Annotated in this window: 51 protein-coding genes and 2 tRNA genes (2 of these 53 cut by a window edge); 44 read left to right on the top strand and 9 right to left on the bottom strand. The window is 71.1% G+C overall.

What is annotated here, in order from left to right:
• Positions 1-414: the 5' portion of a hypothetical protein gene (locus tag IE195_RS01535; protein ID WP_191267110.1), read on the bottom strand. It extends 4,326 nt beyond the left edge of the window; the window shows 414 of its 4,740 coding nt (coding positions 1-414); its start codon is at positions 412-414; its stop codon lies off the left edge, out of view.
• 606 nt (positions 415-1,020) lie between these two features.
• Here IE195_RS01535 and IE195_RS01530 point away from each other — a divergent pair.
• Positions 1,021-2,418, top strand: a complete 1,398-nt coding sequence (locus IE195_RS01530; RefSeq protein ID WP_191267104.1) for a CoA transferase — start codon at positions 1,021-1,023, stop codon at positions 2,416-2,418.
• Between the two features lie 22 nt (positions 2,419-2,440).
• On the opposite strand, the gene IE195_RS01525 is transcribed toward IE195_RS01530, so the two are convergent.
• Complete coding sequence (locus IE195_RS01525; protein ID WP_191267094.1) at positions 2,441-3,439, bottom strand: small ribosomal subunit Rsm22 family protein; 999 nt, start codon at positions 3,437-3,439, stop codon at positions 2,441-2,443.
• 65 nt (positions 3,440-3,504) lie between these two features.
• Entirely contained in the window at positions 3,505-4,317 is an 813-nt protein-coding gene (locus IE195_RS01520) for a hypothetical protein (protein ID WP_191267091.1), read from the bottom strand.
• A 179-nt stretch (positions 4,318-4,496) separates the two neighbouring features.
• Between IE195_RS01520 and IE195_RS01515 the strand changes: the two genes are divergently transcribed.
• Both IE195_RS01515 and IE195_RS01510 read left to right on the top strand, forming a co-directional pair.
• A complete protein-coding gene (locus tag IE195_RS01515; RefSeq protein ID WP_191267086.1) occupies positions 4,497-4,778 on the top strand; it encodes a cory-CC-star protein in 282 nt (93 codons plus the stop codon).
• Positions 4,769-5,707: an ArsA family ATPase gene (locus IE195_RS01510; protein ID WP_191267081.1), complete on the top strand. Its 939-nt coding sequence runs from the start codon at positions 4,769-4,771 to the stop codon at positions 5,705-5,707. The genes IE195_RS01515 and IE195_RS01510 overlap by 10 nt, the downstream gene beginning before the upstream one ends.
• A gap of 384 nt (positions 5,708-6,091) precedes the next feature.
• Here IE195_RS01510 and IE195_RS01505 read toward each other — a convergent pair.
• Positions 6,092-6,176: transfer RNA gene (locus tag IE195_RS01505), tRNA-Leu, on the bottom strand.
• Between the two features lie 136 nt (positions 6,177-6,312).
• Here IE195_RS01505 and IE195_RS01500 point away from each other — a divergent pair.
• The 6 genes from IE195_RS01500 to tmk all read left to right on the top strand — a co-directional run bounded on the left by IE195_RS01500 (position 6,313) and on the right by tmk (position 17,122).
• Positions 6,313-7,635 carry a M20/M25/M40 family metallo-hydrolase gene (locus IE195_RS01500; protein WP_191267077.1) on the top strand — a complete coding sequence of 441 codons (1,323 nt, stop codon included), beginning with the start codon at positions 6,313-6,315 and terminating at the stop codon, positions 7,633-7,635.
• A gap of 233 nt (positions 7,636-7,868) precedes the next feature.
• Positions 7,869-8,852 carry a hypothetical protein gene (locus tag IE195_RS01495; RefSeq protein WP_191267074.1) on the top strand — a complete coding sequence of 328 codons (984 nt, stop codon included), beginning with the start codon at positions 7,869-7,871 and terminating at the stop codon, positions 8,850-8,852.
• Positions 8,853-9,008: 156 nt separating this feature from the next.
• Complete coding sequence (locus IE195_RS01490; protein ID WP_191267072.1) at positions 9,009-9,602, top strand: chaplin family protein; 594 nt, start codon at positions 9,009-9,011, stop codon at positions 9,600-9,602.
• 320 nt (positions 9,603-9,922) lie between these two features.
• Entirely contained in the window at positions 9,923-11,215 is a 1,293-nt protein-coding gene (locus IE195_RS01485; protein WP_191267070.1) for a hypothetical protein, read from the top strand.
• Positions 11,216-11,871: 656 nt separating this feature from the next.
• Positions 11,872-14,703 carry a type I DNA topoisomerase gene (gene topA, locus IE195_RS01480; RefSeq protein ID WP_191267068.1) on the top strand — a complete coding sequence of 944 codons (2,832 nt, stop codon included), beginning with the start codon at positions 11,872-11,874 and terminating at the stop codon, positions 14,701-14,703.
• A gap of 307 nt (positions 14,704-15,010) precedes the next feature.
• Positions 15,011-17,122 carry a dTMP kinase gene (tmk, locus tag IE195_RS01475; RefSeq protein ID WP_191267066.1) on the top strand — a complete coding sequence of 704 codons (2,112 nt, stop codon included), beginning with the start codon at positions 15,011-15,013 and terminating at the stop codon, positions 17,120-17,122.
• A gap of 94 nt (positions 17,123-17,216) precedes the next feature.
• On the opposite strand, the gene IE195_RS01470 is transcribed toward tmk, so the two are convergent.
• Positions 17,217-17,738 (bottom strand): pyridoxamine 5'-phosphate oxidase family protein, encoded by a 522-nt coding sequence (locus tag IE195_RS01470; RefSeq protein WP_191267064.1) that lies wholly within the window; start codon positions 17,736-17,738, stop codon positions 17,217-17,219.
• Positions 17,739-17,917: 179 nt separating this feature from the next.
• Between IE195_RS01470 and IE195_RS01465 the strand changes: the two genes are divergently transcribed.
• The 5 genes from IE195_RS01465 (at position 17,918) to IE195_RS01445 (ending at position 25,107) form a co-directional block, all read left to right on the top strand.
• Positions 17,918-19,090 carry a DNA polymerase III subunit delta' gene (locus IE195_RS01465; protein ID WP_191267054.1) on the top strand — a complete coding sequence of 391 codons (1,173 nt, stop codon included), beginning with the start codon at positions 17,918-17,920 and terminating at the stop codon, positions 19,088-19,090.
• 74 nt (positions 19,091-19,164) lie between these two features.
• Positions 19,165-20,736 carry an alpha/beta hydrolase gene (locus IE195_RS01460; RefSeq protein ID WP_191267051.1) on the top strand — a complete coding sequence of 524 codons (1,572 nt, stop codon included), beginning with the start codon at positions 19,165-19,167 and terminating at the stop codon, positions 20,734-20,736.
• A gap of 94 nt (positions 20,737-20,830) precedes the next feature.
• Positions 20,831-20,903, top strand: a tRNA-Thr gene (locus IE195_RS01455).
• A gap of 436 nt (positions 20,904-21,339) precedes the next feature.
• A complete protein-coding gene (locus IE195_RS01450; RefSeq protein ID WP_191267049.1) occupies positions 21,340-24,675 on the top strand; it encodes a right-handed parallel beta-helix repeat-containing protein in 3,336 nt (1,111 codons plus the stop codon).
• 78 nt (positions 24,676-24,753) lie between these two features.
• Positions 24,754-25,107: a hypothetical protein gene (locus tag IE195_RS01445; protein WP_191267047.1), complete on the top strand. Its 354-nt coding sequence runs from the start codon at positions 24,754-24,756 to the stop codon at positions 25,105-25,107.
• 81 nt (positions 25,108-25,188) lie between these two features.
• Here IE195_RS01445 and IE195_RS01440 read toward each other — a convergent pair whose 3' ends face one another.
• The gene (locus tag IE195_RS01440; RefSeq protein WP_191267045.1) at positions 25,189-25,344 is read right to left on the bottom strand and encodes a hypothetical protein; all 156 of its coding nucleotides are present in this window, start codon (positions 25,342-25,344) and stop codon (positions 25,189-25,191) included.
• 119 nt (positions 25,345-25,463) lie between these two features.
• On the opposite strand from IE195_RS01440, the gene IE195_RS01435 reads away from it, so the two are divergent.
• Positions 25,464-25,709, top strand: coding sequence for a hypothetical protein (locus IE195_RS01435; RefSeq protein WP_191267043.1), 246 nt, complete (start codon positions 25,464-25,466; stop codon positions 25,707-25,709).
• A 73-nt stretch (positions 25,710-25,782) separates the two neighbouring features.
• Entirely contained in the window at positions 25,783-26,172 is a 390-nt protein-coding gene (locus IE195_RS01430; protein ID WP_191267040.1) for a hypothetical protein, read from the top strand.
• 25 nt (positions 26,173-26,197) lie between these two features.
• Here IE195_RS01430 and IE195_RS01425 read toward each other — a convergent pair whose 3' ends face one another.
• Positions 26,198-26,758: a hypothetical protein gene (locus IE195_RS01425; RefSeq protein ID WP_191267038.1), complete on the bottom strand. Its 561-nt coding sequence runs from the start codon at positions 26,756-26,758 to the stop codon at positions 26,198-26,200.
• Positions 26,759-27,309: 551 nt separating this feature from the next.
• Here IE195_RS01425 and IE195_RS01420 point away from each other — a divergent pair.
• Both IE195_RS01420 and IE195_RS01415 read left to right on the top strand, forming a co-directional pair.
• Entirely contained in the window at positions 27,310-27,615 is a 306-nt protein-coding gene (locus tag IE195_RS01420; RefSeq protein WP_191267034.1) for a hypothetical protein, read from the top strand.
• A 61-nt stretch (positions 27,616-27,676) separates the two neighbouring features.
• Positions 27,677-28,264: an RNA polymerase sigma factor gene (locus IE195_RS01415; protein WP_191267031.1), complete on the top strand. Its 588-nt coding sequence runs from the start codon at positions 27,677-27,679 to the stop codon at positions 28,262-28,264.
• Positions 28,265-28,396: 132 nt separating this feature from the next.
• Here IE195_RS01415 and IE195_RS01410 read toward each other — a convergent pair whose 3' ends face one another.
• On the bottom strand, positions 28,397-28,921 hold the full coding sequence (locus IE195_RS01410; protein WP_191267028.1) for an inorganic diphosphatase: 525 nt from the start codon (positions 28,919-28,921) through the stop codon (positions 28,397-28,399).
• A 76-nt stretch (positions 28,922-28,997) separates the two neighbouring features.
• Between IE195_RS01410 and dacB the strand changes: the two genes are divergently transcribed.
• The 26 genes from dacB (at position 28,998) to IE195_RS01280 (ending at position 57,282) form a co-directional block, all read left to right on the top strand.
• Positions 28,998-30,353 (top strand): D-alanyl-D-alanine carboxypeptidase/D-alanyl-D-alanine endopeptidase, encoded by a 1,356-nt coding sequence (gene dacB / locus IE195_RS01405; RefSeq protein WP_191267024.1) that lies wholly within the window; start codon positions 28,998-29,000, stop codon positions 30,351-30,353.
• 372 nt (positions 30,354-30,725) lie between these two features.
• On the top strand, positions 30,726-31,805 hold the full coding sequence (locus IE195_RS01400) for an Rv3626c family coenzyme F420 biosynthesis-associated protein (RefSeq protein ID WP_191268037.1): 1,080 nt from the start codon (positions 30,726-30,728) through the stop codon (positions 31,803-31,805).
• On the top strand, positions 31,802-32,779 hold the full coding sequence (gene tilS / locus IE195_RS01395) for a tRNA lysidine(34) synthetase TilS (protein WP_191267022.1): 978 nt from the start codon (positions 31,802-31,804) through the stop codon (positions 32,777-32,779). Before IE195_RS01400 ends, tilS begins: the two co-directional genes overlap by 4 nt.
• Before the next feature lie 98 nt (positions 32,780-32,877).
• Positions 32,878-33,432 carry a hypoxanthine phosphoribosyltransferase gene (gene hpt / locus IE195_RS01390; RefSeq protein ID WP_191267020.1) on the top strand — a complete coding sequence of 185 codons (555 nt, stop codon included), beginning with the start codon at positions 32,878-32,880 and terminating at the stop codon, positions 33,430-33,432.
• Positions 33,433-33,684: 252 nt separating this feature from the next.
• Positions 33,685-35,688 carry an ATP-dependent zinc metalloprotease FtsH gene (ftsH, locus tag IE195_RS01385; protein WP_191267018.1) on the top strand — a complete coding sequence of 668 codons (2,004 nt, stop codon included), beginning with the start codon at positions 33,685-33,687 and terminating at the stop codon, positions 35,686-35,688.
• Positions 35,685-36,278 carry a GTP cyclohydrolase I FolE gene (gene folE / locus IE195_RS01380; RefSeq protein WP_191267016.1) on the top strand — a complete coding sequence of 198 codons (594 nt, stop codon included), beginning with the start codon at positions 35,685-35,687 and terminating at the stop codon, positions 36,276-36,278. Before ftsH ends, folE begins: the two co-directional genes overlap by 4 nt.
• A 126-nt stretch (positions 36,279-36,404) precedes the next feature.
• Complete coding sequence (gene folP / locus IE195_RS01375; protein ID WP_225942555.1) at positions 36,405-37,307, top strand: dihydropteroate synthase; 903 nt, start codon at positions 36,405-36,407, stop codon at positions 37,305-37,307.
• Positions 37,304-37,750 (top strand): nuclear transport factor 2 family protein, encoded by a 447-nt coding sequence (locus tag IE195_RS01370; RefSeq protein WP_191267014.1) that lies wholly within the window; start codon positions 37,304-37,306, stop codon positions 37,748-37,750. Before folP ends, IE195_RS01370 begins: the two co-directional genes overlap by 4 nt.
• Entirely contained in the window at positions 37,750-38,121 is a 372-nt protein-coding gene (folB, locus tag IE195_RS01365; protein ID WP_191267010.1) for a dihydroneopterin aldolase, read from the top strand. Before IE195_RS01370 ends, folB begins: the two co-directional genes overlap by 1 nt.
• Positions 38,118-38,657, top strand: coding sequence for a 2-amino-4-hydroxy-6-hydroxymethyldihydropteridine diphosphokinase (gene folK, locus IE195_RS01360; protein WP_191268035.1), 540 nt, complete (start codon positions 38,118-38,120; stop codon positions 38,655-38,657). Before folB ends, folK begins: the two co-directional genes overlap by 4 nt.
• A complete protein-coding gene (locus IE195_RS01355) occupies positions 38,647-39,135 on the top strand; it encodes a DUF3180 domain-containing protein (RefSeq protein ID WP_191267008.1) in 489 nt (162 codons plus the stop codon). Before folK ends, IE195_RS01355 begins: the two co-directional genes overlap by 11 nt.
• A 232-nt stretch (positions 39,136-39,367) precedes the next feature.
• Positions 39,368-39,859 carry a PH domain-containing protein gene (locus IE195_RS01350; protein ID WP_373295628.1) on the top strand — a complete coding sequence of 164 codons (492 nt, stop codon included), beginning with the start codon at positions 39,368-39,370 and terminating at the stop codon, positions 39,857-39,859.
• Positions 39,860-39,919: 60 nt separating this feature from the next.
• Positions 39,920-41,341 carry a PH domain-containing protein gene (locus IE195_RS01345; RefSeq protein WP_191268034.1) on the top strand — a complete coding sequence of 474 codons (1,422 nt, stop codon included), beginning with the start codon at positions 39,920-39,922 and terminating at the stop codon, positions 41,339-41,341.
• A gap of 245 nt (positions 41,342-41,586) precedes the next feature.
• Positions 41,587-41,829, top strand: a complete 243-nt coding sequence (locus IE195_RS01340) for a chaplin family protein (protein ID WP_191267004.1) — start codon at positions 41,587-41,589, stop codon at positions 41,827-41,829.
• A gap of 405 nt (positions 41,830-42,234) precedes the next feature.
• Positions 42,235-42,480, top strand: coding sequence for a hypothetical protein (locus tag IE195_RS01335; protein WP_191267001.1), 246 nt, complete (start codon positions 42,235-42,237; stop codon positions 42,478-42,480).
• A gap of 335 nt (positions 42,481-42,815) precedes the next feature.
• Positions 42,816-43,700, top strand: coding sequence for a Rossmann-like and DUF2520 domain-containing protein (locus IE195_RS01330; protein WP_191266998.1), 885 nt, complete (start codon positions 42,816-42,818; stop codon positions 43,698-43,700).
• A gap of 150 nt (positions 43,701-43,850) precedes the next feature.
• On the top strand, positions 43,851-44,726 hold the full coding sequence (gene panC, locus IE195_RS01325; RefSeq protein WP_191266996.1) for a pantoate--beta-alanine ligase: 876 nt from the start codon (positions 43,851-43,853) through the stop codon (positions 44,724-44,726).
• 55 nt (positions 44,727-44,781) lie between these two features.
• Positions 44,782-47,385 carry an L-aspartate oxidase gene (locus IE195_RS01320; protein ID WP_191266994.1) on the top strand — a complete coding sequence of 868 codons (2,604 nt, stop codon included), beginning with the start codon at positions 44,782-44,784 and terminating at the stop codon, positions 47,383-47,385.
• Positions 47,386-47,446: 61 nt separating this feature from the next.
• Entirely contained in the window at positions 47,447-48,229 is a 783-nt protein-coding gene (locus tag IE195_RS01315) for a type III pantothenate kinase (protein ID WP_191268033.1), read from the top strand.
• Positions 48,230-48,321: 92 nt separating this feature from the next.
• Positions 48,322-49,821, top strand: coding sequence for a bifunctional lysylphosphatidylglycerol synthetase/lysine--tRNA ligase LysX (lysX, locus tag IE195_RS01310; protein ID WP_191266992.1), 1,500 nt, complete (start codon positions 48,322-48,324; stop codon positions 49,819-49,821).
• Positions 49,822-50,522: 701 nt separating this feature from the next.
• Positions 50,523-50,846 (top strand): LuxR C-terminal-related transcriptional regulator, encoded by a 324-nt coding sequence (locus IE195_RS01305; protein ID WP_191266990.1) that lies wholly within the window; start codon positions 50,523-50,525, stop codon positions 50,844-50,846.
• A gap of 125 nt (positions 50,847-50,971) precedes the next feature.
• On the top strand, positions 50,972-51,553 hold the full coding sequence (locus tag IE195_RS01300) for an amino-acid N-acetyltransferase (RefSeq protein WP_191266987.1): 582 nt from the start codon (positions 50,972-50,974) through the stop codon (positions 51,551-51,553).
• A gap of 443 nt (positions 51,554-51,996) precedes the next feature.
• Positions 51,997-52,278: a hypothetical protein gene (locus tag IE195_RS01295; RefSeq protein ID WP_191266985.1), complete on the top strand. Its 282-nt coding sequence runs from the start codon at positions 51,997-51,999 to the stop codon at positions 52,276-52,278.
• Positions 52,279-52,491: 213 nt separating this feature from the next.
• Positions 52,492-52,830 carry a histone-like nucleoid-structuring protein Lsr2 gene (locus IE195_RS01290; protein ID WP_191266983.1) on the top strand — a complete coding sequence of 113 codons (339 nt, stop codon included), beginning with the start codon at positions 52,492-52,494 and terminating at the stop codon, positions 52,828-52,830.
• A 953-nt stretch (positions 52,831-53,783) separates the two neighbouring features.
• A complete protein-coding gene (locus tag IE195_RS01285; protein ID WP_191266981.1) occupies positions 53,784-56,288 on the top strand; it encodes an ATP-dependent Clp protease ATP-binding subunit in 2,505 nt (834 codons plus the stop codon).
• 136 nt (positions 56,289-56,424) lie between these two features.
• Positions 56,425-57,282 carry a thioredoxin-like domain-containing protein gene (locus IE195_RS01280; RefSeq protein WP_229826045.1) on the top strand — a complete coding sequence of 286 codons (858 nt, stop codon included), beginning with the start codon at positions 56,425-56,427 and terminating at the stop codon, positions 57,280-57,282.
• Between the two features lie 28 nt (positions 57,283-57,310).
• Here the strand turns inward: IE195_RS01280 and IE195_RS01275 are convergent, their stop codons facing one another.
• Positions 57,311-57,671, bottom strand: partial view of an iron-sulfur binding domain-containing protein gene (locus IE195_RS01275; RefSeq protein WP_191266979.1) — the 3' end only. Its footprint extends 515 nt past the window's final position; only the last 361 of its 876 coding nucleotides appear in the window; the start codon falls outside the window, past its right edge; its stop codon occupies positions 57,311-57,313.

The following is a 57,671-nucleotide window of genomic DNA, read 5'->3' as shown; positions in this document are numbered from 1 at the left end:
TTCGGCCAGCCGGTGCCGGTGGGCGCTGACCTCCGAGGTGGGCAGCAGCCCGAGCCGGGCAAACAGGAGGGCGTTCTCCACGGTGTGGTGGGGGTCGCGAGCGAGTCCGTGCTCGGACTCCAGCTCCCGTGCCCGCAGGTAGGCAGCGGTCGCATGTTTGCCCCCGAAACGGAGTAGCCGGTGCGCGACCGTGTCGCTGAGCCAGGGCTCGTGCTCCACGGCTAGACCGGCGTCCCTGAGACGACCCACCATGGCCCCTTGGAGGTACTCGGGCTTGAGGCCTGACCAGCGCATCCGCTCATCGAGGAAGTCGAGGAGGTCGAGGGCCCGGGGTTCGCACTCGGGGGCGTTGGCTCGGACCCAGTCCAGGTACAGGGTGGACGTGGCGGGGTCAGCGGGGAGGGGAAGCGGCATGCGGGGAGTATCGCAGCGCCCGCCGACAGTGAGCGGCGGTCCCCGTGTCCGGAGGTACGGGAGTCCGTGTGATCGGCCGGAGGTTCTGAAGGACTGGATGTGAGGAGACCAGCAGACCAGAAGTTCCAGGCCAGGCATCCGGCGGTCTGGATGGATCCCTCGCCTGCCGCTTCGCTTACTTTCAGACCGGGCAGGAGTGCCGTGCTGACGGCCACTGCGGACCAGACCCACCACTGACGCGGGGCGCGGTGGCGCCGCGCGGGAAGACGGGGGAGGGGAGGTGACGCCCGGTGAAGGGCGTGGCCGAGGTGTGGAACACCCCGTCGAGGAGCTCGGTCAGCTCTTCGGTGACCTGGCCGGGCACCCGACACGGCCCGTACCCGTACACGTCCAGCACGGGTTCGTCGGTGAGTAGCGGCTCCAGGTGTTCGGGCAGGCGGACAGCCGGCAGACGGACTCCTTCGGGGGCGTGTCGGGGGACTCCTGCGCTTGGTGATGATATGTGCCTCCGCGTCTCGGGGCCCGGGTGTTGGCGACTGTCGCAGGGCGCCGGGTTGGCCGGTCCCGGACAACCCGGGCCGAGGGGCGGGTGTGCACAATGGCGCCATGGCGAACGAACGCGGCAGCGGGCCGGACAGGGCGACCACCCGGGCATGGCAGGCGATCGGTGGAGCGGCGGACCTGGTGGAACGGGTCTCCTACCGGGGCGCGGGGGAGGTGCTCCCGGCCGCGCTGCCGGTGCGTGAGCTGGCCCGCGCCACCGTCGGGGCGTGTTCGCTGGCCGCGGCCGAACTGCTGGCCGTGCGCAACGGCGGGCCGGTCCCCGGCGTGCCGGTCGACGAGGGCGCGGTGGCCACCGCCTTCGTCAGCGAACGCCACCTTCTGGTCGACGGCCGCAAGCCGACCTCCTTCGCACCGCTGTCCGGGTTCTGGCGGGCCGCCGACGGCTGGGTGCGCACCCACGCGAACTACCCCCACCACCGGGCCCGGCTGCTGTCCGCCCTGGGACTCGGTACGGGGACGGGCCCCGACGGGCTCGCCGAGGAACTCCTGTCCCGGACCGCGCACCAGATCCAGGAGACGGTCTACGCGCAGGGCGGTCTGGCGGTCGCCATGGCCCCCGTGCCCGGTCCGGGAGGGGGCCCCGGTGGGGCGGGGGAATTCACTGCGGCGGGGCTCCCGCTGGCCGGGTTCGAGACGTTGGGCGGGGTCGGGGACCGCCGGTTGCCCCCGGCGGCACTGCCCGCGGCCGGGGTCCGGGTGCTGGACCTGACCCGGGTCATCGCCGGGCCGGTGGCCACCCGGACACTGGCCCTGTTGGGTGCGGACGTGCTGCGCGTGGACGCCCCGGGCCTGCCGGAGGACCCCGACAGCCACACCGACACCGGGACGGGCAAACGCTCCACCCTGCTGGACCTGGCCACGGACGAGGGCCGGAGCACCTTCGAGGCTCTGCTGGACACCGCCGACGCGGTGGTGACCGGTTACCGGCCGGGTGCGCTGGACCGCCACGGGCTGGTGGCGGAGGAACTGATCGCCCGCCGCCCCGGGCTGGTCGTCGCCCAGCTGTGCGCCTGGGGCTGGACGGGCCCCTGGGCGGAGCGGCGGGGGTTCGACAGCCTCGTGCAGGCGGCGAGCGGGATCGCCGCGATCGAGGCGGGACCCGACGGCCGCCCCGGCGCCCTGCCCGCCCAGGCCCTGGACCACGGCACCGGCTACCTGCTGGCCGCCGGGGTCCTGCGCGCGCTCACCGAACGCCAGGCGGACGGCCGCGGGCGGCGGCTGCGGTTCTCCCTGGCGGGTACCGCCGGGTGGCTGCTGAACGGTATCGACCCGGAACCGGCCGCGGAGGGCGGCTACGACGCCGGGGCCTGGCTGACCGGGGCCGCGTCCCCCTACGGTCCGCTGCGTTACGCCCTTCCACCGGTGCGCTACGAGGGCGGCCCCGGGGACTGGGCCGCCCCCGCCACCCGCTGGGGCAGTGATCCGGCACTCTGGCTCTGAGCAAACGTCCCTCCGGGGCCGGTCAGTGCCCGGCTTCCTCCGGCGGCGGCCAGCCGTCGCCCCACTCGGCCTTGCGGGCCGCGCGGTAGGTCCGGCCCTGGCGCTTGGACACGAGCCGTTCCTCGATCCCCGGGGCGTCGGTGCACAGGTTCAGCGAGACCAGGCCCTTGCGTTTGTGGGGGTGGCGCAGGACGCGGCCGTCCGGGCGTTCGACGGGTTCGGACGTGGCGGCCACGAAGGAGTACTTCTCGTCCTCGAAGCCCAGGGTGCCGAACTTGAGCCTGCGCTGGATCCCGGAGCGGTTGAGCCGCTCGGAGAAGTGGCACCAGTCCTCGCCCGGGGTGATGGGGCAGGCGTGCCCGTGCGGGCAGGGCGCGGCGACGGACTTGCCCTCCGAGGTGAGCACCGCCCGGGCGGCGATGATGCGTTCGTAGCCCTCCGGGGTGCCGGGTTCGACCAGGACGACGGTCCCCGCGCGCCGGGCCAGGGAGCGCACCACGTCCTCCTGGACCTGCGGGGGCAGCTCGTTGAGCACGTAGGACATGGTGGCCAGGTCCACGCGGGGGCCGTCGGGTACGGCGCCGGTGAGCCGGAAGCGTTCCCACTCCGAACCACTGACCGCGGGGGCCGTGGACCTGAGGGCGATCCGTCTGCCGAGCCTGATCGCCGGGGCCGACTGCTCCAGGACGGTGGTGGAGCGCAGGGACGGCCAGGCCGAGGAAGCGGCCCACACGGCCGCCCCCATACCCCCGCCGACGTCGAGGTGGGTGCCCGGGGCGAACCCGGGCATCGAGGCCGCAGCCGACTCGAAGGCGGACCGCGCGGCCGAGAAGGTGGCGGGGAGCCGGTAGGCGGCGTAGGCGACGACGTCGGTGTCCGAGGCGAGAACCTGGTCCCGGGGGTCGACCCTGTTCCGGTACTGACGCATGAGTTCCCGGACGGACGCGGCCAGCTCGTGTTCCTCGGCCCCGTCGGCGACGCTGTCGATCGCCGCGAAGAGCTCGCTGTTCAGATTCCCCATGCCCGTTTCTTCCCGTCCGGCGGTACCGGGGCATTCTATCCGCCCGTTCCCCCTGGTCCCGGGGGTCAGGGGGCCAGGCGGGACTCCGCCGCGGTGATACCCGACCGGCAGGCCCGGGCCAGGGAGCGGTGGTTCGAGAGGCGTTCGAGCAGCCGGTACGGCTGTAGTGGACCGGAGGGGTCCGTTCCGGTCGGGGCGCCCTCGACTCCGTCCACGACCAGGGTCTCCCCGTCGAGCCGACCCGACCGGGACCACCGCTCCCACCGCTCGAAGTCGGGACTGTACTGGTGGGAGAACACGAAGACCGGCTCCTGCGCACCCTCCAGCAGACCGCCCTCCCGTGACCACAGTCCGACGCTCCGTGCCGGGCGGTCCGACCAGTCCTCGGCCGTGACCACCCCGACCTCCGGTGAGCCCGCCCGGTCGCGCACCAGCAGGGCGTCACCGGCGCGCGTCCTCGGATGCGGTTCGTGCTGCTCCTCGACCGAGGCCAGGGACACGAGCAGGCGGGACACCCACCACCAGTTCTCCCGGCGGGCCATGAGGCTGTCCGCGCGCAGTCGGGTGGGCGGGTGCTTGACCGCCTCCTGTTCCACCATGTGCTCGACGAACTCGGTTCCCTCGACGTCCTCGAACACCTCCACGGGCCCGGTGCCGACCACCGCGGTCCGGCCCCCCGCGTCCTCGGCGCTCACGCTGAAGGCGACGCGTCGGCCACGCAGGGAGAGGGCGGTCTCGGCCATGGAGTAGGGCAGGGCGGCACACGGTCTGCCGCGCCACACCAGCGGGACCACGGGGATCCCCGAAGGGCCGGAGGTGGTGGTCCAACTGAGTTCGGCGACGGTTGACCGCTGCCAAACCGTGATGAGGTCAGTCAAGGCCGGGCCTTATGTGTGAGGAATGCCGCATGTTAATTTCTGCTGACCCTAACCCATCCTCCTCGACCGCGATCCCGCCGGGTGACGAGCGCGGAAACGGGATCATGGCGGCGCTCGGAACCCGCCACCCGCGGGGCGGGCGGCTGCCGACACCCCGAACCCGAAGGAGGAGCAGGACCGTGGATCCGCAGGGCGTGCTCTCCCGCGCACGGGAGGCCTGGAAACGGGTGGAGGCCCTCCACGAGGAGGTCTTCGCCTCGCGATGGCGTCAGGAACTGCGCCGGGAGGCGCGCACCCAGGAGGACACCCTGCGGGCCCTGCTGCTCCTGGAGACCCTGGGCGTGGAGGGGCCGGTCTCCTACGAGACCCTCGACCTCATCCCCTACATGGTTGCTGACCTGCACGAATGGCATCAGCGCATGGGGAGTGACGATTTCGGCGGGCCGGGTGTGTGCTGTTGAGGTTCGGCAGACGGCGCCAGGAGCCGCCCCGGGGCCCGAGCGGGCCGCCGCCCATCGTTTTCTTCGGCGGCAAGGGCGGTGTCGGCAAGACCACCATGGCCGCCGCGTACGCACTGCGCCTGGCCGACGAGGGCCTGCGCACCCTGCTGGTGTCCACCGACCCCGCACACTCCCTCGGTGACGCACTCGACGTCCCCCTCGGGGACCGGCCGGTCCGGGTCGTCGAGAACCTCTGGGCCCGGGAGCCCGACGCGGAGGCGGCCCTGCGCCGCCGGGTCCGGCAGATCAGCGACGACGCCGGTGCGGCCCTTCCCAGCGAGATCCTGCCCGCCGTCTCCCGGCACCTCGAACACGCGGCCGCCGGGCCGGGGATGGCCGAGTCCGCGCTGGCCGACCTGCTCATGGACGCGATGGAGGAGGTCCCCGGCACGTGGGACCGCCTGGTGGTGGACAGCGCGCCCACCGGCCACCTGCTGCGCCTGCTGCACCTGCCCGAACTCCTGGCCCCCTGGGTCCAGGGGCTGGTCCGCCAGCGCGAACGCGCCGTCGACGCCGACCGCTTCGCCGTCGGTGTGGTGGGCGGCTCCCAGGAGGACGGGGACGACCCCCTGCTGGAGAGGTTGCACGCCAGGCGCCGCAAACTGGACCGGGCCGCGCGGCGCCTGCGGGAGGAAGCCGAGGTCAGGCTGGTCCTGGTACCCCGCCGGATGGTCCTCGCCGAGACCGACCGCGCCGCCGGCGAGCTCGCGGGCACGGGTTTCCGCCTGGGGGCCGTGGTGGTCAACCAGGTCCCGGCGGACGCCGACCCCGACGTGCTCGAACAGATCCGTGAACGCTTCGGGGACCAGGGCACCGTCGAACTGGCCCTGACCGGACGGGAGCCCATCGGCACCGGGGCCCTGCGCGAACTGGCCGCCCCGTTGGCCTGATCCGTTCGGGAACGGCCGGGCCCGGGATGGGTCGGGTCCGTCTCCGGCGAGGCGTTCGCGCCGGTGTTCGGTGCACGGGGGCGCCTCCAACTCGGAGAGCCGGATGCCCCGAGCGCGTACCCGTCCTCGTCGCGCACGACGCGTCCGAGTCCGGTCCACTCGATCGGCCCCGCCCCGGAGGCCGTTTCGCGCAGGAGTACTCGGTTGTCCGCCCAGGTCGCGCTCCTCCTGGTCCACGCGGGGCATCCGGCCTGCCCAGGCCGAGCGGGAGGTCCCGGCCACCTCCCAGTGCCGGAAGGTGTCGCTGTCCCGGGCCGCGGGGACGGCCTCCGCGTCGGCCTCCGGGAACGAAGAAAGGCCCCGCGCTGCGGGGCCTTCATCCTGTGTCCGAGGGGGGACTTGAACCCCCACAGCCTTAACGGCCACTAGCACCTCAAGCTAGCGCGTCTACCTATTCCGCCACCCGGACCGGGTCGTTCGGCTTCTGTTGCGCCGAACAGGTTTAACCATAGCAAAGGTCTGGGGGCGCCTGAACCAGTTTTCCGGTGGGGGGTGGTCGTGGCAGTGTCTAGGTCGAAAGGTGCGGCCGGAGACGGGAGAGCCAGATGGTGGAACCAGACAGGGGTCCGAGCGCGGGTGAGGCGGAGGTCGCCGACCTGTGCCGGGAGCTCATCGAGATCGACACCTCCAACTACGGCGACCATTCCGGGCCGGGGGAGCGCAAGGCCGCGGAGTACGTCGCGGGCAGGCTCGACGAGGTCGGGGTGGAGTCGCGGATCTACGAGAAGCACCCCGGACGCAGCAACGTGGTGGCACGGATCACCGGTGAGGACTCCTCGCGGCCGCCGCTGCTGATCCACGGCCACCTCGACGTGGTCCCGGCCGCGCCCGAGGACTGGACGCACCACCCCTTCGCCGGTGAGGTCGCCGACGGCTGTGTGTGGGGCCGCGGCGCGGTCGACATGAAGAACATGAACGCGATGGTCCTGGCGATGCTGCGCCAGCGGTTGCGCGAGGGGCGCAGGCCGCCGAGGGACATCGTGCTGGCCTTCCTCGCCGACGAGGAGGCGGGCGGCACCTGGGGCGCCCAGTACCTGGTGGACGAGCACCCCGAACTGTTCGCCGACTGCGACTCCGCGATCAGTGAGGTCGGCGGTTTCTCCTTCACGGTCAGCGAGAACCGGCGCCTCTACCTGGTGGAGACCGCGGAGAAAGGCATCGCGTGGATGAAGCTCACCGCGCGCGGTACCGCCGGGCACGGTTCGATGACCAACCGGGACAACGCTGTCACCGAGCTGGCCGAGGCGGTCGCGAGGTTGGGCCGACACGAGTTCCCCGTGCAGCTCACCCCGACCGTGCGGACCTTCCTGGAGGAGATCTGCGAGGAGTTCCGGATCCCCTTCGAGGAGAGGGACGTGGACGCCACGGTGGCCAGGTTGGGTCCGATCGCCAAGATGATCGGTGCCACGCTGCGCAACACCCTCAACCCGACGGTGCTCGGCGGCGGCTACAAGGCCAACGTCATCCCGGGGGAGGCCACCGCCCAGGTCGACGGGCGCTTCCTGCCCGGGACCGAGGAGGAGTACTTCGCCAGGATCGACGAGCTGCTCGGCCCGAAGGTCAGCCGCGAGTTCATCCACCACCTGCCCGCGGTGGAGACCGGCTTCGACGGCGGTCTGGTCAACGCGATGTCGGAGTCCCTGCTGGCCGAGGACCCGGGGGCCAAGGCCGTCCCCTACTGCCTGTCGGGCGGTACGGACGCCAAGAGCTTCTCCCGTCTGGGTGTGCGCAACTACGGCTTCGCCCCGCTGAAGCTGCCGCCGGAGCTGGACTTCGCCGGCATGTTCCACGGTGTCGACGAGCGCGTTCCGGTGGACGGGCTCCAGTTCGGGGTCCGTGTGTTGGACCGTTTCGTCGGCATGAGCTGACCGACTCGGCTGACCGAAACCCGGGCTGAATCTTCCGGGCCAAGTCCTGCAAAACCGGACGAACCGCGCTGAGAGTTTCTCAGCGCGGTTTGTTTTTCGACGCCTAATAACCCAACGTGATGCTACGGTTGCTTTGGGTTCGACGGTGTTCCTGTTTTCGGGGCTCCGTCGTACGACCGTCAGCGGCGCCGCCGCACGGGACCGTCCAGCAGTAGCGAAACGAAGGGGCATCCATGGTGCTCGCGAGCCGAGGGTGGTTGGTTTCCTCCAGCCGCGCTGCTCGTGATGCCCGTGGCCTCTACGCCCGGTTGCTGCTCCTGTCCGGCATCGTCGCCGTGGCCTGGCTGGCCGGGGGAGTGGGTGTCGCGCACAGCGAGACCTCCCCCGAGCCCAGCGGACTCGGGGGCGACGTCCTGGGCGTCGGTGAGATCACCGAACGCGCCGGTCAGGCCGCCGACGAACTCCGTCAGGCCCGGATCTCCGAGACCACGTCCCGAGCTGCCTCCACCGTTGAGGAGAGCACGGTCGGCGCGGTCGCCAACGAGGTGGTCCACGACACCGGCCAGACCGTCGACCACACGGCGCGCGAGGCCACCGGCCTCGTCACCGGGGTCGCCCGCACCGGACAGGGCGTGGTCGAGTCCACGGACGAGTCCCTGCGTGAGACCACACTGGTCGACGGCGTCACCGAGGGCCTGACCGAAACGGTCGGCCGGGACGGGATCGAGTCCGCGACCGACTCCGACGGGCCCCTGGGCCTGCCGATCCTGGGCTCCACGGAGGCGCCCGCGGCCGCATCCGCCGACAAGCGTTCCGACGCCGAGGCGGACGAGGGCGAGCGCGGCGACCGGGAACAGGACGAGCAGGACAGCGGCGACCGGGACGGTCGTGTGGTGCGCGTCGACGGCGATGTCGCCGCCCACGTCGCCGAGACCTCCTGGCGGGTGGCCAACGAGGCCGCCCAGAGCGAGGACCGCGCGGACTCCGAGGACGACTCGGCCGAGCGCATCCGCCTCATCGGCGGTGGCTCCCACCACCAGGTCGGGCCGGACACCACGGGTGCCTCCGCCCCGTCCTTCCCGACACCCGGCGCAGCCGGTTTCCTGATGGCCCGCGCCGGTCACATGGTGCTCCGGGCCCAGCGGGTCGCCCTGCCCGGCGACCCCACCCTGGTTGTCCGCGACGCCGCGGACGACCCCTCCTTCTCCCCCGACTAGTCGCGCTCCAGACCGCGGCCGGTCCGTGCGCCCTGCGCACAGCCGCCTCACCTCTTCTCGGTGGGCGTGCTCTCCTTCCCTTGGCTCCCATGCCGGGAATCCGTCCGCGGTCCCACGAGTAGCCAGTAGACCTCCTCGTCGACCAAAGGACAGCCGATGACCCAGTCAACCCATCTCCGAGTCGCCACCCTCGTGGCCGCAGGTCTCCTCGCCACCACCCACGGCATCGCCCACGCCGACACCACGACCAGCGGTAACGGATCGATCGGCGGAGGCAACCAGGTCGAGCTCGACCTCGACGCCCCGGTCAACGCCTGCGGGAACTCCGTCGCGGTACTCGGTTTGGCCGGCGCCGACTGCACCGGCGGCGACGCCAAGGTGACCGACGCCCCCTCCGACCCCTACCCGGGCTACGACGACTACGAGCCCGAAGAGGACGAGGAGGAGGAAGAGGAGCCGGAGGAGGAGGCCCCCGAGGAGTCCCCCGAGGAGGAGGCTCCGGAGGAGAGCCCCGAGGAGGAGGCCCCGGAGGGGGAAGAGGAGGACCGCGAGGAGCAGACGGACGAGGAGAGCTCCGAGCAGCCCTCCGAGTCCGCATCCCCGTCCGCCCCGCCCGCCGACGAGAGCCGCCTCGCGGTCACCGGTGCCGACCAGAGCGCCCTCGTCGGGCTGGTCGCCGCCGCCGTCCTCGCGGTCGCCGCCGGCGCCGGGCTCCTGCTCTTCGGCAAGCGCCGCAGGACCCGGGCCTGATCAGCCGCCCGGGCCGTGCGGCCCGGGGGTTGACGCGAGTCCCGCAGCACCGGCCGAGGCCACGTGCTCGGGGTTCACGTCAGCCGCCGCTCAACCAGAGCGGAGCTGATCGACGGGGCGCGGTCGTCCGTACGCAGCCAGCGCAGACGTGACGAGACCACACCCAACAGACCGGCAGACCACGCACCGACCAGGTGCGGAGCCGACCGGATGATCCCCGGCCCCGGCCGAAGGCCCGCGCCCCACCCAGGGGTGTGGAACGGCCTGTGGCCCGTGCACGACACCTTCTCATCAACTCGTTTTTCGAAAGGACTTCCCACATGCGTAAGTGGGCTAGCACCTCCGCGAAGTCCGTGCTCATGGCGGCCGGCTTCGTCGCCCTGGGCAGCGGCGTCGCCTTCGCCGACACCGACGCGGCCACCAGCGGCAACGGCTCCGTGCTGGGTGGCAACCAGGCGGTCCTCAACGCGGACGTCCCCGTCAACGTCACCGGCAACGCCGTCGGCGCCGTGGCCGGGATGGCGGGTGCCTCCAGCACCGGCTCCGACGCCAAGGTGATCGACCACCACCACGACGAGGTGCACACCTCGGGCAACGGCTCGGTCCTGGGCGGCAACCAGCTGGTCGTCGACGGCGACGTCCCGGTGAACGTCACGGGCAACGCGATCGGCGCAGTGGGCGGCGTCGCGGGCGCCTCCTCCACCGGCAGCGACTCCAAGGTCCTGCGCGACGGGCACGGCCACAAGCACGACGACCCCGAGGTCGCGACCTCCGGCAACGGCTCGCTCATCGGCGGCAACCAGCTCGTGGGCGACCTGGACGTGCCCGTGAACGTCTCCGGCAACGCGATCGGCGCCGTCGGCGGCGTCGCGGGTGCGGCCGCCACCGACGCCGACGCGATCGTCCGTGAGCACCAGAGCGCCCCCGTCCAGCACCAGTCCGGTCAGCTCACCGCGACCGACGTGGTCACCGAGGCGGTCGAGAACGCCTCGCTCCTGCCCGACACCTCCGGTGTGGACGCGGGCGTCCTGCGCCAGTCCGCCCCGGTCCGTGAGCACCAGTCCATCGCGACCTCCGGCAACGGCTCCGCGCTCGGCGGGAACCAGGCCGTCCTGGACCTGGACGTGCCCGTGAACGTGGCCGGCAACGCCGTCGGCGCCGTGGGCGGCGTCGCGGGTGCGGCCGCCACCGACAGCGACGCCGTGGTCAAGGAGGCCGAGCACGACATCGCGACCTCCGGCAACGGTTCGCTGGTCGGCGGCAACCAGCTCGTGGGCGACGCCGACGTCCCGGTGAACGTCGCGGGCAACGCGGTCGGCGCCGTCGCGGGTGTGGCGGGCGCCTCCTCCACCGGTAGCGACTCCAAGGTCGTCCACCAGAGCGCCGGGACCGAGGCGCAGAGCTCCGCCCTGGACGGCGCGCCGGTGGTCGGCGAGCTGCCCGAGGTTCCCGTCTCCGAGATGCTGCCGGTCGGCTACGACCTGAGCGAGACCGCGGCCCAGTCGGTGGAGGAGCACGCTCCGGAGCGTGCCGACGAACTGCCCGAGGCCGCCGAGATGCCTTCCGTCGACCCCGTCGGTGACCTGCTGGGCGCCGCTGGCGTCGGTCTGTAGGGGCCAGCACGGGTCCGAGAGGACCTGAGTGGGGCGCGCCCGTTCACGGACGCCCGCCGGACCAGGGGAGTGCGGTCTCCCGTTCCGTTATGGAACGCGGTGGACTGCGGGAAACCGGACTCCCGGGTGAGGCGGACGCGGTGGCCGGGACGGTGTCCCCGCGACCGGCACCGAGGTGCCGTGTGCGTCCGAAGCCGAGACCGGTGGGTCGCCTCCGCGCTCCCGTTCCGTTATGGAACGCGGTGGACTGCGGGAGGGTGGAGGTGACGGCCGAGCTCAGGACGTGAGCCGAGTCCTCCCGGGAATATCCGGGAGGACTCGCCGCATTCTGGAGGCAGAGACACCCTGAGCCCTTAAGTGTGAGGCAAGTCACCATGACAAGGTGTTAGAGGTGCTCGTCAGAGTCGGTAACGGCCCGAAGGAGAGCGTCGCCACGGCCGGGAGCGCACGTTACGGGCCGGTACCGGTCGGGGTAGCGCTTATTCTGCGGGTGCCGGTGGACGGCGGTCCGGATCCCGCGAAGGGTCCTCCCCGAACGGGGGAACGGACCCGCTCACCGACGGGGGAGTGCCTGTAGTTCGGTTACTGTCGGTTCCCACGGGAGTCGAAGGACCGAGGCCGACAGAACACGTAAGGCTAGACGTAGGGGAAACAGCGTGCCACCCAAGAAGGGCAGCGCCGGCAAGAACGGCTCGAAGGACAGCGGAAGCCAGGGGGCGGGTACCGCCCTCGTCATCGTCGAGTCGCCTGCCAAGGCGAAGACCATCGCCGGTTATCTGGGTCGCGGCTACGTCGTGGAGTCCAGCATCGGCCACATCCGTGACCTGCCCACCAAGGCCGCCGAGATTCCCGCCAAGTACAAGGGGCAGCCCTGGGCGCGGCTCGGTGTCGACGTGGACGGTGACTTCGAACCGCTCTACGTCGTCAACACCGACAAGAAGGCACACGTCAAGAAGCTCAAGGAGCTCATGGCGGACGCCGACGAACTCCTGTTGGCCACAGATGAGGACCGCGAGGGCGAAGCCATCGCCTGGCACCTGCGCGAGGAACTCAAACCCAGGATCCCCGTCCGCCGGATGGTCTTCAACGAGATCACCAAGGACGCCATCCAGCACGCCGCGAACAACACGCGCGACCTGAACACCCGTCTGGTCAGCGCCCAGGAGACGCGGCGCATCCTCGACCGCCTCTACGGCTACGAGGTCTCCCCCGTGCTGTGGAAGAAGGTCATGCCGAAGCTCTCGGCGGGCCGTGTGCAGTCCGTGGCCACCCGACTGGTGGTCGAGCGCGAACGCGAGCGTATGGCGTTCACCTCCGCCGAGTACTGGGACCTCAAGGCGGTGTTCGACGCCACCGAGGCCGGTGCCTCCGACGGTCCCGCCACCTTCCCCGCCACCCTGGTGTCCGTGGACGGCAAGCGGATCGCGGCCGGACGCGACTTCAGCTCCCAGGGCACCATCCGCGCCGACCGGGACGTACGCCACCTGGACGAGGCGGCGGCCCGGGGCCTGGCCGAGCGCCTGGCCGGGGCCGGGTTCGCGGTCAGGTCGGTGGAGCGCAAGCCCTACCGCCGCTCGCCCTACGCGCCCTTCCGCACCACCACCCTCCAGCAGGAGGCGTCCCGCAAGCTCAACCTGTCCGCGAAGCAGACCATGCAGGTCGCCCAGCGGCTGTACGAGAACGGTCACATCACCTACATGCGTACCGACAGCACCACGCTGTCGGACAGCGCGGTCAACGCCGCCCGCAACCAGGTGCGGCGCCTGTACGGCGGCGACTACCTGCCGGACAAGCCGCGCGTGTACGCCAAGAAGGTCAAGAACGCGCAGGAGGCGCACGAGGCGATCCGCCCCGCGGGCGAGAGCTTCCGCACCCCCGCCGAGACCGGGCTGTCCGGCCCCGAGTTCCGGCTCTACGAGCTCATCTGGAAGCGCACCGTCGCCTCCCAGATGAAGGACGCGGTCGGCGAGTCCGTCACCGTGCGTATCGAGGGCACCTCCACCGGCGGCGAGGTCGCCGAGTTCAGCGCCAGCGGCAAGGTCATCACCTTCCACGGCTTCCTCAAGGCCTACGTGGAGGGGTCCGACGACCCGGCCGCCGACCTGGACGACCGTGAACGCCGCCTGCCCGCGATGGCGGAGGAGGACCCGGTCAAGGCGCAGAACCTGGAGGCCGAGGGGCACAGCACCCGGCCGCCCGCGCGCTACACCGAGGCCACACTGGTCAAGGAGCTGGAGGAGCGGGAGATCGGTCGCCCCTCCACCTACGCCTCGATCATCGGCACCATCCTCGACCGCGGCTACGTCTTCAAGAAGGGCACGGCGCTGGTGCCGTCCTTCCTGGCCTTCGCCGTGGTGCAGTTGCTGGAGCGGCACTTCGGCAACCTGGTGGACTACGAGTTCACCGCCCGCCTGGAGGACAGCCTCGACGACATCGCCCGGGGCGAGGCCGAGAGCCTGCCCTGGCTGCGCCGGTTCTACTTCGGCGGCCAGGACTCCGACGGCAACCAGGAGACGGGTCTCAAGGAGCTGGTGGGCGACCACCTCTCCGAGATCGACCCCAAGGAGGTCAGCTCCCTGCCGCTGCCCGGTACCGACATCGTGCTGCGGGTGGGGCGCTACGGCCCCTACCTGGACCGCGACGGCGTCCGGGTGAACGTGCCGGAGGACCTGGCCCCGGACGAGTTGACCGAGGCCAAGGCCGAGGAGCTCTTCGCCCAGCCCAGCGGCGACCGGGAGCTCGGCGCCGACCCGGAGACCGGCCGCACGATCGTGGCCAAGTCCGGGCGCTTCGGCCCCTACGTCACCGAGGTCATTCCGGAGCCGGAGGAGGCCGAGGGCGGAACCAGGGGCAAGTCGAAGAAGGCCAAGGTCAAGCCGCGCACCAGCTCGCTGCTGAAGAGCATGGACCTGGACACGGTCACCCTGGAGGACGCGCTGCGCCTGCTGTCCCTGCCCCGCGTGGTGGGCCAGCTCGACGGTGAGGACGTCACCGCCCAGAACGGGCGCTTCGGCCCGTACCTGAAGAAGGGCACCGACAGCCGCTCCCTGGAGACCGAGGAGCAGATGTTCACGGTCACCCTGGAGGAGGCGCAGGCGATCTTCGCCCAGCCCAAGCAGCGTGGCCGCCGTGCGGCCGCCCCGCCGCTGCGCGAGCTCGGGGAGGACCCGGCCTCGGGCGCCAAGATGGTCGTCAAGGACGGCCGCTTCGGCCCCTACGTCACCGACGGGGACGTCAACGCCTCGCTGCGCAAGGGCGACGAGGTCGAGTCGATCACCGACGAGCGCGCCGCCGAGCTGCTGGCCGAACGCCGGGCCAAGGCCCCCGCCAAGAAGAAGGCGCCGGCCAAGAAGAAGGCGCCGGCGAAGAAGCCCGCGGCGAAGAAGAGCACCACGGCCACCACGGCCACCAAGAAGGCGACGACGGCGCGCAGGACCACCGCCAAGAAGACCGGAGAGCCGAGGACGGACGCGAAGAAGTCCGACTGAGCCCTCCGGGACCGGCGGCCGCGGTGACCGTTCGACCGCCGTTGCCGTTCGGGCCGGGCGGTCACGGACCGCGGAGCCTCTTTCCCACCTGGGCGTTCCCACACAGGGGCGCCCAGGTGAGTGTTTCGGGGCACCACGGCGGATACGCCACCTCACCCCCTGTTCGGGGATGATCTTCCGTACTAGTCTGTGCGTGACGGCTGGGGACACAGAATCGTGTGTGACCCTTGGACGTATCCCCCGATTCCCTGGATGGGCGACCGACGCCTGTCAGTTCCTATCCCCCTCATCGATAATCTTGAGCGCTATGAGCAGATCTGCACCCCTGGGAGCGCCGGCCGAGGCGCAGAACGTCCTCGCGATCACACCCTTCAGAAGGCTGTGGATCTCGCTTTCCCTCTCCAGCCTGGGGGACTGGCTGAGCCTGTTGGCGTTGGTGTCCCTCGCGGCCATCTTCACCGCCGAGAGCTCCACTCTCGTCCAGTACCTCGCCGTGACCGGCGTCGTCGCCGTCAAGCTCGCCCCCTCGGTCCTGCTGAGCCCCCTCGCCGGGGCCGTGGCGGACCGCCTGGACCGGCGGTGGACGATGGTCGGCGGTGATGTCCTGCGGGGCCTCCTCTACGCCTCCATCCCGGTCGTCGGACTTCTGGCCTCCGGTTTCGCGCTCCAGTGGCTGCTGATCGCGAGCCTGCTCGCGGAGATCACCGCCCTCTTCTGGACGCCCGCCCGTGACGCCACGATCCCCAGCCTCGTGCCCAAGCGCATGCTCGGCCAGGCCAACAGGCTGACCCTGCTGGCCACCTACGGCGCCGCTCCGGTCGCCGCCCTGCTGTTCGCGGTGCTCGCCTCGGTCAGCAACCTGCTGGGCGCGTTGGTGCCGTCCATGGCCAACCCCGAGGCCGACGTCTCCCTCTACCTGAACGCCCTCACCTTCTTCGTCGCGGCGATCGTGGTGGCCGGGCTGCCGCTGCCCAAGCACACGGTCTCCAGGGACTCGCTGAGCCCCGGCCGGGACGCGAACATCCTCAGCGCGGTCCTCGCCGGGCGGACCGCGGTCGGCGGCGGACCGCTCGTGCGCGGCGTGGTCACCGGCCTCGCGGCCACCGCGGCCGCGGGCGGCCTCGTCCTCGGTGCGGGCCGACCGCACGTGGAGGACCTCGGCGCGGGCAATGCGGGCTTCGGCGTCCTGGTCGCCGCGCTCTTCCTGGGCCTGGGTCTGGGCCTGGTCTCCGGGCCGCGGATCCTCAAGCAGTTCAGCCGCCGCCGACTCCTCGGCCTGGCCGCCGTCCTGGCCGCCCTGGCACTGCTCTTCACCGGTGCGATCGCCGACATGGTGCTCTCCGCGGTCCTGGTCCTCCTGCTGGGCCTGGGCGCGGGCCTGGCCTGGGTGACCGGGACCTCCCTGATCGGTGTGGAGGTCGAGGAGGACCAGCGCGACGCCGCGTTCGCCCTGCTGCACGGCACCGGTCGGCTGGCCGTGCTCCTGGGCGCCGTCCTGGCCCCGCTGGCCGCCGGGTTCGCCGGTGACCACGAGATCCCGCTCGGCGGCCCGATCACCTACGACCTGCACGGCAGCGGCCTGGTCCTGATGGCGGGCGGACTGGTCGCGCTGGTCGCGGCCGTCGTCGCCTACACGCAGGCCAACCGGGAGGACCCGGAGGCCGGTCCCGGCCTGCTCCCCGAACTCTTCGCGGCCCTGCGCGGCGTCACCCCCGGCGTCGAGGAGGAAGAGGAGGACTCCCGGATCACCGGGGCCTTCATCGTGATCGAGGGCGGTGAGGGCGCGGGCAAGTCCACCCAGGTGCGCGAACTGACGGTGTGGCTGCGCGACCAGGGCTTCGAGGTGGTGGGCACCCGCCAGCCGGGCGCCACCAAGCTCGGCATGCGCCTGCGCGGCATCCTGCTCGACAGGGAGAACTCGCACATCACCGACCGCGCCGAGGTACTCCTGTACACCGCGGACAAGGCCGACCACGTGGAGCAGGAGATCCTTCCGGCGCTGCGCCGCGGCGCCGTGGTGATCAGTGACCGCTACGTGGACTCCCTGCTCGCCTACCAGGGGGCCGGACGCTCCCTCGCGGTCGACGAGATCCGCACGATCAGTTCGTGGGCCACCCAGGGCCTGGTCCCGGACCTGACGGTGCTGCTCGACGTGCGGCCCGAGGACGGCCTGTCCCGCCTGGGCGGACCGGCCGACCGTATCGAGTCCGAGTCGGTGGACTTCCACAACAGGGTCCGCAGGGGCTTCCGGGCGCTGGCCGAGGAGGACCCCGACCGCTACCTGGTGCTCGACGCCCGCGAGCCGCAGGAGAGGATCACCAGGGAGATCCAGCGGCGGATGCGTCCGCTGCTGCCCGACCCGGTCGACTCCAGCTCCGAGGCGGTCACCGGCATGATCCCGGTGATCAGGCCCGAGTAGCACCCGGCGGTACCCGTTCGACGGCGGGAGGGGCTCTTCCCACCAGGGGAGGAGCCCCTCCCGCCGTACGTGGTGCCGGTACGGTTCCCACCGCTCAGGGGAACGTGTAGCGGGTCTGGCTGAACACGGGCGCCTTGCCGAAGGCGAAGGCCTTCGCCGGGGTGACCCGGACGACCAGGACCGCGTTCTCGCGCACGGAGTCGCCGAGCCCGTACCAGGTGCCGCCCTCGGCGGTGACGGCGGTGCCGTACTTGTGTTCGTAGGCCTCAGCGATCCGGTCGAGTCCGGCCGGATCGTCCACCGGGGCTCCGGTTCCCTCGACGATGACGTCCGGGCCGCCCTCCAGCCGGTTGTCCCCAGTGCTCATGGCGCAGTGCGGGTTCGCCGCCAGGTTGAGCGCCTTGCGTTCCTCCCGTCCGGTGCAGAAGCAGACGGAGCCGTTCACCCACACGCCCAGCAGGGGCACTGCGTGGGGTCGGCCGTCGGGGCGCACTGTCGTCACCCAGTACAGGGGCGCGTCTGTCAGGACCGCGCGGGCCCGGCCCCAGGGGACCGGGGGAGCTCCGGTGCTGCTGAAGTCCGGGCAGACGTCGGTCACGGGTGTCGGTTCACTCATGGGGACTCCTTCCCTCCACGGGAACGGACCCGTCGAGGGGACGAAACTCATCGCCCCGCCGCCGGACCCGTCCGCGGTCGGCGCGGTCAACGGGGGAGAGGGCCTGTGGAAAACGGTTCGGGTGTCATCGGGGGCTCCTATCCTGGGAGCAGACATTCCACGCGGCTCGGGGGGCAAGCTTGACGGTCTTCGACGACCTCGTCGGCCAGGATGCGGCGAGCGCACAGCTGAACCGCGCCGTCGCCGGCGCGTCCGACCTCCTCGCCGGCGGAACCGGCGCAGGGATGACCCACGCCTGGCTGTTCACCGGGCCCCCGGGGTCCGGGCGGGAGGAGGCCGCGCGGGCCTTCGCCGCCGCCCTGCAGTGCCGGGACGGGGGCTGCGGGCACTGTGACTCCTGCCACCAGGTGCTGACCGGAACACACCCCGACATGCTCTACGTGCGGCCCAGCGGCCTGAGCTTCGGTGTGGCCGCCACCCGTGACCTCGTGCTCCGCGCCGGCTCCAAACCCTCCGGCGGCAACTTCCGGATCGTGCTCTTCGAGGACGCGGACCGCGCCACCGAGGCCGCCTCCAACGCCCTCCTCAAAGCGGTGGAGGAACCCTCGCCGCGCACCGTGTGGCTGCTGTGCACGCCCACCCCCGACGACCTCCTCATCACCATCCGGTCCCGCTGCCGCCTGGTCACCCTGGCCACCCCCGGCACCCGGCAGATCGTCGACGCCCTCGTCCAGCGGGAGGGGGTGGACCCCGCCGCGGCCGAGGCCGCGGCCCGCGCCGCCGCGGGACGGGTCGACCGGGCCCGGCAGTTGGCCACCGACCCGGAAGCGCGCCGCCGCCGGGAGGAGGTCCTGTCCATCCCGGCCCGGCTCGACGGCCTCGGCGCCTGTGTCACCGCGGCCGCGCGCCTTTACGAGATCGCCGAGGAGGAGTCCAAGGCGCTCACCACAGCCCTCAACGAGAAGGAGAGGAGCGAGCTCAAGGCGGCCTTCGGTGAGGGTTCGACGGGCAAGGGCGTGGCCAGGGCGGTCCGTGGGGCCGCGGGGGCGCTCAAGGACCTGGACGAGCGGCACAAGCGCCGGGCCACCCGGATCAAACGGGATTCCTACGACCGGGCGCTGCTCGACCTGGCCGCCTTCTACCGGGACGTGCTCGCCCTCCAGTTGGGTGCGACGGTGGAGCTGTCCACCGCCGAGCGCTCCGGCGACCTGGACAGGATCGCACGATCCGGTACACCGGAGTCCACGCTCCGCCGGATCGACGCGATCATGGCCTGCCGGGAGCGGATCGCGGCCAACGTCCACCCGCAGATCGCCATGGAGGCGATGACCTCCGCACTCCTGTCCGGCTAGGGGTCGGGGCTCGGCCGGGGGTCGGCCCCCGGGAGAATGGTCCGGCTACGGGATTCGAGCGAAGGCGGTTACGGGTGGGCACGAGGGTTCGGGGTCCGTTGGCGGTACTGCTCGTCGGGGCGGTGCTGGTCTCCGGGTGTACGGCGGGTGAGGACGCGCCCGAGGGCGGCGGGGGCGGGGTCCGCGCGGACGCCACCGAGCAGGAACTCGTCTGGGAGGATTGCGAGAGCGGCCTTCCCGGAAGCGAGTGCGCGGTCTTCGAGGTGCCGCTGGACTACGAGGACCCCGCCGGTGAACGGATCGAGATCGCGGTCAAACGGCTCCCCGCCACCGGAGACGACGTCATCGGCTCCCTGCTGATCAACCCCGGCGGTCCCGGCGGCTCCGGCTACGACTTCGTCGACCACGCCCCCTACAAGTTCAGCGAGGCGGTCCGCGAGAGTTTCGACGTGGTCGGGTTCGACCCGCGCGGTGTCGGTCGCAGCACCCCGCTGACCTGTCTGGACGCCGAGGAGATCGACGAGTTCCTCGGTGCGGACTACGGCGGTGAGCAGGGTGCCGACGACCTCGCCGACCTCGGCCCCGAGGGGCTGGCCGAGATCGAGGCCGCCAACAGGGCCTTCGTCGAGGCCTGTGAGGAGAACGCCCCCGAGCTGATGCGCAACATCGGCACCGCCGACGTCGCCCGCGACATGGACGTGCTGCGCGGGCTGCTCGGCGACGAGGAGCTCAGCTACTTCGGCGCCTCCTACGGCACGCACATCGGTGCGCGGTACGCCGAGCAGTTCCCGGAACGGGTCCGGGCGCTGGTGCTCGACGGCGCGGTCGACCCCAGCCAGGACCAGTTGAGCGTGAGCGTGGAACAGGCCACCGGATTCGAGACGGCGCTGCGCTCCTTCGTCCAGGACTGCCTGGACAGGCCGGACTGCCCGCTCGGCGGCCCGGGGACCAGCGTCGACGAGGGGATCGCCGCACTGGAGGCACTGTTTGCGGCGGCCGGGGAGGAACCGCTGAGCAACATCACAGGTGACGGCCGCGAGGTCAACCGGGCCCGCGCCGAACTGGGTGTGGTCGCCGCCCTGTACACCGAGAACCGGTGGCCCATGGTGCGGGAGGCGCTCACCGACGCGACGGAGGAGGGCGACGGCACCGGCCTGCTGCTGCTCGGCGACGAGCTGTACGGGCGCGGTGACACCGCCAAGTACGAGAACTCGACCGCCGCGCTCACCGCTGTGAACTGCTCCGACTCGGCCGCGCCCCGGGATGTGGAGGCCTACGCGGAGGCGGCGGCCGACGCGGCCGAGGAATCGCCGGTGTTCGGCCCGATGCTCGCCTGGGGCGCGCTGGCCTGTGCGTTCTGGCCGCAGGAGGCGGTGGCCCCGCCCGGTGAACTCGACGCCGCGGGCGCCGATCCGATCATGGTGGTGGGCACCACGCGTGATTCCGCCACCCCCTACGCCTGGTCCGAGGCGCTCGCCTCCCAGCTGGACTCGGGTTTCCTGGTCACCCGCGACGGCGACGGCCACACCGGTTACCGGATGGGTGACCACTGCGTGGACACGATGGTCGACGAGTACCTGTTGGAGCTGGCGGTGCCCGAGGACGGTATGGCCTGCGCGGACCATCTGGCGGAGGCGGCCGGGTAGGCGCGGCGCCCGGGAGCCCGGGAGACTGGTACGCGCCACTCGGCGGAGGCGTTAGACTGGTTCCTGCTTCGCCACGTGCACCACGTGGTGATGTGCCGCCTTAGCTCAGTCGGTAGAGCGATTCACTCGTAATGAATAGGTCATCGGTTCGATTCCGATAGGCGGCTCAGCCACATCAGGCCCGTCCGGTCCATCCGGGCGGGCCTGACGCGTTCGCGGGGTTCCCGCGGTTCCTGGTCCCCCGCCTCCGGGACGGGCACGACGCCGGAGTCCGGGTGCTCGACGCCAGGGGCCGGGCGACGCCGGCCCGAAACGGCGGCGTGGTCCGAAAGCTCCTAGGAGAGAACGTGACCGGACGGGCTCGGCGGGGGCGGCGGCACCACCGGGGAAGAGGCCTGGGGCGACCGCGCTCCGGATGCTGGGACCGGAGGGCGTCGAAGGGGTATCACGACCGGGAACGACCCGCCGCCCGGGCAGGTTGACCGACCCTGGCCACAGGCGTGTGCGCCGTCCCGGATTCCCGGCGGACGAGGTGGATACGGTACATAGCGCAGACCCTCCGGCGCGGCGCCGGGGCCGCTACCCCCCCTTGGGAGCCGATGGATGATCACAGTCCGCGTCTCGAAGACAGACCCCGCCGCCAGCCCCTCCCTCGGGCAGGCGATCCGGGAACACCGTTATCCGGGGGCGGCCCTGCGCCTGTGCGTGGAGCCCGGTGAGTACGTGGAGTCGCAGGTCATCGGGGTGCAGCGGCGTGTGGTCGTGGTGCCGACCGAGGAAGCCGGGTCGGTGGCGGTCGTGGCGGCCAACGAGACCAACGTGTTCAACGTGCACGCGGGCGGGGAGCTGGAGCTCCACGGGGTCTGGGTGCGGAGCTCCTCGAAGGAGTACCCGCCGGTGTACGTGCAGAAAGGCGCCCGGTTCAAGGCGGACGACTGTGTCTTCACCGCCTCCAGGAGGGTCAACGTGGTGGGCGCCCGCGCCGAGGTGGTCGGCTGCCGGTTCGAGGAGAGCGGACTGCTGTGGGACGGCAGTGAGGGCAGCGTGCGGGACTGCTACTTCGCCGGGGCGGTGATCGCCGTCCAGGGTGATTGCTCGCCGCGGATCAGCGGGACGGTCTTCACCGGTGCCCACGAGGACTGGCACACCCTCTACGTCGCCAACGCCTCCCCGGAGTTCACCGACTGCGCCCTGGTCGACGGGGGCGGCGTCTACGTCCGGGACCGGGCGCGGCCGGAGTTCACGGACCTGCGGATCACCGGGTCCTACGACTGGCCGGTCCGGGTCTACGAGCGCTCCAGGGCGACCTTCACCCGCATGGTGGTGGAGGGTTCCCGCAAGGAGGACACCGACGCCTTCTTCGTTCACGGTGACTCCGAGAGCACGTTGAACGACTGCGAGATCACCGATGCCACCCGCACCGGGGTGGCGATCGAGGGCGGCAGGCTCACCGCCAGGGGGCTGACCCTGCAGGGCGTCGCCGCCGACGCCGTGTTCGTCGACGGTGGCGAGGCGGAGATCACCGACCTCCGGTGTACGCGGATCGGGAAGGCCGCCCTGCTGGTCGCGGACGGGGCCAGGGCCGCCGTCACGGGGATGTCCGTCGCGCAGAGCAGCGAGGAGGAGCGCGGCGCGATCGCCTCGGTCCGCTCCCGGTTCGAGGTGAGCGACCTCCGGGTCAGCCGCTGGCACGGACCGATGGCCATCGTGCTGGGCGGCCGGGGGGTTTTCGAGGACATCGTCGGCCACGACGTGGGCTCGGGAATCCACAGCCGTGAGGACGCCACGATCACGGTGCGGGGCATGGTGCTGCGCGACGCCCGGGAGGACGGCCTGAACATCCTCGACGGCACCGAGATCCAACTCCACCAGGCCGATCTGTCCGACTGCGGGGAGGACGCGGTCTACGTCCAGGGAGGGCACGTCACGATTCGCTCCTCCACCCTGTGCGGGAGCGGGGAGCGCGGTGTCCGGGTGGGTGAGGGCGGGGTCGCCGCGCTGGAGGACACCGCGGTCCGGGACGGTCGGGGCGACGGCCTCATGGTGGAGGACGGCGGTCGGGTGCGCCTGGTGCGGTGCACCGTCTCCGGCAATGACGAGGAGGGCCTGTGGGCGGCCGACAACGCCTCGGTGTACCTGGAGGACACCACTTTCAGCGGTAACCGGGGTGGGGACGGCGACCGGGTCAGCGCCCGGACCGCGGGTGCGGCCGAACCCCCGGGTGGCGGGGCCACGGCTGCGGGTGACGGGGCCCTGCGCGCCCGGTCCCGCCCCCTGGAGGCGCTGCTGGCCGAACTGGAGGGGTTGACCGGGCTGGACGGGGTGAAGAAGGAGATCCGTTCCCTGGTCAACTTCCAGCAGGTGAGCGCGAAACGGGTCGAGGCGGCTCTGCCAGCGCTCAAGGTCAGCCGCCACCTGGTGTTCTCGGGGCCGTCCGGGACGGGGAAGAGCACGGTGGCGCGGCTGTACGGGGAGATCCTGCGTTCGCTGGGGCTGCTCCGCAAGGGCCAGTTCCTGGAGGCGTCACCGGCGGACCTGGTGGCTGAGCACCAGGGCGGGACGGCACGCCGAACCGCGGACCTGGTGGAGCGGGCCCGGGGCGGTGTGCTGTTCGTGAACGGGGCGGATGAGCTGTTGGCGGGGTCCGGCGGCGGGAGGGCCTGCGGGCAGGAGGCCGTCGACACCCTCGTCAGGCTGATGGGGGACCTGCGGGGGGAAGTCGTGGTCGTCCTCGCGGGCGGCTCCGGCCGGATGAGCTCCTTCCTCGAGGAGAATCCGGGGCTGCGGTCACGGGTGGCGCGCATGATCGAGTTCGGGCACTACTCCCCGGAGGAACTCAGCGGGCTCTTCGAGGGGATGGCCGGGGAGCAGGGCTACCTCCTCGGTGAGGGGGTGCACGAGCTCCTGGTCCGGCACTTCGCGGGGCAGCGGCGCGACGAGGCCTTCGGTAACGCCCGGGAGGTGCGGAGGATGTTCGAGGAGGTGCGCCGGGCCCAGGCCGACCGGATCGTGACGGGCGCCTACCAGACGGTGGAGGACCTCACCCGGGTCCTGCCGGCCGACCTGGAGGGTGAGGTGGCGGCGGGGCTCGCCGGGCTCGGGGGCGGGCCGGGCGACGGCTCCCGGGTGGCGGCCCTGTTGGCGGACCTGGACGGCATGGTGGGTCTGACGGAGGCCAAACGTGAGGTGGGGGCCGTCGTGGACCTGTTGTCGGCGGCCCGTCGGCGCGGGTCGGGGCCGTCGCCGCACCTGGTGTTCTCGGGGCCGTCCGGGACCGGTAAGACCACGGTGGCCCGTATCTACGGAGGGCTGTTGGCCGCCCTGGGGGTGTTGGGCCGGGGGCACGTGGTGGAGGCGGCTCCGGAGGACCTGGCGGGGGCGCCGGCGCCCCGGGGGCGGGCGGTACCGCGGCCACGGGCGTTGTTCGAGCGGGCGCGCGGCGGGGTGCTGTTCGTGACCGGGGCCCGTGAGTCCGACGGGGGGCCCGCCGGGGGCCCGGGGAGCGCGCGGGGGGCGGCCGAGACCCTCGTCGGGCTGATGGAGGAGTACCGCGACGAGGTCGTGGTGATCGTGTCGGTCCGTCCCCGGGACACGGCTGGGCTGCTGGCGGGTGATCCGGGGCTGGCCGCACGGTTCTCCCGCACCGTGGATTTCGCCCCCTGTGATCGAGGGGAGCTGGTGGAGATCTTCGCGGGGATGGCCGAGGGCGCGGGCTTCCTGGTTCCGGAGGAGACCCGCGGGAGGTTGTCGGTGCTGGTCGGCGCGGACGTCGAGCGCTTCTCGGAGGGCAACGGGCACGAGGTGCGCGCTCTGTTCGAGGCGAGTGCGACCCGGCAGGCACGGCGGATCGAGGCGGCGGCCCTGGCGGGGGAGGGCCTCGACGTGGCGGAGCTTCAGACGCTGCTGCCCGAGGATGTTCCGGCGGGAGGGCCCGGGTAGGCCGCCCTTGGCGGAATGATTACTCTGCGTGTATCGGTGTTGCGCCTGCCGTGTCCGAAGTATGGGTAGGTGGGCGTTATGAGTCTGATGTTCATGCTGTTTGCCCTGATGGGCGCTGTGATTGTTCTCGGGGGCGGCTCCTACGCTCTGCGCCGCGTCCTCGCCCACATGGAGGAGCGCGTTCCGGTGGCGGAACCGGAACCGCCCCCCGAACCGGTGCCCGACTCCCAGGTGGGCGGCTATGTCCCCGCTCCACGGAACTCCGACGAGCTTCCCGAGGAACTGCGCACGCGGGTGCGCAACCTGCTCGCGCTGGGACGGGACGACGAGGCGGTCCGGCTGGTCCGGGTCCGCCTGGACGGCGATGAGGGGCGTGCCCGCAGGGCCGTTCGGCGCCTGGGCGGCGGAGGCCGTCCGGCTCTGGAGCCCTGAGCCGAAGCAGCCCCGGAACCGGACCGTCCGGAGCGCGGGGCGGGCGACCGGCCGGGGCCCGGACCGGGCCCCGGGCCGGGGTCACAGGCGTTGGCGGTTCTGTAGCCAGCCCCACACCGCGGTCGCGACGAACAGGATGCCGCCGATGACCGCGAGCCAGAACAGTCCCTTGATCACGATGCCGAGGATGGCGAGGATCAGCCAGATCGCGAGCAGGACGAGGATGAAGTAGACCATGGGCGCTCCTGCGTTGTCGGCGTGCTGCGGTCCGACCAGTGACCTACCCTGCCGCCACCTGCCCGAAGCGGACCGGGGCGGGTGTGTGCAGGTGCCGATTTCTGGGGTAGGGGAGGGGCATGAGTCTGGAAGAGGCATCACGACAGCTGGAAGCCGCCATCCACGATGCGCGGGTCTCGTTCGACTGCATCCTGCTGGAGGAGCTGGACCGGGCGCACACCAACGCGATCACCGCCCGCGCCGCCGTGGACGCGGCGGAACAGGCCCTCCGGGTGGAACTGGAGAAGAGGGCGGCCGAGGAGTCCGACACGACCGGGCCGGTCGAGGGGTCGGACGTCTCCGCCGAGTCCGACGGCCCCGGCTGATCGGACGTCCCCGCACGGCCGGGCGGCTCCGTGTCCCGGCACTCGGTATCGAACGTGTTTTCGAATGGCGGGTATGCTGTGGGACATGCCCGATCAGCCCCTGACGTCGGACTGGCCCGCGAGCGTGCACCCGCCCGGGTCGGACTCCTTCGAACAGACGGCCCTGGACTGGCTGTTCGACCAGGTGCCGGCCGACTACCGCCTGCACGGGGTTCTACGGCGCCACCCCGTGGCCCTCTCCCGGTTGGCCCGCCAGTACGTCCTCGCCACCCTGGAGGCGGCCCGGGAGGGGTACCGCACCGCCCGTGTGGACCTACGCGACCATCTGTCACCGCACGCCCTCGACCAGGTCATGAACGCCTACCTCGCCGAGGGGCGGCGCACCGCCGGGGTCCTGCGCTCGGTCGAGGCCGTGGACGGCGCGCTGCGCGCGGCGGCACCGGAACGGTCGGACCATGAGTGAGCGGTCGGTGCGGTGCGCCCCTGGATCAGGCGGTCACCCGGACCAGCACGGCGACCTCGTCACCGGTGTTGACCAGATGGTGGTGGCCCCGGCCGGGGGCGCCGACGTCGCCCACCACGCGGGTCCGTCCCACGGCCAGCTCGGCGGCCGAACGCATCTGGCCGTCGGGGCCGGAAGTGATCAGGTGAGCCTTCCCGCTGACCAGGTGCAGGACCTCCATGGTGTGCGGGCGGCCGGAGCGCGGCGTCGGGCCGGGCACGAAGCTGTTCGGTTCCAGGGCCACGGCGGTCACCCGGAAACGGCCGCTGGCGTGCCGTCGGGCACTGCGGGGCGCGGGCTGCCAGCGTCCGCGCCGGGTCGGCCACAGGGTCGGCCGGCGCAGGGCGGAGGCGGCTCCGCGTGCGGCGGCGACCAGTTGGCCGGTGGTGGGCAGCCGGAGTCCGCCCAGGTGGGCGTAGCCGGAGGGGCGTCCGGCGTCGACCACGTCACCGATCCCGTCCAGGGAGACGGTCGTGGCACGGGGGTGGGGGGCGCGTTCGGTCGGGTCGGGGCGAACGGCGGTCACGGCGGAGGCCTGCTGGGGCATCGTGAGAAGATCCTTCACGTGTACGCGGCCGGGGCTGACGCCAGGGGCCGCGAGGATGTCGTCAGGGAACCCCGGGGGTGCCGGGGCGGCAGGGCCAGTCGCTCCGAACGGGCGTTCGGAGGGGAGAATCACCCTGGTGTAGGCCGCTCGCAGGCCCCTCACACCGGACGGTGGAGGCCGCTCACGGACCGGTCGTGCGGGGTCGGTCGACGAAGACCCCTCGGCTACGACTCAGTGACGACAACACGGACACGCCGCACGGGCCAGGTGGCAGGAGACCCCGGGGGTCGTACGAGCCGTGGCGTCGGTGCGGGTGCGCGGATACATGAAGGTAAGGAGACCAGCAAAGCCGGTGGTGAGTCAAGCGAACGCCGGGAATCGTGCGTGTCGTACCGCTCACCCGCACGTCCGGAACGTGTTGCGGGCGGCGTCCGGTGGTGGTGACATGTGGATCCCGAGAACACGGCGTGTCCGCCGGACCGGGCCCCATCCCCCAGTACAGCCGTAGTGACAGGAGTGGCCGTGCAGCCGTCCGTCCCCAGAGGGCAGCCTTGAACCCGGAGGCCCAGGGGCTGTGGGCACGTGTGCTGGTGCGCGCCCTCGTCGTGGTCACCGCCGGTGTGATGGCGCTCGGCTTCCTGGGGCCCGAGGCGGCGCTGCTGGTGGCCTTCCTGACCGTGCTCACCCACGTGCTCCTGTGGGCGCGGTCACGGTACGCACGGTCCCTGTTCCCCGAACCGGGCCGGGACGCCGGCGGAGAGGGGACCGAGGAGCCGCCCGGGGGACCGGAACCCCCGCAGGGCCCGCAGGACCCAACGGCTCCGGGCCGCCGACACCCCCCGCGCCACTCCGGGTGAACGGTGCGTCTTTCGACAAACCGGAGAGCACCGTCCCGTGCGCGGCGTAGATTCTAGGGCTATGACGGACCAGGATCTTCTGCACGCCCTGCGCTCCGGCCAGACCCCGTCGGCAGACGCGTACGTGCGGCTCCTCGACGCCTACGGAGAGGAGCTGTACCGGCGTTGCATCCTGGTTCTCCGTGACAGGGACGCCGCGCACGTCGTCCTCAGGGACACCCTGATCGCCGCCCACGCGCACATCCGGCGGCTGCCGGACGCCGAACGGCTGGGGGAGTGGCTGCACGCGCTGGCCGAAGCGGAGTGCGCACGACACCGGGCACGCGTGGCCCCCGCGGACGACGCGCCCGCCCTCGCGCTGCCGGAGAGGACGGACCTGGTCCGGATGCGGGTGCTGAAGGCGATGTGCGGCCCCGAACTGGACGGCTACCGAACGCACGTGGCGGCACGGGCCGACCGCTTCGGCCGCGACGGCTTCCCGCTGCCCCCCGACGCCCCGCACGTCTCACGCGGACTGCTGGCCGCGCTGCCCGTCGCCCTCGCCGTGCTGTGCGCGCTCCTGGTGCTCGCGCTGGCCGGATACGCGCTCGCCCGGGACCCCGGACGGGAAGTGGGGGCGGGGGCCTCCCGGAGCACCGGAGCCCTGTGATCCCCCGGGCCTGCCCGCAGAGCCGTCGGAGGCGGCGCGGAGGGTGCTCCGGGCATCGCGGGTACGGCGAAGGCCCGGCGGGAAACCCCTGCCGGGCCCTACGAGACACCGAGACGGGTGTGGTGCTGCCGGTTACTTGCCCTCGCTGGTGATGTGCGATGCGTCACCGTGCGTACCGGCCTCTTCGGCGCGCTTCACCGAGGCGATGATCTCCTGCTCGGCGTCGTGGCGGCCGGCCCAGCTGGCGCCCTCCACGGACTTGCCGGGCTCAAGGTCCTTGTACACGGTGAAGAAGTGCTCGATCTCGAGGCGCTCGAACTCGTTGACGTGGTGAATGTCACGCAGGTGCTCCTGGCGCGGGTCCGTCGCCGGAACGCACAGCAGCTTGTCGTCGCCGCCCGCCTCGTCACGCATGCGGAACATGCCGATGGCACGCGCCCGGATCAGGCAACCCGGGAAAGTCGGAGCCTTGAGCAGGACAAGAGCGTCCAAGGGGTCGCCGTCCTCGCCGAGCGTCCCCTCGACGAAACCGTAGTCGGCGGGGTAGGTCGTGGAGGTGAACAGCATGCGGTCGAGACGGATACGACCTGTCTCGTGGTCCACCTCGTACTTGTTGCGCTCCCCCTTGGGGATCTCGATCGTAACGTCGAATTCCATGCTGATCTCGGCTCCCAATGCGACTAATGTCGCCGTATAACTACAACGTCAGGCCGCGACACCGAAGGAAGGGCAGGTGCCCCGGGTGCGACGGGTACGAGGCGAGGCGTTCCTCGCGCTGGCCCTGCTCAACATATTCGTGCTGATCACTGGGTTCGTCGCCCTGGACGTGATCGAGGCACGGCCGCTTCCGGCGGTGCCCAACCCCGTCACGCACGCCGACGGCGTGGCGGCGGTTGCACCCGCGGCCCCGACCCCGGCGGACCCGGATCGGATCGCGGACGTTCTTGATGATCCCATGTCGGCTTCCGGGCTCGGGGACGGCCTCTCCGGTTACGTGATTGACGGCGCAACAGGACAGACGCTCTTCGAACGGGACGCGGACGCCCCGGTGACCCCGGCGTCGACCACGAAGATCGCCACGGCCGTCACCGTCCTGGACGCCGTCGGCCCCGACCACGTGCTGCGGACCGAGGCCTACTTCGACCCGGCGCAGAACCGCGTGGTGCTACGCGGTGAGGGCGACGTGACGCTGACCGCGACCGCCGACTCCGCAGCTTACCCGCAGGTAGCCACCCTGGAGGAGCTCGCCGAGGACACCGCCTCCGCCCTCGCCGACCCGGGCCCGGACACCGTCTCCGTCGGGTACGACGACTCGTACTTCACCGGACCGGACACCGCGCCCGGCTGGAAACCCAACTACGTCACCGAAGGCAGCACCGCCACCATCCACGCGCTGATGATCGACAGCGGCCGGGTGGACCCGGACGTGTCCACCCGCTCCCCGAACCCGCCCCTCGCCGCCGCGGAGGCCTTCGCCGACCAACTGGAGAAGGCCGGGCTGACCGTCGACGGCACCCCGACCGAGGAGGAGGCCGCCGGCGACCCGGTCGCAGCCGTCGACTCCATGCCCATGCACGCCCTGGTCGAGCACATGATGCTGGCCAGCGACAACAACATGGCCGAGTCCCTCGGCCGGATCGCCGCACTCGAACTGGGGGAGGAACCCGACGCCTCCGGGGCCGCGACCGCCACCCACCGGACGATGGACTCCCTGGGCATCGACGGGGTCAGCCTGTCCGACAACAGCGGCCTGAGCACCGAGAACCGCATCACACCCCGCGCCCTCGTCGAACTGGTCACCACGGCCGCCGAGCAGCCGCGGCTCAACGCGACCATCACGGGCCTGCCCACCGCCCACTCCACCGGAACCCTCGCCGGGCGCTACTCCGAGTACTCCAGCTCCAGCGCCGCAGCAGGAATGGTCCGCGGCAAGACCGGAACCCTGAACGGAGTGAGCACCCTGGCCGGAACCATCCACGACCAGGAGGGCAACGTGTTCGTGTTCGCCCTGATGGCCAACAGCCCAGGCGCCTCCGGGCCCCAACTGGACACCCTGGCGGCCGCACTCAGCCAGTGCGGGTGTTCTTGATCTTTTGGGCCTCCGCTTCGCTTCGGCCCGTGTTCGGGCGCCCAATAAGCCAGGGATTCTTCATCCTCGTCTGCGCCTGGCTCGTTCCTCGCCGACGGCTTGACTCGTCTTGCAGAACCCTGGCGGCGCCCGAACGAAAGAACACCCCCTGGGGTGACGGTGAGTGGGGAGGTGCTTCCCCTGTGGCTCAGGTGGGCGGGAGGGTGCTCCTCCGTGACTCAGGTGGAGGGGAGTTCTCTCGCGGCTGGGTGAGCGGGCCTCGGGGGTGGGATCTCTTTCGGTCCTTCTCGGGGTTGACCCCGGACCTGCCCTGAAATAGAGCCCTGATCCCCGTGCCGCCGGGCTTGGCGTGGGTAGGCTGGCGGTGTGACTGTGATCGACTGGGACGTAGCCGTCAACACCGGTGTCCGCCTCGTGCGCCCTGGGCCGCAGGTGGACCTGTCCGACGCGCGGCAGGCCGTGGCGCAGTTGCGCGAGCTCTCCACCGTGGCGGCCGGGCATGTGCGCGAATTCACCGGAATGAACCCCCTCGAACCCTCCGGGCCGGCGGTCGTCGTCGACCGCCCGGGATGGATTCGAGCCAACGTCGACGGGTTTCGGGTGGTGCTCGAACCCGTGCTCCAACAGATGGGCGCCGACCGGCTGAACAACAGCCCGGCCGGGAACCTGACCAACGCGGTCGGTTCGCGGATCACCGGGGTACAGCTCGGGGCGGTCCTGTCCTACCTGGCCGGGCGGGTCCTCGGCCAGTACGAACTCTTCCTGCCGCCGGACCCGGACGGCAGCTCGCCGACCGGGCGCCTGACCCTGGTGGCCCCCAACATCGTCAGCGCCGAACGTGAGCTGGACGTCGACTCGCGTGACTTCCGCCTGTGGGTCTGCCTGCACGAGGAAACCCACCGGATGCAGTTCACGGCCACGCCGTGGCTGCGGGCGCACGTCCAGGAGCTCATGCAGGAACTCCTGCTCTCCACGGAGATGGACGCCTCGGACCTGATCGACCGCCTCCGGCAGGCGGGCGAGGCCGTGGCCGACGCGGTGCGGGGTGGCGAGGGCAACCTCCTCACCGCCTTCCAGAGCCCCGAGCAGAAAGCGCTCATGGACCGGGTCACCGCGGTCATGAGCCTGGCCGAGGGGCACGGCGACTACGTGATGGACGCCGTCGGTCCGGAGGTCGTGCCCTCGGTCGAGACCATCCGGAAGCGCTTCCAGAAGCGGCGCCGGACCGTCAACCCCATCGACCGGATCATGCGCCAGCTCCTGGGCATGGACCTCAAGATGAAGCAGTACGAGGAGGGCGCCGCCTTCGTGCGGCAGGTCGTCGCCCAGGTGGGGATGGCCGAGTTCAACAAGGTGTGGACCTCGCCCGAGACGCTGCCCACGCTTGAGGAGATCCGCAACCCCTCTATGTGGATCGAGCGGATCGTGCGCCCCGCCGCCATCACCGAGTGAGCGGGCCGCCCCCCGCCGTGGCCGCCGTCCGTTCGGCGGTCCGGCGGGTGCTGTCCGAGCTGCCCGACGGGACCACCGCCCTGGTGGCGTGCAGCGGCGGTGCCGACTCCCTGGCCCTGGCCGGCGCGGTGGCCTTCGAGGCCCCCCGGTCGGGGGTGGCCGCGGGAGCGGTCACCGTCGACCACGGCCTCCAGGAGGGTTCGGGCGAACGTGCCGAGGCCGTGGCGGACGTCCTGCGCAAACTCGGTCTGGACCCCGTCCGGACCGCCGCGGTGCGGGTCCGGGGCAGCGGCGGACCCGAGGCTGCGGCACGGCGCGCCCGCTACGGGGCGCTCGGGGAGGCGGCCGCCGCCCACGCACCCGCGGTGGTCCTGCTCGGCCACACCCTCGACGACCAGGCGGAGACGGTCCTGCTCGGCCTTGCCCGGGGCTCGGGCGCCCGCTCCCTGGCGGGGATGGCCCCGCGCACCGGCCGCTACCTGCGGCCCCTGCTGGACCTGGACCGTGCCACGGTCCGTGCGGCCTGCTCCCTGATGGGGCTCAGCCCCTGGGAGGACCCGCACAACCACGACCCGCGCTTCGCCCGTTCCCGGGTGCGCCACGAGGCGCTGCCCGCGCTGGAGAAGGCCCTGGGCCCCGGGATCGCCGCCGCCCTGGCCAGGACCGCGGGCATGCTGCGCGCGGACGCCGACACCCTGGACTCGCTCGCCGCGGACCTGCACGGGCGGGCCCTGGCGGGCGGGAAGGGCACGGACCTGGCGGTGGGGCCGCTGGAGCGCGCCGAACCCTCCCTGCGCTCCCGGGTGCTGCACCGTGCGGCGCTCCAGGCGGGCTGTCCGGCCAGCGCGTTGAACGCACGCCACGTACGTGAGTTGGATCGCCTGGTCACCGAGTGGCGGGGGCAGGCCCACATCGACCTGCCCGGCGGGATCCGGGGGCGCCGGGCCGCCGGCAGGATCCTCTTCGAACGCTGAACCGGAGCCTCCGGTCCAGGTGTCGGGCACCATGGCCTCGTTCGACACGTTTATCCTGGTTGCCGCAAACGGGGAAACCAGCAGCGAGGACAGTGAGCGTGGACGCTAAGGACATGGGTCAGGACCTGGAGAAGGTCCTGGTCACCGAGGAAGAGATCAAGGCGCGCCTGGCCGAGCTGGGAGCGCGGATCGACGCGGACTACGCGGGCAGGGACCTGCTGATCGTCGGGGTGCTCAAGGGCGCGGTCATGGTCATGGCCGACCTCGCACGGGCGCTGCACAGCCCCGTCGCCATGGACTGGATGGCCGTCTCCTCCTACGGGGCGGGAACCACCTCGTCGGGTGTGGTGCGCATCCTCAAGGACCTGGAGACCGACATCAAGGACCGCGACGTCCTGATCGTCGAGGACGTCATCGACTCCGGGCTGACCCTCTCCTGGCTGGTCGGCAACCTGAAGTCGCGCGGCCCGAAGTCCGTGGAGATCTGCACCATGGTCCGCAAACCGCTGGCCTTCGACGTCGACCTCGACGTCAAGTACATCGGCTTCGACCTGCCCAACGAGTTCATCATCGGCTACGGGCTCGACTACGCCGAGAAGTACCGCAACCTGCCGTTCATCGGCACGCTCGCGCCGCACGTCTACGAGGAGTAGCGTCACGGCCGCCGTACGGGTCCCTGCGGCCCGTACGGCGTCGGCCGGGAACAACCGGACGGGTCGCAGTCGTTGCCCCCATGACGGCCCCGTGTCCGGCCTGAGCGGTGTGCCCGCTCCGCACGGCGAGGTGTACCGTCGAATATCCCGGCGTCATCGCAGGGAGCACGTGTCCGATAGGTCCTGCTTCGGAAAGTCCTCTGGGGCGGGCGGCCTGGTCAGGAGGGACGGACCCGACAGGGTTCCGCTCACATGAATCTGAAGCGTTTTTTCCGCGGCCCGTGGATCTGGATCCTGGTCGTCGCCCTCATGCTCGTCATCGGCTTCCGCGTGTTCGACGTAGGGGCCGGACCGGAGCCCGAGGAAGAAGACATCTCGACCGTCTACCAGCTGATCGAGCAGGATCGGGTGGACAACGCCGAGATCATCGACCGGGACCAGCGCATCCAGCTGACCACGGTCGACGACGACATCTACGAGGCCTACTGGGTCGAGGGGCAGGGCCTGGAGCTCGCGACCATGCTCCAGGAGTCCAGCCAGAACCCCGACGGGAACCTGGACTCCTACGAGGTCTCGGTCGCCACCACCCCGATCTGGACGACGGCCCTGTTCAGCCTCCTTCCGCTGATCATCATCATCGTCATCTTCTGGTTCATCTTCAGCCAGATGCAGGGCGGCGGCTCGCGGGTGATGCAGTTCGGCAAGTCCAAGGCCAAGCTCATCACCAAGGACACCCCGAAGAACACCTTCGACGACGTGGCCGGGGCGGACGAGGCCATCGAGGAACTCCACGAGATCAAGGAGTTCCTGCAGAGCCCGGAGAAGTTCCAGTCGATGGGGGCGAAGATCCCCAAGGGCGTCCTGCTGATGGGGCCGCCCGGAACCGGTAAGACCCTGCTGGCCCGCGCCGTCGCCGGCGAGGCCGAGGTCCCGTTCTACTCCATCTCCGGTTCGGACTTCGTCGAGATGTTCGTCGGTGTGGGCGCCTCCCGGGTGCGCGACCTGTTCGAGCAGGCCAAGGCGAACGCCCCGGCGATCATCTTCATCGACGAGATCGACGCCGTCGGCCGCCACCGCGGCGCCGGGATGGGCGGCGGCCACGACGAACGCGAGCAGACCCTCAACCAGATGCTGGTCGAGATGGACGGCTTCGACGTCAAGGGCGGCGTCATCCTCATCGCCGCCACCAACCGCCCCGACATCCTCGACCCCGCGCTCCTGCGCCCCGGCCGCTTCGACCGGCAGGTCGTCGTGGACCGCCCCGACCTGGACGGCCGCCGCGACATCCTCGAGGTGCACGCCAAGGGCAAGCCCATGGCCGACGACGTCGACTTCGCGGTGATCGCCCGCCAGACCGCCGGGATGACCGGTGCGGACCTGGCCAACGTCATCAACGAGGGCGCGCTGCTGTCCGCGCGGGCTGACAACAAGGTCATCACCCACGCCATCCTGGAGGAGGCCATCGAACGCGTGATGGCCGGCCCCGAACGCAAGTCGCGGGTGATGTCGGACCGGGAGAAGAAGGTCATCGCCTACCACGAGGGCGGGCACGCCCTCGTCGGCCACGCGCTGCCCAACGCGGACCCCGTGCACAAGATCACGATCCTGCCGCGCGGCCGCGCACTCGGCTACACCATGTCGGTGCCGACCGAGGACAAGTTCCTCACCTCGCGCTCGCAGATGATGGACCAGCTGGCCATGATGCTCGGCGGCCGCGCCTCCGAGGAGCTCGTCTTCCACGAGCCGACCACGGGCGCGGGCAACGACATCGACAAGGCCACCAACCTGGCCCGGAACATGGTCACCGAGTACGGCATGAGCGAGCGCCTGGGCGCCCGGAAGTTCGGTTCGGCCAACTCCGAGCCGTTCCTGGGCCGGGAGATGTCCCACGCACGCGAGTACTCCGAGGAGATCGCCTCCATCATCGACGAGGAGGTGCGTCGCCTCATCGAGTCCGCGCACGACGAGGCCTACGAGGTCCTCGTCGAGTACCGGGACGTGCTCGACGAGCTGGTCGTGCAGCTGCTGGAGAAGGAGACGCTCACCAAGACCCAGGTGCTGGAGATCTTCGCGCCGGTCCGCAAGCGCCCCTCCCGCGGTTCGTACACCGGATACGGCAAGCGCCAGCCCTCCGAGCGGCCCCCGGTCCGCTCCAAGAAGGAGCTGGCCATGCTCAACAGCGCCGAGGTCCAGGGCTCCGCCACCAACGGTCGACTCCCGGGGAAGCCCGCCAGCACCGAAGGAGACCAGGCGTGAGCGAGGACCTGCCCGCCAGACCCGTGGACCGCGAGCGCATCGCCCGCGCCGTCCGGGAGATCCTCATCGCCATCGGGGAGGACCCCGACCGCGACGGACTGACCAAGACCCCCGAGCGGGTCGCCCGGGCCTACGAGGAGCAGTTCGCCGGACTCGGACAGAAGCCCGGTGACGTCCTCACCACGGTCTTCGAGGCCGACCACGAGGAAATGGTCCTGGTCAAGGACATCGAGCTGTACTCGACCTGCGAACACCACCTCGTGCCGTTCTACGGGGTCGCGCACGTGGGCTACATCCCGGGGGCGCACGGCCGCATCACCGGGCTGAGCAAGCTCGCCCGGCTGGTCGACGTCTACGCCCGCCGCCCGCAGGTGCAGGAGCGTCTGACCGGTCAGGTCTCCGACGCGATCATGGAGCACCTCGACCCGCGCGGCGTGATCGTGGTCATCGAGGCCGAACACCTGTGCATGACCATGCGCGGGGTGCGCAAGCCCGGGGCCAAGACGGTCACCTCCGCGGTGCGGGGCAGCTTCCGGAGCAGCGACCGCACCCGGGCCGAGGCCATGAGCCTCATCCTCGGCAGGAACTGAACCGACCGCCGCCGAACCCGCCGGCCCGGGCGTGTCAGCCGGACACGCCCGAGCCCCCGCGACACCGGCCGAGGGGCCGGGGGCCGTGTGCCCCCGGCCCCTCGGCGTGCGCGTAGGGTGATGCGCATGGCGCCGAAACACACACTCCCGGGGCTGCCCGACCGAGGGCGGTGCCTGGTCATGGGGGTCGTCAACGTCACCCCCGACTCCTTCTCCGACGGAGGGTCCTGGTTCGACCCCGAGCGCGCGATCGAACACGGTCTGCGCCTCGTCGAGGAGGGCGCGGACATCGTCGACGTGGGCGGTGAGTCCACCCGCCCCGGTGCGCAGCGCGTCGAGGCCGCCGAGGAACTGCGCCGGGTCGAGCCGGTCGTGCGCGAACTCGCCTCGCGCGGGGTCGCGGTCAGTGTCGACACCATGCGTGCCGAAGTCGCCGCGCGGGCGGTCGACGCCGGCGCGGTACTGGTCAACGATGTCAGTGGTGGGCTGGCAGACCCGGAGATGGCCCGGCTCGTCGCTTCTTCCGGTGTCGCCTACGTGTTGATGCACTGGCGCGGGCATAGTCATGACATGCAGAGCCGTGCCGTGTACACGGATGTTGTCCAGGAGGTCCTCGATGAGCTCCGCGACCGTATGGAGGCCATGATCAGTGCAGGTGTCGACCCCGGGCAGATCGTTCTGGACCCGGGGCTGGGATTCTCCAAGCGCCCCGAACAGGCGCACAACTGGGCGCTGCTCCAGCATCTCGACCGGTTCCACGAACTGGGTCGGCCCGTCCTGGTGGCGGGTTCGCGCAAACGCTTCCTCAGCCGTCTGCTCGGCGACGCCAAGGGCCGGGACCGGCCCTTCGTCGAGTGCGACGCGGCCACCGCGGCCGTGACCGCGTTGTCCGCGCACCGCGGCGCCTGGGCGGTGCGGGTACACGACGTCCGGCCCAACGCCGACGCCGTACGGGTGGCGGCCGCCTGGGCCGACGGCGGGGCCGGCCTCGACCAGGGCCGGGACCAGAGCATCGGGAGTGGCCTGTGAAGTCGCGCCAGGAAGTCATGGAGCGCGTCGGCGAGGCCAACGCGCAGTTCTACAGTGCGATCGAGAACGGTGACATCGACCTGATGCGTACCGTCTGGGCGGAGGAACACGAGGCCCCCGACCTGGTGTGCGTCAACCCCGGTTGGCCGCTGCTGCGCGGCCGCACCGAGATCATGCGCGCCTGGTCGCTGATCATGGCCAACGTCACCTACATCCAGTACGTGCTCACCGAGACCCACATCGGGGTCGGCGGCGACATCGCCATGGTGACCTGTGAGGAGAACGTGCTGACCGCCGAGGACGGCAGCCCCGGGTTCGTGGCCGGCGGCCAGGTGGTGACCACCAACCTGTTCGTCGACACCGACCAGGGGTGGCGGCTGTGGTCGCACCACGCCTCCCCGGTGCTGATGGAGGACGACGAGGAGACGGAGACGGAGGGCTGATGCGGGACCGCGTCGAGCTCCGCGGCCTGCGCGCCCGGGGCCACCACGGGGTGTTCGACTTCGAGCGCCGCGAAGGCCAGGACTTCGTGGTCGACGCCGTGCTGTACCTGGACACCGGGCCCGCCGCGGCCAGCGACGACGTCGGCGACACCGTGCACTACGGCCTGCTCGCCGACCGCCTGGTCCGGGTGGTGACGGGTGAGCCCGTCAACCTGATCGAGACCCTGGCCGAGCGCCTGGCCGCCGAGTGCACGGCCGAGCCCCTGGTCGAGGGGGTGGAACTGACGGTGCACAAGCCGTCGGCACCCATCGAACACGAGTTCTCGGACGTGTCCGTCACCGTCACCCGGGGGAGGCGGGGCCAGTGGTGACGCGCGCGGTGCTCTCCCTGGGATCCAACCTCGGAGACCGGATGGCGACCCTGCAGGGCGCCGTGGACCTGCTGTCGGCCGGACCGGGGGTCATGCCGGCGGCGGTCTCACCCGTCTACGAGACCGCTCCGGTGGGCGGCCCCGAACAGGGCGCCTTCCTCAACGCGGTCCTGGTCGTCGACACCGAGGGCCAAGCGAAGGAACTGTTGGACCTGGCCCAGGCAGCGGAACGCGCCTTCGAACGGGTCCGCGAGGTCCGGTGGGGGCCGCGGACCCTGGACGTGGACGTGATCGCCTTCGGTGACCTGACCGACGAGGACCCGGTCCTGACCCTGCCGCACCCGCGCGCCCACCTGCGCGCGTTCGTGCTGCGCCCCTGGCTGGACACGGACCCCGCCGCTGTCCTGCCCGGCCGGGCCCCGGTCGCCGCGCTGCTGGCCGGGGTCGAGGCGGCGGACACCGGCGGTGAACAGGAACTGGTGCGCCGGGGCGACCTGCGACTGCGGCTGCCCGGGGAGGCGGACGGTGTCCGATGACGGCAGGGGCACGCTCACCCCCACCGGGTGGCGTGTCCCCTCCCTGCTGGCGGTCCTCGGAGCCCTGGCCGGTCTGCTGGTCGCCAACTCCGTGACGGGTCTGCCGCTCATGCCGTGGTCGGCGATCCCCACGCTGCTGCTGCTGGCCTTCGCGGAGGCCTTCACGGCAGGACGCACCGCGCGCCGGATCCGCCGGGAGCCGGGAACGGAACCGATGGAACCGCTCAGCGCTGCCCGGCTGCTGGCCCTGGCCAAGGCGAGCGCGCTGTTCGCCGCACTGGCGACGGGGTTCTTCGCGGGGATGGCGCTGTCGGTGTCCGACCGGCTGGAGCTGGCCAGCCACCGCGAGGTCTTCCTGACTGCGCTGGGCACGGCGGCCTCCGCGGCCCTGCTGTTGGCCGCGGCCCTGTACCTGGAACACGCCTGCCGGGTGCCCGAGGACGACGGCGACGACGATGACACGCCCGGAGCGAGGTAGGGGTGTCTGCTCGGGGCGGTTTGAGCCCCCCTTTTCGCCGTGATCTTGCTACCAGGGGCGATTTCAGCGCCGAAGTTGCCCCTGGTAGCAAGATCACCGTGGTTGGGGCCCTTTCCCGGCTCCGGCCGAGCCGTTTCGGACGGGGCTTGCCCGCTGATGGTTGACTGAGGTCGTGGACACCAGTGAACCGACACCACCGCCCGCGGCGGGAGCCTCCCGGCCGCCCCGCGCCGTGGACACGGCCTTCGCCGCGCCCGAGGGCACGCCCTGGCTGCGGATACCCAAGGCGCTGGCCTGGTACCGCCGCCTGGTGACCGGAGCGGCCTGTCTGGCCGTCGGCGCAGGGGGCGCGCTGTTGCTCTTCCTGTGGGACCTCCCGCTTCTGGCAGGGGTCTGGGCGGGGTCGGTGCTGGCGGCCGCCGTCGTCCTGTGGTTCCTGGCCGGCGGCTTCCAGCGTTCCTGGGGATACGCCGAGGCGCCCGCCGAGCTGTACCTCACCTACGGGGTGCTGGTCCGCCAGCTCGTGGTCGTCCCCTACGGCCGGATGCAGGTCGTGGACGTCACCGCCGACCTGCTCGAACAGGCGCTGGGGATCGCGACGGTGCGGGTGCGCACCGCCGCGAGCACCGCGGACACACGGGTGGTGGGCCTCCCGCTCGCCGATGCCGTCCAGTTGCGCGACCGGCTCGCGGCGCGCAGCGAGAGCTTCTCAACGGGGTTGTAAGTGCACGGACAGCCGCAGCAGCCCGGGCCGCCACCGCCGCCCGGCTGGGGCCCCGCGTTCCTGCCGCCGCAGCAGGTCCGGGGGACGCCGCCCCCTCCGCCGCCCCGGCCCCGGCCGCGGCCGGAGGACGACGTCACCACCGGGGTCTTCCGCGCGCACTGGCTGATCATCCCGTTCCAGGTCCTCGCGGTCACCCTGGTGTTCGCGGCGCTGGTCGGGCCGATCCTGACCCAGTTCGGTTTCGCCTGGGTCCTGGTGCTGGCCGTGGCCGTGGTGTTCGGCTCCCTCGCCTATGCGCTGCCCGCCTGGTGGTACGGCTCCTTCGGGTTGCGCGAGGACCATCTGGTCGTGCACAGCGGGCTGATCAGGCGCAGTTCCAGGGAGATCCCGCTGAGCCGCCTCCAGGCGGTGGACGTGGTCCAGCCCCTGCTGATGCAGGTGTTCGGGCTGGCGGAACTGCGGATCGAACTGGCGGGCGGCGACGGAAGCGCCATCCGGCTGCGCTGCCTGCGCCGGAAGCTGGCGGAGAAGCTGAGGGCGGCGGTGCTCGCGCACGCGGCCGGGTTGTCCGGACGGTCGCCTGAGGCGCCGGAGTGGCCCTTCTACCGGCTCCCCTTCCTGCTGCTGCTCGGCGCGCTGACCTTCCGGGTGCCGGTGCTGTTGTCGTTCGTCCTGCTGCTCCTGCTGCTCACGGCGTTCGCGGTCTTCCTGGAACCCGGGGCGCTGGGCGGCGCCGTCCCGCTGGTCCTGGGGCTCCTGCGCTACTACTGGGGCCCGCTGGCCCGCTACACCGACTTCTACGCCTCGCTGTCCTCGGACGGTCTGCGGCTGCGCTACGGGATGTTCCAGCGCCGTATGCAGACCGTTCCGCCGGGACGGGTGCAGGCCGTGCGGGTGGTCGAGCCCCTGCTGTGGCGTGCCCTGGGTGTGGCCCGGGTGGAGGCGACGGTTGCCGGGTACGCGGGGGCCCGCCAGGGCGACTCGGCGGACCTGCTCCCGGTCGCGCCGCGCGGGAGGGCGTTCACCCTGGTGAACGAGGTGTTCCCGGACAGTGATGCGGCGGTGGTGCCGCTGGTGGTCAACCGCCGCCTGCTGGCGAACGCGGCGGGGGTGGACGAGCGGTTGTTCGTGAGCGTGCGCGGCCTGTTCTGCCGGGTGACGGAGATCGTCCCGGTGGAGAGGATGCAGACGCTGAGGTTGTCCTCGGGGCCGTTCGCACAGTTGAGGGGGAGGGCCACCATCGATGTGGACACGCCCCCGGGGCCGGTCGCGGCCCGTGCCTGGGACCGTGAGGCGGGTGAGGCGCGCCGGTTCCTGGACGCCCTGGTGGAGCGCGCGAGGCGGGCGCGGGTGCCCTCCGCCGGAACGGAACGGTGGGCCACCCGGTCGACCATGCACGGGGAGTCCGCGCCGAGGCGGGACGGGGAAGAGGGACCGGAAAGCCCGACGATCGGCGCTCCGAAAGACACCCCCGGGACTTAAGTGTGTCGTGTGTCACATCATGGGGCTGGAGGGGTTCCGGTTGGGGGTTTCATGTCCGACATGTCTTCCCACTCATGGTGATACTTCCAGGTCAGGGCCGCGAAACGCTTTCGCGTTTCGGCCACGGCGGGCGACCGAGTGTGGCTAAATAGTGGTTGAACACGTTGAGTGTTCACTGTCATACACATCGTCAACGTTATCGACCGGTTGGCGCCCCCGCCCGCCGGTCTGACGGGAGAAAACACATGCTGAAGAAGACTCTCGCCGCCACGGCCATCGCGGCTGCCGCTGGCAGCGTCCTGTTCGCCGGCGCTCCTGCCATGGCCAACAGCAACGTCTTCACCTCCGGCAATGGCAGCATCCTCGGCGGCAACCAGCTGGTCGCCGACCTGGACGTGCCGATCAACGTCTGCGGCAACGCCATCGCCGTCCTGGGCGTGGCCGGTGCGAACTGCACCGACTCCGACGCCACGGTGAAGAACTGGTAGCAGCCTGACTTCCCGGCCCGGCCGGGCGGGGGTGTCCGGCCGGGAGTCCCGGCCGAACCGCCCGGACCGGGACCCGCGGGCTTTCTGTGCAGGGCGCCGCTCCGTGATGACGGGGCGGCGCCCTTACGTGTGTCCGGAACTCCGGTTGGCGCCCGGCTACAACCCCGGCCTCTGGTGACACTGCGTGCGCGGGAGGGCGGCGAAGTCCGGTCCTTTGTCCCGAACGGTTCCGGAATGCATCAGCACCCAGTGTGAACATTATTGGATTTTCCGTGATCAATGCAGTTCAGGGCATGTGTACGGAGGTTGTTCGCGGATAGCTTCTGTCTCGGTACCCCCCGGGTGCCACCGAAGAGACACCGCAAGTCCGGTCGGCCCCCGTCCGGACACAGAAGGAGACAAGTAGTGCTGAAGAAGACGCTCGCCGCCGGCGCCGTGGTCCTCGCCTCCGCCGGGGTCCTCCTCTCCGCCGCCCCGGCCGCGGCGCACGCCGGTGCCTGGACCTCGGGCCACGGCGGCTCCGACGTCAGCGGGAACATCGCCTACATCAACGGTGTGGACGCCGCCAACGACGGCTGCGGCAACTCCAACGCCGTCCTGGGCCAGTCCCTGGGCTCCTGCTACAACTCCGGGGTGATCATCCAGAACTGACCGGTACCGGCTCCCGGGTTCCGTTTCCCCCCGGGCCCGGCCGTCCTGCGGGGCAGCACCCCTTTCGTCCGCGGCCCCTGCCAGGGCCCCGCGGGACGGACACGGGGGCGGGCGAAGGCGCCCGCCCCCGTTCGCGTGTCCGGGACCTGCCGCCACGCCGTTCCGGGCCCCTTCCCCGGGGGGAGGGGCGGCAGGTCACCGGTCCGGGAGGGCTATCGTGTGCTGGGGCGTCTTCGGCGGTACGGCGCGCAGCAGGGCGTGCATCCGCCGAACACGGCCCGCAGACCACGGCGCGGAAGAAACGCACGCGCCGGGACCACGAGGGGACACGGAACATGGAGACGACAGAGGGGCGTCCCGCCCGCCTGCGCGTCGGCGTCATCGGGGCCGGCCGGGTCGGCTCCGTACTCGGCGCCGCCCTTGCCCGGGCCGGGCACAAGGTCGTGGCGGCCTCGGCGGTTTCCGACGCCTCGGTGGCCAGGGTCACCGAACGCCTGCCCGGAGCCCGGATCCTCGAACCGGCCCGGGTGGCCGAGGCCGGTGACCTCGTCCTGCTGACCGTTCCCGACGACGCCCTCCCCGACCTGGTGGAAGGGCTCGCCTCAACCGGTACCGACCTGCGGGGGAAGATCCTCGTCCACGCCAGCGGAGCCCACGGCTACGGGATCCTCGCCCCCGCGACCGTCGCCGGGGCCCTCCCCCTGGCCCTGCACCCGGCCATGACCTTCACCGGCCGGGACGAGGACCTCGACCGGCTCGCCAACTGCGCGTTCGGGGTGACCGCCCCCGAACAACTCCGGCCCATCGCCGAGGCCCTCGTGGTCGAGATGGGTGCGGAACCGGTGTGGATCGCCGAGGACAAGCGCACCCTGTACCACGCGGCTCTCGCGGGCGGGGCGAACCACCTGGTCACCCTGGTCGCAGACAGCGCCTCCCTGCTCACCGCTGCCGGGGTGGCCGAGCCCGGCCGCATGCTCGCGCCCATGCTCGGCGCGGCCCTGGACAACGCCCTGCGCCTGGGCATCCACGGGCTCAGCGGCCCCGTCCTGCGCGGTGACGCCGGGACCGTGGCCGGACACGTCGAGCAGTTGCGTGAGAACGCGCCCGAGAGCGTGGCCAGCTACGTCGAACTCGCGCGGCTCACCGCTGACCGCGCCATCAACGCCGGGATGCTCAAACCCGAGGACGCCGCACGCCTGCTCGACGTCCTCAGGCGCTGAACGGCCCGAACCACCCCTCCCGGGCACACGGAGCGCCCCGGCCGCAGCGGCCGGGGGACCGCGGCCACGACGTCCACCGGGGCCGACACGGGTACCGGGCACAGCCCGGACGCGATGCCGACCCGGCAGACCAGCAAGGAGAGTACGACCATGACCGAACCCGCTCCGCGCGAGACCGTCGGGGAACCCCTCGTCGTCCGCACACCGGAGGAACTGCGCCGGGCCCTGGCCGGTACGGGACGCGTGGCACTGGTCCCCACCATGGGAGCCCTCCACGGGGGCCACCGCTCCCTCATGCGCCTGGCCCGGAGCAGGGCCGAGACCGTGGTGGTGAGCATCTTCGTCAACCCGCTCCAGTTCGGCCCGAACGAGGACCTCGACCGCTACCCGCGCGACCTGCCCGGCGACACCCTGCTGTGCGCGGAGGAGGGCGTGGACGTCGTCTTCGCTCCGGAGACCGGGACCGTGTACCCCCTCCCGCAGATGGTCACGGTGGACGCCGGGAGCATGGGCGAACGCCTGGAGGGCGCCTCCCGGCCCGGTCACTTCACCGGGGTCCTCACCGTGGTCGCCAAGCTGTTCAACCTGGTCCGGCCCGACCTCGCCGTCTTCGGTGCCAAGGACGCCCAGCAGATCGCCCTGGTCCGCCGCATGGTCGCCGACCTCGACCTGCCCGTGGAGATCGTCGGCGCGCCCACCCTGCGCGACCCCGACGGTCTGGCCTCCTCCAGCCGCAACGTCTACCTCTCCGCGCGGGAGCGCACCAGCGCCCTGGCGCTGTCCCGGGCGCTGCGCGCCGGCGCCGAGGCCGCACCCGGAGGCGCTGAGGCCGTCCGCGGGGCGGCACTCGCGGTCCTGGCCGAGGCGGCCGAGGCCGTTCCGCCGGTCCGACTCGACTACCTGGCCCTGGTGGACCCGGCCACCTTCGCCGAGGCCGGAGCCGACCACCGGGGCGAGGCCGTCCTGGCCGTCGCCGCCCGGGTGGGTGCCACCCGGCTCATCGACAACGTGTCGGTGACCCTCTGACTCGGGCCGCTCCCGGCCAGCCGCCCTCCGGCGACATCGCGGAAAGAGACCCCAGATGAGTTCTGCCAGACAGACCCGGATCGAAGCCCCCGAGCCCGGTTGGACCGTGCACGCCGACGTCGTGGTGATCGGTTCGGGCATCGCGGGCCTGAGCACCGCACTGCGCTACGTCCAGCGCACCGGGGCCGGCCGGGTCGTCCTCGTCACCAAGGACCGCCTCTCCACCGGTTCCACGGCCTACGCCCAGGGCGGCATCGCGGCGGCGATGGCGCCCGAGGACGGGCCCGTCGCCCACATGGTCGACACCCTGCTGGCAGGGGCGGGGCTCTGCGACCCCCACGCGGTCAACGTCCTCGCCACGGACGGCCCCGACGCGCTGCGCTGGCTCATCAACCTGGGCGCCGAGTTCGACCGGGACGACGACGGCGGGCTCTCCCTGACCCGGGAGGGCGGCCACCGCGCCGACCGGGTGGCCCACGCGGGCGGCGACGCCACCGGCGCCGAGATCCAGCGGGCCCTGGTCCAGGCTGTCCTGTCCCAGGAACGGATCGAGGTCGTCGAGCACGCCGTCGCACTGGACACCCTGCGCGAGGGGGACGACGGTGCGGTGCGGGGGGTCACCCTGCACGTCCTGGGGGAGGGGGAGCGCGACGGCGTCGGCGCGGTCGTGGCCCCCGCCGTCGTGCTGGCCACCGGCGGCATGGGCCAGGTCTTCGCCGCCACCACCAACCCGCCGGTGTCCACCGGTGACGGCCTGGCCCTGGCCGCCCGGGCCGGGGCGCGCCTGCGCGACCTGGAGTTCATCCAGTTCCATCCGACGGTCCTCTGGCTCGGCCCGCAGGCGCGCGGACGCCAGCCCCTCGTCTCGGAGGCCCTGCGCGGGGAGGGCGCCTACCTCGTCGACGCCGAGGGCCGCCGGATCATGGAGGGGGTGCACGAGCTCGGTGACCTCGCCCCCCGCGACGTGGTGGCCCGCACCATCGCCCGGGCGATGGCCGCCCAGGACACCGACCACGTGTACCTGGAGACCCGCCACTTCGGCCGGGCCACCTGGGAACGCCGGTTCCCGACCATCCTGGCCTCCTGCCGCTCCCACGGCATCGACCCGCTCACCGAGGCCGTTCCGGTCGCCCCCGCCGCCCACTACGCCTCGGGCGGGGTGGAGGTCGACATCGACGGGCGCACCGGGGTCCCCGGCCTGTGGGCGGTGGGCGAGGTCGCCCGTACCGGCGTGCACGGCGCCAACCGCCTCGCCTCGAACTCCCTGCTGGAGGGCCTGGTCTTCGCCGACCGGATCGCCGCCGGTCTCGCGCGGGCGGCCGAACGGGTCCCGGAGCGGCCCCCGGGCGGGGCACCGGCCCCGGGCGCGACCGTCCCGCTCGTGGACCCGGACACCACGGCCACGGTCCGTGCCCTGATGTCCCGCGACGCCGGGGTCCTGCGCACCGGGGAGGGCCTGGCCGGACTCACCGCCCGGCTCGACTCGCTGTCCTCGCCCACCGGACACGTCGCGCCCGACGTGGCCGCCTGGGAGGCCACCAACCTGCTCACCGTGGCCCGCCTCGTGGCCGCCGCCGCACTGCACCGCACCGAGAGCCGAGGCGCGCACCAGCGCGCCGACGCACCCGAACCCCGGCCCGAGCTGCGTCTGCGGCCCGTGGTCGTCCGACTGGAAGGGGACACGATCGTGGCCACCGACGAGACCAGGCAGCCCGACCTCCCGCCCGCCCTCGCAGCCGAGCTCGACACCATCGCCCTGCCCCTCGCCGGACCGGACCCCGCACCCGAGTCCCGCGCCGAGTTCACCCTCCCCTGGACCGCGCCGCACCAGTCGCACGCGGACACCGTCCGCCGGGCCCTCGCCGAGGACCTCACCGCCGGGCCCCGTATCGACGTCACCACCGTGGCGACCATCCCCGCCGACCAGGTCCGCACCGCCCACGTGGTCGCCCGCGCCGACGGCACCGTCAGCGGCATCCCCCTCGCGGAACTCGTCTTCTGGCTGGTCGCGGAGGGGGCGCTGGAGGTTTCCCGGCAGGCGGGGGACGGCGACTCCGTCAAGCGCGGCGACGTGCTCATGACCGTGACCGCCCGCACCCGGGACCTGCTCACCGCCGAGCGCACCGCGCTGAACCTGCTCACCCACATGTCGGGGATCGCCACCGCCACCCGCACCTGGGTGGACACCGTGGCCGGAACCGGCGCCCGCATCCGGGACAGCCGCAAGACCACACCCGGCCTGCGCGCCCTCGACAAGTACGCGGTGCGCTGCGGCGGCGGGGTCAACCACCGGTACGGGCTCAGCGACGCCGGGCTGGTCAAGGACAACCACGTGGTCGCCGCCGGCGGGGTGGGCGAGGCGGTCCGCGCCGTCCGCGAGCGCTTCCCGGACCTGCCGCTGGAGGTCGAGGTGGACCGGATCGACCAGATCGAGGACGCGCTGGCCGCCGGGGCCGAGGAGATCCTGCTCGACAACTTCACCGTGGAGCGGCTCGCGGAGGCGGTGGCCCTGGTCGACGGCCGGGCCCGCCTGGAGTCCAGCGGCGGCCTCACCCTCGACGCGGCTGCGGACGTGGCCCGTACCGGGGTCGACTACCTGGCGGTCGGGGCCCTCACCCACTCGAGTCCCGCGCTCGATATCGCGCTCGACCTGTTGTGAGGGACCCGTTTGGTGGAAGATTCCCTTGGTACACACCAATTCGACCAGTGAGGCCCCCAGAATGCTGCTCGCGATCGACGTCGGTAACTCCGAGACGGTCCTCGGTCTCTTCGAATCCGACGATCTTCTCGAACACTGGAGGGTGGGGACCGACACCAGGCGTACGGCGGACGAATGGGCCGTGGTCCTGCGCGGGCTCATCGACGGAAGCTCCCTGAGCAACCTGAACGAGGTCGACGGCATCGCGCTGTGCTGCTCGGTCCCCTCCGTGCAGCACGAGATGCGGGACATGTTCCGCCGCCACTTCGGCGACCTGCCCGCGGTGATCGTCGAACCCGGTGTGAAGACGGGCGTGCCGATCCGGATGGACAACCCCAAGGAGGTGGGCAGCGACCGGATCATCAACGCGCTGGCCGCCAGCCACCTCTACGGCGGTCCCTGCGTGGTGGTGGACTTCGGGACCGCGACCACCTTCGACGCGGTCAGCGTCAAGGGCGAGTACGTGGGCGGCGCCATCGCGCCGGGTATCGACATCTCGGTGGACGCCCTCTCCCGGAGGGGCGCGCAGCTGCACATGGTCGAGATCGTCAGGCCGCGCGCCGCGATCGCCAGGAACACCACCGAGGCGCTGCGCTCGGGGATCGTCTTCGGCTTCGCCGGACAGGTCGACGGGATCGTGGACCGCATGGTCGCCGAGCTCACCGACGACCCGGACGCCGTCACCGTGGTCGCCACCGGGGGCCTGGCCTCGACGGTGGTGGGCGAGTGCGAGACCGTGGACGTGCACGAGCCCTGGCTCACCCTGATCGGTCTGCGCCTGGTCTTCGAGCGCAACGCCGGCTGACGGTCCGGGGTGGGCGCCCGGACCGCCCACCCCGTGTCCCGCTCGTGCGGCCCGGTTCGGCCGGGGTCCGCCACGCCGGTAGGATCGGGGCCGTGAATCACACGCACGACGACTACGACGACCTGCCCGAACAGATGCGGGTCCGGCGGCAGAAGCTGGACCGTCTCCGGGAGGAGGGCACCGATCCCTTCCCCGTGAACTACCCGCGGACGACGTCGATCGGCCCTGTGCGTGAGAAACACCAGGGCCTTGAGCCCGACACCCACACCGGGGCGAAGGTCGCCATCGCCGGTCGCGTCATGCTCTACCGCTCGGGCGGCAAGCTGTGCTTCGCCACCCTGCGCGACGAGACCGGGGACCTGCAGATCATGCTGTCCCTGGACCAGGTCGGCAAGGAGCGGCTCGACGCCTGGAAGGCCGACGTCGACCTCGGCGACCACGTGGGCGTGCAGGGCGAGGTCATCACCTCCAGGCGGGGCGAGCTCTCCGTCATGGTGAGCGACTGGACGCTGACGGCCAAGTGCCTGCGTCCCCTCCCGGAGAAGCACCGGGGGCTGACCGACCCCGAGGCCCGGGTCCGTCAGCGCTACGTGGACCTCATCGTCAACCCTGAGTCGCAGCAGATGGTGCGCCGCCGTTCGGCCGCCATCCGGGCCATCCGCGAGGGGCTGAGCGCCCGCGACTACATCGAGGTCGAGACCCCGATGCTGATGCGGGTGCACGGCGGCGCGACGGCGCGTCCGTTCACCACGCACATCAACGCCTACGACATGGACCTCTACCTGCGCATCGCCCCCGAACTGTCGCTCAAGCGGCTGGTCGTGGGCGGTCTGGAGAAGGTCTTCGAGGTCAACCGGAACTTCCGGAACGAGGGTGCCGACTCCACGCACAACCCCGAGTTCACGATGCTGGAGTTCTACCAGGCCTACGCCGACTACAACGACGTGGCCGAGGTGACCCGCGAGCTCATCCAGGAGGCCGCCCGCGCGGTGTTCGGCTCCACCGTGATCGAGCGTGACGGGCAGACCTTCGACCTGGGCGGGGAGTGGCCGCGGATCACCCTGTACGGCTCGGTCTCCGAGGCCCTGGGCACCGAGGTCACCCCACGCACCCCGGTCGACGAGGTCCGTCGGCTGGCCGAGGCCAGGGGCGTCGAGTTCAGCCAGGACTGGGGTCCGGGCAAGCTCGTCGAGCACCTCTTCGAGGAGCTGGTGGAGCACACGCTCATCCAGCCCACGTTCGTGTGCGACTTCCCGGTGGAGACGAGCCCGCTCACCCGTCAGCACCGTGAGGACCCGCTGCTCACCGAGAAGTGGGACCTGATCGGCTTCGGTATGGAGCTCGGCACGGGCTTCTCGGAGCTGGTCGACCCGGTCGAGCAGCGCCGCCGGCTGACCGAGCAGTCGCTGATGGCTGCTGACGGCGACCCCGAGGCGATGCAGCTCGACGAGGACTTCCTGCGGGCGCTGGAGTACGGCATGCCGCCCACCGGGGGTGTGGGCGTCGGTATCGACCGCCTGCTGATGGCCTTCACCGGCAAGAACATTCGGGAAACTGTGCTTTTCCCGATTGTGAAGCCCTCCGGAGACTAGACGCGGTCCTTTGCCCTCTGCCGGGAAACGGGAGAGTTCGAACCCCGGTAGGGGGAGGACCGAAAGGCCAATTCGGGGCCGTCGCACCTTCGTTGCGACGGCCCCGACGCGTCGGTCCCTGCCTGCGAAGATGGGGCGAACACCATGAGACCTGCCTCACTTAACGGTCATACAGAACAAACTCCCAGCCAGAGGCAGATGTCTCCGAGGCCAGAGCGTAGTTTTTCCGTCAGAAGTTCCGTTACCGGGACCCTGCCTTTGCCGAAGATTGTTTTCGCAGGTCAGGGTGTGAGGATTATTTCCTTTCCGAGGAAGCTGTGACACAGGGGTTTTGGGTAATCACAGATGGTGATTTATGGGGCCTTGACGGTATAACCCGCGCCGCCTTAGCGTGCTGGGAGCGGGCTCTGGCCCGCGAGTTTGCCGAAGTGGATCGAGAACAACGGTGAGCAGGGGTCAGGGCCGAGAACGGCCCGAGAACCCACCGCACGCGTGCCCACGGTGTGGTCTGTCCGTCCCAGACCGCAACGCCCGGGGTCGTGTGTCCTTGTGCTCCCCTCCATCTCCCACCCCTGTGCCAGAGGGGTTCCGGGGGCAGGTCGGGGTGGCCGGGACTCGCCCGCGCCGACAGCCAGTCGGACGCGCTTGATCCGTAGGCGACGAGTTGATGTTCCGCACTCACATGGATGAGGGAGGACGGAGTGGAACAGGCCACACTCGTACGACGTACCGTTGAGGACCAGAACACCCTCGCGCCGCGGGAGCACCGGGAGAACGTGGTTCCCCTGCAGGCCCGTGCGCGTGAGACCACGCTCAACGGCGCCTACCCGCCGGTCGATCTGAGTCACGAGGAGCTGGAGCTGCTCGCCGAGATCGCCACCGGCGTCACCACCGAGGTGGCTGCTCGGCACCTCGAACTCAGCGCCCGGACCCTGCGTCGTCGCATTCGCAACATCTGCGACGTGCTGGGCGTGAACACACCCATCGAGGCGGTCGTGTGGGCCGCGAGGCGTCAGCTCATCTGATCTGACGCTTCCCGGTCGCCGCCGGGAGACACCGCGGGCATACCGGCCCAGGAAGCCGCGCATCGGCACCCACCGGACGGAGAGCGTTCCGGCGGGAGGCCGCGTGGGCGTAGTCTGGTCCGGCTATGCCCGTTCGTCATGTCCGGGTCCGCCGCGCCAGGACGCGCGACGTGGCCCATATCCGCCGCCTGGTCGACACCTACTCCGTTGACCGGCGGGTGCTCTCCAAGAGCACGGTCAACCTCTACGAGGACATCCAGGAGTTCTGGGTGGCCGAGGTGGAGGAGGACTCCCCCGACACCCCAGGCGACCCCCTCCGGCCGGAGGGTGAGGTCCGTGTGGTCGGCTGCGGCGCCCTCCACGTCCTGTGGGAGGACCTGGCGGAGGTACGCACCGTTGCGGTGGACCCCTCCCTACGCGGTTTCGGTGTCGGTCACCGAATCGTGACTGAACTTCTGAACACCGCGCGCGAGTTGGGCGTACAGCGTGTGTTCTGTCTGACATTCGAGACCGGTTTCTTCGCCAAACACGGCTTTGCCCCGATCCAGGGGACCCCCGTCTCCTTGCGTGTCTACGAGGAACTCCTGCGTTCCTATGACGAGGGGGTGGCCGAATTCCTCGATCTTGAGCGGGTCAAACCCAACACCCTGGGGAACACCCGGATGCTTGTGCACCTGGGTGCCGACTCCGCAAGCGCGCCTGGCTAAAGGATTTGGGTCCCGGATAGGATCCGCTTCCCCTTCCCTCCGCTTCATCGGGTCCTCCCGCCGTGCGCGCTTAAGCGCACCGGGTGGTATGGGCGTGGAACAAGGCAGGTAATGTGTACCTGCGTCCGTCCGGATCGTCGGTGGGCCGGCGAAGTGGCGATCGGACGTTGCGGATCCCAGTTTTTCCGGATCCCCGGTGTTCGATCGTCTGAGCGTCAGCGGTCTTCCGCGTGACGGTGCGAGAGCGGACCGGACATTGGCCGTCATGGGTCTTTGCCGAGGCGTCTTCGGTACGTCCGGTGTCAAACCGGTGGCAAACGATGTCTATGATGTCTGGTATGCGTTTGCCCGGCGGTGCCGGAGCGCCATCCCCCAGGGCAGTCCCGACACTGAGTCGGGTATTTGCTGCAATAAGTAACAACCAGGAAGGGTAGGCCGCTTCGATGGGTGACTTTTTGTCATCGGTGCTTCCCCCTGGACTGATCGACGTATTGTCCGCGCTCATCCCGCCGGTGGTAGTCGCGACCGTGTTCTGTGCCTTCGTCATCCAGCTGCTGCGCAAGGAGATGGCGCCGCGGAGGATGGACGGAAGCCTGGTCAGCGACGAGGAGACCGGCGCGGAAGACGCGGGTGACAAGGGCGCGGCCAAGGTCGGCGAGACCGAGGCGACGAACGAGACGCCGATTGCCCAGGGTCGGGAACGCACCGAATCCGACGGTCGTTAGCCCCGGGGTCCGACGAACCCGGACCCGAACGCTCCCGAAGCGGGGGACATGCGTGCGTGTGCCGCTGGCCGCCCCGCGCTGCTTCGGCGACCCCGAATCACGCCGATCCGGATCCGCATGATTTCTGGCACGCCGGGAATTGTCTTTCGCGTTCTCGCGAGATAGCTTTATATTCAGGTGTGGAGACACCGCTCTTCTGAAAGGTTTGATTCCATGGCACAGAAGGTCCAGGTTTTCCTGGTCGACGACCTCGACGGCGGCGAGGCCGAGGAGACGGTGACGTTCGGTCTCGATGGATCGACGTACGAAATCGACCTCAGCGCGGGTAATGCTGCCAAGCTCCGCGAGGCCCTTACCCCGTTCGTCGAAGCTTCCCGCAAGGCCCCGGCGAAGCAGGCTCGTGGTGGCTCCCGGCGCGGAAGCCGGAATGCTCCCAGCCGTGAGCGCAGCGCCGAGATTCGCGCTTGGGCGAAGGCTGCCGGGAAGCCCGTCAATGAGCGCGGCCGTATCCCCGCGGCCATCGTCGCCGAATACGAGGCCGTCAAGGGTTAGGTTTGCCACTGCCCCGGTCGGCCGAAATGTTGTCAGTTCTTGATCAAGATTTCGTCCCGCGGCTTCAGTTCACCGCCCCGAACCCGTACATCCCGAGGCCCGGATCGGCCCGAACGTCCCATGAGCAAGGACGTTCGAGGCGCCGGAGAACCGCCGGGCCCGGTATCCGCGTGACATCGCGGGCCGGACCGGCTGTGTCCGGTGCGCCGGCAGGACCGGTAGCGCCGGAGTGCCTGTGACACCGGGATCCCGCGACAAGCGGGGCGAAGGGGATACTCCGGGGGCGTGGAGCTGTTCCGATGCCGCGGGCCGTGTCGGCGGCCGGGGCGGGCAGGACCCCGCCGACAGCAGCGATGCTGGCGGGGCGGGTACCGTTGTGCCGTGGTCCGAGGGACCGCGGCGGGGGAGCCCGGGGCACGCGGGGCCGTCAGGTCCCGCCACCGTCGGACCCCGAGGTGTTCCGGGGAGCGCCCGGGCCCGCCGGGGAGGCCGGGAAACCGGTTCCCGAAGCCGTCCTGGACGGCTTCGCCCCTCTCGGGGCGCGCAGGGCACGCGTCCGTCACCGGACGACGGTCCGGAGCATTTCTGCTTGAAGAACAACACGACTTCGGCTTGTTCGCTAAGAGCCGATAATCCGGCTTGCACACGTGCGGCCCGGGCACTCTCGCGATGGATGGGAGTGCCCGGGTCGTTCGCCTTCGGCGTACAGGGAAATCTGACGCGGCAATTGGTAGTTGGATGTTGGGTGAACGCCCTATCGTCGGGGAAAGTCTCTGACACGGACGGCTGCGGTCGGCCGTGCGGAGATGTCCATCCACGTCGGCAGCCGCCGACAGGATGGACGGGTGCGACAGTGCTCCCCGGGGCGGTTATCCCTGTGGGGCCGATATGCGGAAGAGTTGGGTCGGAAAGAACCGTCCCTGCCTGACCGCTCTGTAGAGGAGCGACGAGACATGTTCGAGAGGTTTACCGACCGCGCGCGGCGAGTGGTGGTTCTGGCCCAGGAAGAGGCCAGGATGCTCAACCACAACTACATCGGTACGGAGCACATCCTGCTCGGCCTCATCCACGAGGGTGAGGGCGTCGCCGCCAAGGCTCTGGAGAGCCTTGGTATCAGCCTCGAAGCGGTTCGGCAGCAGGTAGAGGAGATCATCGGGCAGGGCCAGCAGGCGCCGTCGGGGCACATCCCCTTCACCCCGCGCGCCAAGAAGGTCCTCGAGCTGTCGCTGCGCGAGGCGCTTCAGCTCGGCCACAACTACATCGGTACCGAGCACATACTGCTGGGCCTGATCCGCGAGGGTGAGGGCGTCGCCGCCCAGGTCCTCGTCAAGCTCGGAGCGGACCTCAACCGCGTCCGCCAGCAGGTCATCCAGCTGCTGCACGGGTACCAGGGCAAGGAGCCGCAGGCCACCGGGGCCTCCTCCGAGTCCACCCCCTCCACCTCGCTGGTGCTGGACCAGTTCGGCCGCAACCTGACGCAGGCCGCGCGCGAGTCCAAGCTCGACCCGGTCATCGGCCGGGACAAGGAAATCGAGCGCGTCATGCAGGTGCTCTCACGGCGCACCAAGAACAACCCGGTGCTGATCGGTGAGCCCGGCGTCGGTAAGACCGCCGTCGTCGAGGGCCTTGCGCAGAAGATCGTCAAGGGGGAGATCCCCGAGACGCTCAAGGACAAGCAGCTGTACACGCTCGACCTCGGCGCCCTGGTCGCCGGCAGCCGCTACCGCGGTGACTTCGAGGAGCGCCTCAAGAAGGTGCTCAAGGAGATCCGCACCCGCGGCGACATCATCCTCTTCATCGACGAGCTGCACACGCTGGTCGGCGCGGGGGCGGCGGAAGGTGCCATAGACGCCGCCTCCATCCTGAAGCCCATGCTGGCCCGGGGTGAGCTGCAGACCATCGGCGCGACCACGCTCGACGAGTACCGCAAGTACCTGGAGAAGGACGCCGCCCTGGAGCGGCGCTTCCAGCCGATCCAGGTGGACGAGCCGTCGACCAAGCACGCCATCGAGATCCTCAAGGGCCTGCGTGACCGCTACGAGGCCCACCACCGCGTCTCGATCACCGACAGTGCACTCGTGGCCGCCGCGCAACTGGCCGACCGCTACATCAGCGACCGGTTCCTGCCGGACAAGGCGATCGACCTCATCGACGAGGCCGGTTCCCGGATGCGCATCCGCCGGATGACCGCTCCGCCGGACCTGCGTGAGTTCGACGAGAAGATCGCGGCCGTGCGCCGCGACAAGGAGTCGGCCATCGACGAGCAGGACTTCGAGAAGGCCGCCTCCCTGCGTGACGACGAGAAGCAGCTGCTCAGTAAGAAGGCGCAGCGGGAGAAGGAGTGGAAGGCCGGCGACATGGACGTCGTGGCCGAGGTCGACGAGGAGCTCATCGCAGAGGTCCTTGCCGCCTCCACCGGCATCCCGGTCTTCAAGCTGACCGAGGAGGAGAGCTCCCGCCTGCTGCGCATGGAGGACGAGCTGCACCGCCGGGTCATCGGCCAGGAGGACGCCATCAAGGCGCTCTCGCAGGCCATCCGCCGTACCCGCGCCGGTCTGAAGGACCCCAAGCGTCCCGGTGGTTCGTTCATCTTCGCCGGTCCGTCCGGTGTGGGTAAGACCGAGCTGTCCAAGACCCTCGCCGAGTTCCTCTTCGGGGACGAGGACTCGCTGATCCAGCTCGACATGTCCGAGTTCATGGAGAAGCACACGGTCTCGCGGCTGTTCGGTTCGCCTCCCGGCTACGTCGGCTACGAGGAGGGCGGCCAGCTCACCGAGAAGGTGCGCCGCAAGCCGTTCTCCGTGGTCCTCTTCGACGAGATCGAGAAGGCCCACAACGACATCTTCAACTCTCTGCTCCAGGTGCTGGAGGAGGGTCGTCTCACCGACGCCCAGGGTCGCAACGTCGACTTCAAGAACACGGTCATCATCATGACGACCAACCTGGGTACGCGGGACATCTCCAAGGGCCAGGCCATGGGCTTCGCCAAGGAGGACGACGCCAACACCAACTACGAGCGGATGAAGGCGAAGGTCAGCGAGGAGCTCAAGACCAACTTCCGGCCGGAGTTCCTCAACCGTGTGGACGACGTCATCGTCTTCCACCAGCTGACCGAGTCGGAGATCTTCCAGATCGTGGATCTGATGATCACGAGCCTGGACGGTCGCCTCAAGGAGAAGGACATGGGCATCGAGCTTCGCCCCAAGGCGAAGAAGGTCCTGTCCGAGCGCGGGTTCGACCCGGTCCTGGGCGCGCGGCCGCTGCGTCGCACCATCCAGCGGGAGATCGAGGACCAGCTCTCCGAGAAGATCCTGTTCGGCGACCTCAAGGCGGGTCAGATCGTCGTGATCGACGCCGAGGGCGAGGGCACGGACGCCAAGTTCACCTTCAAGGGTGTTCCCAAGCCCGCCGAGGTGCCGGACACCCCCGAGGTGGAGTCCGCCGCCAAGGGCGAGTAACGCTGCTGACCGGCCACCCGCCGGTACCGGTCCGAGTGCGGACGGGGGCATCCCTTCGGGGGTGCCCCCGTCGGCGTTTCCGGGGCGGGGCGGCCGGGTCGGGGCCGCGGGACCGGGAGACGCTAGGGTGCCGTCCGTGGCCTATCCAAACGATCCCCGTCAGGGCGGCCCCCAGCCGCCGCAGGGGCCTCCTCCCGGCCCCTCGTTCCCGCACGGTCCCTCAGGGGCGTACGAGGCGCCCCAGGGGCCTCCCGGAGGCCAGGGTCCGCCGCCCGGTCATCCGCAGCAGGGTCCGCCCCCCGGCTACCCACCGCAGGGTCCGCCCCCCGGCTACCCGCCGTACGGTTATCCGGGGGTTCCCGGACCCGCACCCGAACAGCGGTCCGCGGCGCCGTGGCTGATCGTCGGCGGCATCGTGCTCGCGCTGGTCCTGGTGGCGGGTGTGGTCCTCGGCGGGGTGTGGCTGTACGGCGGGTCCGGTAACGGCGTCGCGGCAGGAGGCGGAGCCTCGGAGACCGAGACCTTCGAGGGCCTGTCGAGGGAGCACGTGGACACCGGAGAGACCGTCGACTACGAGCAGTTTCCTCCGGTGGGCGGTGAGCACTACGGCTTCTGGCAGAACTGCGGTGTCTACGACGAACCGGTCCTGACCGAGGCGGCCGTCCACTCCCTCGAGCACGGTGCGGTCTGGATCACCCACGACCCCGGTCTGGACCCGGCCGGGGTCGAGGCGCTGGCCGCATACCACCTCTCCGGCTCCTACGTCCTGGTCAGCCCGATGGAGGGCCTGCCCTCCGCGGTGGTGGCCTCCGCCTGGGGCGCCCAGCTCAGGACGGACGACCCCCGGGACCCGGAACTGGGCGCCTTCCTGCGCGAGTACGAGCAGAGCCAGGAGTCCCCGGAACCCGGAGCGCCGTGCACCGGCGCCTACGACGGCACCCAGGCGGAGTTCGACGCCCAGGGCGCAGGGGCCCTCGAGGAGCGGATGAACTGAGCGTCCCCGCCGACACGCACCGGTCGTCTCATCCGGGCAGTGCGTAGCGGCCGTCGTCCAACGGGTCCACCAGACCGTCCTGGACCAGGGCGTCCAGGGCTCGTTCACGTTGGACGCGGTCGTCCCAGACCGAGTCCAACGCGTCCTTGGCGACCGGTTCGCGTGAGTCGCGCAGGACGGCGAGAAGTCTGCCGCGCACCTGGCGGTCGGTGCCCGCGTAGGTCTGTCCGCGCCGGGGCGGGCCGTCGTAGGCGGGTTTCCCGGCGAGCTTCCAGGCGCACTGCCCGGCGATGGGGCAGTCCGCGCAACGCGGTGAACGTGCGGTGCAGACCAGGGCGCCCAACTCCATCACGGCCACGCCCCAGCGGACCGCCACCGAGGGGACCGGC

Origin of the sequence: Nocardiopsis terrae, assembly GCF_014651695.1 — a bacterium.
Classification (GTDB): domain Bacteria; phylum Actinomycetota; class Actinomycetes; order Streptosporangiales; family Streptosporangiaceae; genus Nocardiopsis; species Nocardiopsis terrae.
The sequence above is the reverse complement of the archived record's forward strand: the minus strand, read 5'-3'. Positions and strand labels throughout refer to the sequence as shown.

Excerpts from the sequence above, each read along its gene's own strand:
- IE195_RS01445 (WP_191267047.1), top strand. The coding sequence starts at position 24,754 with ATGAGTCTGATGTTCATGCTGTTTGCCCTGATGGGCGCTGTGATTGTT.
- IE195_RS01450 (WP_191267049.1), top strand. The coding sequence starts at position 21,340 with ATGATCACAGTCCGCGTCTCGAAGACAGACCCCGCCGCCAGCCCCTCC.
- IE195_RS01320 (WP_191266994.1), top strand. The coding sequence starts at position 44,782 with ATGAGTTCTGCCAGACAGACCCGGATCGAAGCCCCCGAGCCCGGTTGG.
- IE195_RS01295 (WP_191266985.1), top strand. The coding sequence starts at position 51,997 with ATGGGTGACTTTTTGTCATCGGTGCTTCCCCCTGGACTGATCGACGTA.
- IE195_RS01530 (WP_191267104.1), top strand. The coding sequence starts at position 1,021 with ATGGCGAACGAACGCGGCAGCGGGCCGGACAGGGCGACCACCCGGGCA.
- IE195_RS01285 (WP_191266981.1), top strand. The coding sequence starts at position 53,784 with ATGTTCGAGAGGTTTACCGACCGCGCGCGGCGAGTGGTGGTTCTGGCC.
- IE195_RS01490 (WP_191267072.1), top strand. The coding sequence starts at position 9,009 with ATGACCCAGTCAACCCATCTCCGAGTCGCCACCCTCGTGGCCGCAGGT.
- folB (WP_191267010.1), top strand. The coding sequence starts at position 37,750 with ATGCGGGACCGCGTCGAGCTCCGCGGCCTGCGCGCCCGGGGCCACCAC.
- IE195_RS01470 (WP_191267064.1), bottom strand. The coding sequence starts at position 17,738 with ATGAGTGAACCGACACCCGTGACCGACGTCTGCCCGGACTTCAGCAGC.
- IE195_RS01425 (WP_191267038.1), bottom strand. The coding sequence starts at position 26,758 with ATGCCCCAGCAGGCCTCCGCCGTGACCGCCGTTCGCCCCGACCCGACC.
- IE195_RS01315 (WP_191268033.1), top strand. The coding sequence starts at position 47,447 with ATGCTGCTCGCGATCGACGTCGGTAACTCCGAGACGGTCCTCGGTCTC.
- IE195_RS01430 (WP_191267040.1), top strand. The coding sequence starts at position 25,783 with ATGCTGTGGGACATGCCCGATCAGCCCCTGACGTCGGACTGGCCCGCG.
- folP (WP_225942555.1), top strand. The coding sequence starts at position 36,405 with ATGGCGCCGAAACACACACTCCCGGGGCTGCCCGACCGAGGGCGGTGC.
- IE195_RS01410 (WP_191267028.1), bottom strand. The coding sequence starts at position 28,921 with ATGGAATTCGACGTTACGATCGAGATCCCCAAGGGGGAGCGCAACAAG.
- IE195_RS01485 (WP_191267070.1), top strand. The coding sequence starts at position 9,923 with ATGCGTAAGTGGGCTAGCACCTCCGCGAAGTCCGTGCTCATGGCGGCC.
- IE195_RS01500 (WP_191267077.1), top strand. The coding sequence starts at position 6,313 with ATGGTGGAACCAGACAGGGGTCCGAGCGCGGGTGAGGCGGAGGTCGCC.
- tmk (WP_191267066.1), top strand. The coding sequence starts at position 15,011 with ATGAGCAGATCTGCACCCCTGGGAGCGCCGGCCGAGGCGCAGAACGTC.
- IE195_RS01415 (WP_191267031.1), top strand. The coding sequence starts at position 27,677 with ATGACGGACCAGGATCTTCTGCACGCCCTGCGCTCCGGCCAGACCCCG.
- IE195_RS01290 (WP_191266983.1), top strand. The coding sequence starts at position 52,492 with ATGGCACAGAAGGTCCAGGTTTTCCTGGTCGACGACCTCGACGGCGGC.
- IE195_RS01300 (WP_191266987.1), top strand. The coding sequence starts at position 50,972 with ATGCCCGTTCGTCATGTCCGGGTCCGCCGCGCCAGGACGCGCGACGTG.
- IE195_RS01440 (WP_191267045.1), bottom strand. The coding sequence starts at position 25,344 with ATGGTCTACTTCATCCTCGTCCTGCTCGCGATCTGGCTGATCCTCGCC.
- ftsH (WP_191267018.1), top strand. The coding sequence starts at position 33,685 with ATGAATCTGAAGCGTTTTTTCCGCGGCCCGTGGATCTGGATCCTGGTC.
- IE195_RS01495 (WP_191267074.1), top strand. The coding sequence starts at position 7,869 with ATGGTGCTCGCGAGCCGAGGGTGGTTGGTTTCCTCCAGCCGCGCTGCT.
- IE195_RS01435 (WP_191267043.1), top strand. The coding sequence starts at position 25,464 with ATGAGTCTGGAAGAGGCATCACGACAGCTGGAAGCCGCCATCCACGAT.
- IE195_RS01330 (WP_191266998.1), top strand. The coding sequence starts at position 42,816 with ATGGAGACGACAGAGGGGCGTCCCGCCCGCCTGCGCGTCGGCGTCATC.
- IE195_RS01525 (WP_191267094.1), bottom strand. The coding sequence starts at position 3,439 with ATGGGGAATCTGAACAGCGAGCTCTTCGCGGCGATCGACAGCGTCGCC.
- panC (WP_191266996.1), top strand. The coding sequence starts at position 43,851 with ATGACCGAACCCGCTCCGCGCGAGACCGTCGGGGAACCCCTCGTCGTC.
- IE195_RS01340 (WP_191267004.1), top strand. The coding sequence starts at position 41,587 with ATGCTGAAGAAGACTCTCGCCGCCACGGCCATCGCGGCTGCCGCTGGC.